The organism is Trabulsiella guamensis ATCC 49490 (assembly GCF_000734965.1).
GTDB classification, from domain to species: Bacteria; Pseudomonadota; Gammaproteobacteria; order Enterobacterales; family Enterobacteriaceae; genus Trabulsiella; species Trabulsiella guamensis.
In genome coordinates this window covers 1-57,671 of the sequence record NZ_JMTB01000091.1, presented here as the reverse complement: position 1 = coordinate 57,671, position 57,671 = coordinate 1, and the positions used below count along the sequence as shown (strand labels likewise).

General features: G+C 53.4%; 53 protein-coding genes (1 of these 53 running past the window's edge). 30 read left to right on the top strand and 23 right to left on the bottom strand.

The genetic code is table 11. The annotated features are described in order from the left end of the window. Both GTGU_RS14440 and GTGU_RS14435 read left to right on the top strand, forming a co-directional pair. Positions 1-199, top strand: the 3' end of a protein-coding gene (locus tag GTGU_RS14440; protein WP_038158346.1) for an NCS2 family permease. The gene continues 1,151 nt to the left of window position 1, outside the view; only the last 199 of its 1,350 coding nucleotides appear in the window; its start codon lies off the left edge, out of view; its stop codon occupies positions 197-199. Between the two features lie 156 nt (positions 200-355). Further along, positions 356-2,002 (top strand): Na+/H+ antiporter, encoded by a 1,647-nt coding sequence (locus tag GTGU_RS14435; protein WP_038158344.1) that lies wholly within the window; start codon positions 356-358, stop codon positions 2,000-2,002. 42 nt (positions 2,003-2,044) lie between these two features. On the opposite strand, the gene GTGU_RS14430 is transcribed toward GTGU_RS14435, so the two are convergent. Further along, entirely contained in the window at positions 2,045-2,932 is an 888-nt protein-coding gene (locus tag GTGU_RS14430) for a LysR family transcriptional regulator (RefSeq protein WP_038158342.1), read from the bottom strand. Between the two features lie 102 nt (positions 2,933-3,034). Between GTGU_RS14430 and GTGU_RS14425 the strand changes: the two genes are divergently transcribed. Next, on the top strand, positions 3,035-3,445 hold the full coding sequence (locus GTGU_RS14425; protein WP_038158340.1) for a CidA/LrgA family protein: 411 nt from the start codon (positions 3,035-3,037) through the stop codon (positions 3,443-3,445). Next, positions 3,438-4,127 carry an LrgB family protein gene (locus GTGU_RS14420; RefSeq protein WP_038158339.1) on the top strand — a complete coding sequence of 230 codons (690 nt, stop codon included), beginning with the start codon at positions 3,438-3,440 and terminating at the stop codon, positions 4,125-4,127. Before GTGU_RS14425 ends, GTGU_RS14420 begins: the two co-directional genes overlap by 8 nt. A gap of 32 nt (positions 4,128-4,159) precedes the next feature. Here the strand turns inward: GTGU_RS14420 and actP are convergent, their stop codons facing one another. The 3 genes from actP to acs form a co-directional block, all read right to left on the bottom strand. Further along, on the bottom strand, positions 4,160-5,809 hold the full coding sequence (gene actP, locus GTGU_RS14415; protein ID WP_038158336.1) for a cation/acetate symporter ActP: 1,650 nt from the start codon (positions 5,807-5,809) through the stop codon (positions 4,160-4,162). Then, positions 5,806-6,120: a DUF485 domain-containing protein gene (locus GTGU_RS14410; protein ID WP_038158334.1), complete on the bottom strand. Its 315-nt coding sequence runs from the start codon at positions 6,118-6,120 to the stop codon at positions 5,806-5,808. Before GTGU_RS14410 ends, actP begins: the two co-directional genes overlap by 4 nt. A 76-nt stretch (positions 6,121-6,196) precedes the next feature. After that, on the bottom strand, positions 6,197-8,155 hold the full coding sequence (gene acs, locus GTGU_RS14405; protein ID WP_038158332.1) for an acetate--CoA ligase: 1,959 nt from the start codon (positions 8,153-8,155) through the stop codon (positions 6,197-6,199). 416 nt (positions 8,156-8,571) lie between these two features. On the opposite strand from acs, the gene gltP reads away from it, so the two are divergent. Then, a complete protein-coding gene (gene gltP / locus GTGU_RS14400; protein ID WP_038158330.1) occupies positions 8,572-9,885 on the top strand; it encodes a glutamate/aspartate:proton symporter GltP in 1,314 nt (437 codons plus the stop codon). A 56-nt stretch (positions 9,886-9,941) separates the two neighbouring features. On the opposite strand, the gene GTGU_RS14395 is transcribed toward gltP, so the two are convergent. Together GTGU_RS14395 and fdhF are read right to left on the bottom strand one after the other, a co-directional pair. Continuing rightward, positions 9,942-10,613, bottom strand: coding sequence for a tetratricopeptide repeat protein (locus tag GTGU_RS14395; RefSeq protein ID WP_038158329.1), 672 nt, complete (start codon positions 10,611-10,613; stop codon positions 9,942-9,944). Positions 10,614-11,019: 406 nt separating this feature from the next. Continuing rightward, positions 11,020-13,167 carry a formate dehydrogenase subunit alpha gene (gene fdhF / locus GTGU_RS14390; protein ID WP_084222798.1) on the bottom strand — a complete coding sequence of 716 codons (2,148 nt, stop codon included), beginning with the start codon at positions 13,165-13,167 and terminating at the stop codon, positions 11,020-11,022. A 306-nt stretch (positions 13,168-13,473) separates the two neighbouring features. On the opposite strand from fdhF, the gene yjdP reads away from it, so the two are divergent. After that, a complete protein-coding gene (gene yjdP, locus GTGU_RS14380) occupies positions 13,474-13,803 on the top strand; it encodes a DDRRRQL repeat protein YjdP (protein WP_038158324.1) in 330 nt (109 codons plus the stop codon). Here yjdP and phnP read toward each other — a convergent pair. The 12 genes from phnP to GTGU_RS14320 form a co-directional block, all read right to left on the bottom strand. Beyond that, complete coding sequence (gene phnP, locus GTGU_RS14375; protein WP_038158322.1) at positions 13,800-14,558, bottom strand: phosphonate metabolism protein PhnP; 759 nt, start codon at positions 14,556-14,558, stop codon at positions 13,800-13,802. The two genes, yjdP and phnP, sit on opposite strands and share 4 nt — an antisense overlap. A 57-nt stretch (positions 14,559-14,615) precedes the next feature. Beyond that, positions 14,616-15,161 carry a ribose 1,5-bisphosphokinase gene (gene phnN / locus GTGU_RS14370; RefSeq protein WP_038158320.1) on the bottom strand — a complete coding sequence of 182 codons (546 nt, stop codon included), beginning with the start codon at positions 15,159-15,161 and terminating at the stop codon, positions 14,616-14,618. Next, positions 15,161-16,297, bottom strand: a complete 1,137-nt coding sequence (gene phnM, locus GTGU_RS14365; RefSeq protein ID WP_038158318.1) for an alpha-D-ribose 1-methylphosphonate 5-triphosphate diphosphatase — start codon at positions 16,295-16,297, stop codon at positions 15,161-15,163. The genes phnN and phnM overlap by 1 nt, the downstream gene beginning before the upstream one ends. Beyond that, complete coding sequence (gene phnL / locus GTGU_RS14360) at positions 16,294-16,974, bottom strand: phosphonate C-P lyase system protein PhnL (RefSeq protein WP_038158316.1); 681 nt, start codon at positions 16,972-16,974, stop codon at positions 16,294-16,296. Before phnL ends, phnM begins: the two co-directional genes overlap by 4 nt. Positions 16,975-16,983: 9 nt before the next feature. After that, the gene (phnK, locus tag GTGU_RS14355) at positions 16,984-17,742 is read right to left on the bottom strand and encodes a phosphonate C-P lyase system protein PhnK (RefSeq protein WP_038158315.1); all 759 of its coding nucleotides are present in this window, start codon (positions 17,740-17,742) and stop codon (positions 16,984-16,986) included. Next, positions 17,739-18,587: an alpha-D-ribose 1-methylphosphonate 5-phosphate C-P-lyase PhnJ gene (gene phnJ, locus GTGU_RS14350; RefSeq protein WP_038158313.1), complete on the bottom strand. Its 849-nt coding sequence runs from the start codon at positions 18,585-18,587 to the stop codon at positions 17,739-17,741. The genes phnK and phnJ overlap by 4 nt, the downstream gene beginning before the upstream one ends. Continuing rightward, positions 18,580-19,644 carry a carbon-phosphorus lyase complex subunit gene (locus GTGU_RS14345; protein ID WP_038158311.1) on the bottom strand — a complete coding sequence of 355 codons (1,065 nt, stop codon included), beginning with the start codon at positions 19,642-19,644 and terminating at the stop codon, positions 18,580-18,582. Before GTGU_RS14345 ends, phnJ begins: the two co-directional genes overlap by 8 nt. After that, positions 19,644-20,228, bottom strand: a complete 585-nt coding sequence (gene phnH, locus GTGU_RS14340; protein WP_038158309.1) for a phosphonate C-P lyase system protein PhnH — start codon at positions 20,226-20,228, stop codon at positions 19,644-19,646. Before phnH ends, GTGU_RS14345 begins: the two co-directional genes overlap by 1 nt. After that, complete coding sequence (gene phnG, locus GTGU_RS14335; RefSeq protein ID WP_038158307.1) at positions 20,225-20,677, bottom strand: phosphonate C-P lyase system protein PhnG; 453 nt, start codon at positions 20,675-20,677, stop codon at positions 20,225-20,227. The genes phnH and phnG overlap by 4 nt, the downstream gene beginning before the upstream one ends. After that, a complete protein-coding gene (gene phnF, locus GTGU_RS14330) occupies positions 20,678-21,403 on the bottom strand; it encodes a phosphonate metabolism transcriptional regulator PhnF (RefSeq protein WP_038158305.1) in 726 nt (241 codons plus the stop codon). It lies immediately after the preceding gene. Positions 21,404-21,547: 144 nt separating this feature from the next. Further along, positions 21,548-21,982 (bottom strand): VOC family metalloprotein YjdN, encoded by a 435-nt coding sequence (gene yjdN, locus GTGU_RS14325; RefSeq protein WP_038158286.1) that lies wholly within the window; start codon positions 21,980-21,982, stop codon positions 21,548-21,550. A 79-nt stretch (positions 21,983-22,061) separates the two neighbouring features. Beyond that, complete coding sequence (locus GTGU_RS14320) at positions 22,062-22,397, bottom strand: zinc ribbon domain-containing protein YjdM (protein ID WP_038158283.1); 336 nt, start codon at positions 22,395-22,397, stop codon at positions 22,062-22,064. A 339-nt stretch (positions 22,398-22,736) separates the two neighbouring features. Between GTGU_RS14320 and crfC the strand changes: the two genes are divergently transcribed. The 3 genes from crfC to proP all read left to right on the top strand — a co-directional run bounded on the left by crfC (position 22,737) and on the right by proP (position 27,795). Then, positions 22,737-25,064 (top strand): clamp-binding protein CrfC, encoded by a 2,328-nt coding sequence (gene crfC, locus GTGU_RS14315; RefSeq protein WP_038158281.1) that lies wholly within the window; start codon positions 22,737-22,739, stop codon positions 25,062-25,064. After that, positions 25,061-25,948, top strand: coding sequence for a diguanylate cyclase regulator RdcB family protein (locus GTGU_RS14310; RefSeq protein ID WP_038158279.1), 888 nt, complete (start codon positions 25,061-25,063; stop codon positions 25,946-25,948). Before crfC ends, GTGU_RS14310 begins: the two co-directional genes overlap by 4 nt. Positions 25,949-26,292: 344 nt before the next feature. Further along, entirely contained in the window at positions 26,293-27,795 is a 1,503-nt protein-coding gene (gene proP, locus GTGU_RS14305; protein WP_038158277.1) for a glycine betaine/L-proline transporter ProP, read from the top strand. 41 nt (positions 27,796-27,836) lie between these two features. On the opposite strand, the gene ampC is transcribed toward proP, so the two are convergent. Further along, positions 27,837-28,985, bottom strand: coding sequence for a class C beta-lactamase (gene ampC, locus GTGU_RS14300; RefSeq protein ID WP_084222800.1), 1,149 nt, complete (start codon positions 28,983-28,985; stop codon positions 27,837-27,839). Between the two features lie 144 nt (positions 28,986-29,129). Here ampC and ampR point away from each other — a divergent pair, with 144 nt between their 5' ends. Further along, positions 29,130-30,017, top strand: coding sequence for a LysR family transcriptional regulator AmpR (gene ampR, locus GTGU_RS14295; protein WP_038158273.1), 888 nt, complete (start codon positions 29,130-29,132; stop codon positions 30,015-30,017). On the opposite strand, the gene GTGU_RS14290 is transcribed toward ampR, so the two are convergent. Genes GTGU_RS14290 through cbpA form a run of 3 tightly spaced genes read right to left on the bottom strand, consistent with a single transcriptional unit; the run spans position 30,014 to position 32,260 of the window. Next, complete coding sequence (locus GTGU_RS14290) at positions 30,014-30,970, bottom strand: nickel/cobalt transporter (protein WP_038158271.1); 957 nt, start codon at positions 30,968-30,970, stop codon at positions 30,014-30,016. The two genes, ampR and GTGU_RS14290, sit on opposite strands and share 4 nt — an antisense overlap. 55 nt (positions 30,971-31,025) lie before the next feature. Further along, on the bottom strand, positions 31,026-31,331 hold the full coding sequence (cbpM, locus tag GTGU_RS14285; protein ID WP_038158268.1) for a chaperone modulator CbpM: 306 nt from the start codon (positions 31,329-31,331) through the stop codon (positions 31,026-31,028). Continuing rightward, on the bottom strand, positions 31,331-32,260 hold the full coding sequence (gene cbpA / locus GTGU_RS14280) for a curved DNA-binding protein (RefSeq protein WP_038158266.1): 930 nt from the start codon (positions 32,258-32,260) through the stop codon (positions 31,331-31,333). The genes cbpM and cbpA overlap by 1 nt, the downstream gene beginning before the upstream one ends. A gap of 494 nt (positions 32,261-32,754) precedes the next feature. Here cbpA and GTGU_RS14275 point away from each other — a divergent pair, with 494 nt between their 5' ends. The 18 genes from GTGU_RS14275 to GTGU_RS14190 all read left to right on the top strand — a co-directional run bounded on the left by GTGU_RS14275 (position 32,755) and on the right by GTGU_RS14190 (position 56,190). Beyond that, complete coding sequence (locus tag GTGU_RS14275) at positions 32,755-33,912, top strand: polysaccharide export protein (RefSeq protein ID WP_038158265.1); 1,158 nt, start codon at positions 32,755-32,757, stop codon at positions 33,910-33,912. Then, positions 33,900-34,343 carry an arsenate reductase/protein-tyrosine-phosphatase family protein gene (locus GTGU_RS14270; protein WP_038158264.1) on the top strand — a complete coding sequence of 148 codons (444 nt, stop codon included), beginning with the start codon at positions 33,900-33,902 and terminating at the stop codon, positions 34,341-34,343. The genes GTGU_RS14275 and GTGU_RS14270 overlap by 13 nt, the downstream gene beginning before the upstream one ends. A 21-nt stretch (positions 34,344-34,364) precedes the next feature. Continuing rightward, on the top strand, positions 34,365-36,545 hold the full coding sequence (etk, locus tag GTGU_RS14265) for a tyrosine-protein kinase (RefSeq protein ID WP_038158262.1): 2,181 nt from the start codon (positions 34,365-34,367) through the stop codon (positions 36,543-36,545). A gap of 487 nt (positions 36,546-37,032) precedes the next feature. Beyond that, positions 37,033-37,536, top strand: a complete 504-nt coding sequence (tssB, locus tag GTGU_RS14260) for a type VI secretion system contractile sheath small subunit (RefSeq protein ID WP_038158260.1) — start codon at positions 37,033-37,035, stop codon at positions 37,534-37,536. A 29-nt stretch (positions 37,537-37,565) separates the two neighbouring features. Continuing rightward, entirely contained in the window at positions 37,566-39,047 is a 1,482-nt protein-coding gene (tssC, locus tag GTGU_RS14255) for a type VI secretion system contractile sheath large subunit (protein WP_038158259.1), read from the top strand. A gap of 6 nt (positions 39,048-39,053) precedes the next feature. After that, positions 39,054-39,488 carry a type VI secretion system baseplate subunit TssE gene (tssE, locus tag GTGU_RS14250; RefSeq protein ID WP_038158257.1) on the top strand — a complete coding sequence of 145 codons (435 nt, stop codon included), beginning with the start codon at positions 39,054-39,056 and terminating at the stop codon, positions 39,486-39,488. Between the two features lie 4 nt (positions 39,489-39,492). After that, positions 39,493-41,319: a type VI secretion system baseplate subunit TssF gene (gene tssF / locus GTGU_RS14245; RefSeq protein ID WP_038158255.1), complete on the top strand. Its 1,827-nt coding sequence runs from the start codon at positions 39,493-39,495 to the stop codon at positions 41,317-41,319. Further along, positions 41,283-42,317 (top strand): type VI secretion system baseplate subunit TssG, encoded by a 1,035-nt coding sequence (gene tssG, locus GTGU_RS14240; protein ID WP_038158252.1) that lies wholly within the window; start codon positions 41,283-41,285, stop codon positions 42,315-42,317. The genes tssF and tssG overlap by 37 nt, the downstream gene beginning before the upstream one ends. Positions 42,318-42,334: 17 nt before the next feature. Next, positions 42,335-43,657, top strand: a complete 1,323-nt coding sequence (gene tagH, locus GTGU_RS14235) for a type VI secretion system-associated FHA domain protein TagH (RefSeq protein ID WP_038158250.1) — start codon at positions 42,335-42,337, stop codon at positions 43,655-43,657. After that, complete coding sequence (gene tssJ / locus GTGU_RS14230; protein ID WP_038158246.1) at positions 43,654-44,196, top strand: type VI secretion system lipoprotein TssJ; 543 nt, start codon at positions 43,654-43,656, stop codon at positions 44,194-44,196. The genes tagH and tssJ overlap by 4 nt, the downstream gene beginning before the upstream one ends. A 1-nt stretch (position 44,197) precedes the next feature. Continuing rightward, on the top strand, positions 44,198-45,541 hold the full coding sequence (gene tssK / locus GTGU_RS14225; RefSeq protein WP_038158244.1) for a type VI secretion system baseplate subunit TssK: 1,344 nt from the start codon (positions 44,198-44,200) through the stop codon (positions 45,539-45,541). Beyond that, positions 45,541-46,326, top strand: coding sequence for a type IVB secretion system protein IcmH/DotU (gene icmH / locus GTGU_RS14220; RefSeq protein ID WP_038158241.1), 786 nt, complete (start codon positions 45,541-45,543; stop codon positions 46,324-46,326). Before tssK ends, icmH begins: the two co-directional genes overlap by 1 nt. After that, positions 46,323-48,926: a type VI secretion system ATPase TssH gene (gene tssH, locus GTGU_RS14215; protein ID WP_038158239.1), complete on the top strand. Its 2,604-nt coding sequence runs from the start codon at positions 46,323-46,325 to the stop codon at positions 48,924-48,926. The genes icmH and tssH overlap by 4 nt, the downstream gene beginning before the upstream one ends. Further along, on the top strand, positions 48,923-49,720 hold the full coding sequence (locus GTGU_RS14210) for a helix-turn-helix domain-containing protein (protein ID WP_038158237.1): 798 nt from the start codon (positions 48,923-48,925) through the stop codon (positions 49,718-49,720). The genes tssH and GTGU_RS14210 overlap by 4 nt, the downstream gene beginning before the upstream one ends. After that, positions 49,717-50,406: a type VI secretion system-associated protein VasI gene (gene vasI / locus GTGU_RS14205; RefSeq protein ID WP_038158235.1), complete on the top strand. Its 690-nt coding sequence runs from the start codon at positions 49,717-49,719 to the stop codon at positions 50,404-50,406. Before GTGU_RS14210 ends, vasI begins: the two co-directional genes overlap by 4 nt. A gap of 10 nt (positions 50,407-50,416) precedes the next feature. After that, positions 50,417-51,856, top strand: coding sequence for a type VI secretion system protein TssA (gene tssA, locus GTGU_RS14200; protein WP_051857362.1), 1,440 nt, complete (start codon positions 50,417-50,419; stop codon positions 51,854-51,856). A gap of 3 nt (positions 51,857-51,859) precedes the next feature. Further along, positions 51,860-55,381 carry a type VI secretion system membrane subunit TssM gene (gene tssM, locus GTGU_RS14195; protein ID WP_038158233.1) on the top strand — a complete coding sequence of 1,174 codons (3,522 nt, stop codon included), beginning with the start codon at positions 51,860-51,862 and terminating at the stop codon, positions 55,379-55,381. Between the two features lie 26 nt (positions 55,382-55,407). Continuing rightward, a complete protein-coding gene (locus GTGU_RS14190; RefSeq protein WP_051857361.1) occupies positions 55,408-56,190 on the top strand; it encodes a type VI secretion system ImpA family N-terminal domain-containing protein in 783 nt (260 codons plus the stop codon). A 289-nt stretch (positions 56,191-56,479) separates the two neighbouring features. On the opposite strand, the gene GTGU_RS24020 is transcribed toward GTGU_RS14190, so the two are convergent. Beyond that, positions 56,480-57,004 carry a helix-turn-helix domain-containing protein gene (locus GTGU_RS24020; protein ID WP_169741183.1) on the bottom strand — a complete coding sequence of 175 codons (525 nt, stop codon included), beginning with the start codon at positions 57,002-57,004 and terminating at the stop codon, positions 56,480-56,482. Positions 57,005-57,156: 152 nt separating this feature from the next. Here GTGU_RS24020 and GTGU_RS14180 point away from each other — a divergent pair, with 152 nt between their 5' ends. Together GTGU_RS14180 and GTGU_RS14175 are read left to right on the top strand one after the other, a co-directional pair. After that, positions 57,157-57,366, top strand: a complete 210-nt coding sequence (locus GTGU_RS14180; RefSeq protein WP_038158231.1) for a helix-turn-helix domain-containing protein — start codon at positions 57,157-57,159, stop codon at positions 57,364-57,366. Positions 57,367-57,373: 7 nt separating this feature from the next. Beyond that, on the top strand, positions 57,374-57,671 hold a 298-nt coding region (locus tag GTGU_RS14175; protein ID WP_038158229.1), incomplete at its 3' end, for a DNA-binding protein.

Here is a 57,671-nt window from a genome sequence, read left to right as displayed (position 1 = left end):
TTTCGTCGATGCAATGGCTGGGCTTATCACCGCGGTGTTTATCGTGCTCACCTGTAACATCGTTACCGGGATCATGATCGGCTTCGCGACGCTGGTGATTGGCCGCGTGGTGTCTGGTGAATGGCGCAAGCTGAACATCGGCACCGTGGTGATTGCTCTCGCGCTGGTGATCTTCTACGCGGGCGGCTGGGCGATTTAACTCGTTATCGCGTCAGGATGAAGGGTGGCTCAGGCCGCCCTTTTTGCTTTTCGGGCACATCCTGTTTCCCTTGCGTTGATTATCATGTTTTATTATCAGACATGGACTGTCTGTCTGAAGTACCGCTTATAAGAAAACATCGCACACAGGGATAGCATGGAAATTTTCTTTACCATACTGATTATGACCCTCGTGGTCTCACTGTCGGGGGTAGTGACTCGTGTTCTGCCCTTTCAGGTACCGCTGCCGCTGATGCAAATCGCCATTGGCGCACTGCTGGCATGGCCGACGTTCGGCCTTCACGTTGAATTCGATCCAGAACTGTTTCTGGTGCTGTTCATTCCGCCGCTGCTGTTTGCGGATGGCTGGAAAACGCCGACCCGCGAATTTCTTGAGCACGGGCGCGAGATCTTAGGACTGGCGCTGGCGCTGGTATTAGTGACCGTGGTGGGGATTGGCTTCCTGATCTACTGGATGGTGCCGGGCATTCCGCTGGTCCCCGCGTTTGCGCTGGCGGCGGTGTTGTCGCCGACCGATGCGGTGGCGCTCTCAGGGATCGTCGGCGAAGGGCGCATTCCCAAGAAAATCATGGGCATTCTTCAGGGCGAAGCGTTGATGAACGACGCATCAGGCCTGGTGTCACTGAAATTCGCTGTCGCCGTGGCGATGGGTACGATGGTATTTACCATCGGCGGCGCGACGGTAGAATTCCTTAAAGTGGCGATTGGCGGCATCCTCGCCGGGTTTATCGTCAGCTGGCTGTATGGCCGTTCGCTGCGTTTTCTCAGCCGCTGGGGTGGTGATGAACCTGCAACGCAAATCGTTCTGCTGTTCCTGCTGCCGTTCGCTTCTTACCTGATCGCGGAACATATTGGTGTCTCCGGCATTCTGGCGGCAGTGGCCGCAGGGATGACCATCACCCGTTCTGGCGTCATGCGTACCGCGCCGCTGGCAATGCGCCTGCGTGCCAACAGTACCTGGGCGATGCTGGAGTTTGTCTTTAACGGCATGGTGTTCCTGCTGTTGGGCCTGCAATTCCCCGGCATTCTGGAATCGTCGCTGGTGGCGGCAGAGGCCGATCCGAACGTCGAACTGTGGATGCTGTTCACCGATATCATTCTGATTTATGTCGCGCTGATGCTGGTGCGTTTTGGCTGGTTGTGGACGATGCAGCGTTTCAGCCAGCGATTCCTGAAGAAAAAGCCGATGGAGTTCGGGTCATGGACTACCCGTGAGCTGCTGATTGCTTCGTTTGCGGGCGTGCGCGGGGCGATTACGCTGGCCGGTGTGCTCTCAATCCCACTGCTGTTGCCGAATGGCGAAGTCTTCCCGGCGCGCTATGAGCTGGTATTCCTCGCCGCCGGGGTGATCCTCTTTTCGCTGTTTGTCGGCGTCGTGATGCTGCCGATCCTGTTGCAGCACATTGAGTCAGGCGACCACACCCGGCAGCGCGAAGAAGAACGTCTGGCGCGGGCGGCGACCGCCGAAGTGGCGATTGTCTCGATTCAGAAGATGGAAGAGCGCATGGCGGCGGATGCCGAAGAGAATATTGATAATCAGCTGCTGACGGAGGTCAGTTCGCGTGTCATCGGTAACCTGCGACGCCGAGCGGACGGGCGTAACGATGTCGAAACGTCGCGGCAGGAAGAGCAACTAGAACGCCGGTTCCGCCTGGCAGCGCTCCGTTCCGAACGCGGGGAATTGTACCATCTGCGCGCCACCCGGCAGATCAGCAACGAAACGCTGCAAAAACTGCTGCACGATCTCGACCTGCTGGAAGCGCTGCTGGTAGAAGATCGGTAGCCGTTGGTTGGTTGCCGGGGCAGGCGATATCGCCACCCGGCATTATTCCGTTTTCACCCAAAACCCCTCGCAACACTCCAGCCAGGCCTGGGCGCTGTGCGAAAGGTAAACGCCTTCCCGCCAGATCATCCCCAGTTGCCAGCGCAGATCGCTTTCCAGCGGGATCCAGCGCAGCGTCTGCTTGTCCAGCCGCTGGCAAATCGGTTCGGGCAATATCGCCACGCCAACACCCGCCTGCACCATGGCGGCAAGGAAATCCCACTGCCCGCTGCGCACCGCAATACGCGGTTTCACGTTGTGGCGGGTAAATAACTGCATGAGCTGACGGCTGAGGGCAAAATCTTCGTTATAGATGAGCAGCGGTTGCCGGGAAAGCTGTTCCGGTGTTACGTGGTCGATGTTAATCCACTCGCCAGAGCGCGGCACCAGCACGCACAAGGGATGACTGAACAGCGGCAGCGTCGCCATGCCGTTTTCCTCTTCGACCGGCAACGCCGTCATGGCAACATCCAGCTCGCCATTCATCACCGCCTGTTGCACCGTCAGCCCGCCAAATTCAGCAATTTTTAGCTCCACGCCAGGATAACGCTGGCGAAACAGGCTGATAGGCCCGGCCATCAGCATGCCGACCATCGGGGGAATGCCGAGTCGCAACACGCCTTTGTGCAAGTGATTGATGTCGCTGAGCTCTGCTTCCAGCTGGCGGAACTCACCGAGGATCGCCAGCCCGCGCTCGAACACCACCCGGCCGGTATCGGTTAGCAGCAGCTTGCGACCGTCGCGGATCAGTAGCGTGCAGCCCAGCTCATCTTCCAGGTTTTTCAGCATCTTGCTGATGGTGGGTTGCGTGACGAATAGCTTTTCTGCCGCGCGGGTAAAACTTTGCTGGCGAACCACTTCAACGAAATAGCGCAGCGTTCGGATGTCCATGATTATTCCTTCAGACTATGCTAACGATGATTTTAATTCATTTCAGTCATTGTCGTGCGCTCTCTATACTCTGCCCTTTCTTTTTTTGCAGGAATTTCCTTCATGGCTATGGCCTTAGCGCGCGTGACGCCGCGCGTGCTTCATCATATTCAGGTTCCGGTTCAGGTTTTACTGTATGCAGGGTTGTTTGTCGTGGCTGAGTATGTGGTGGGCTGGCTCAATTTGCCGCTTCCTGCCAATCTCGTCGGCATGGTGATGCTGCTGGCACTGATTGTCTGTCGCATCATTCCGTTAAAATGGGTCAGAGCCGGGGCGCGCTGGCTGCTGGCTGAAATGTTGCTCTTTTTTGTTCCCGCCGTGGTGGCCGTCGTCAATTACGCGCAATTGCTGATGGTGGACGGCTGGCGAATTTTTCTGGTCATCGCGCTCAGCACGATCCTGGTGCTGGGCACCACCGCCTGGGTAGTCGACAGAGTCTATCGTTTTGAGATGCGCAGGCTGAATCATGACTAATTTTCAGCTCAGCGTTCTGTACCTGCTGATCACCCTCGGGCTCTATTTTGCCAACAAACGGCTGTATCGCCGCTTTCGTAAATTGCCGCTAATGCCGCTGGTCTTCACGCCTGTTCTGCTGGTGTTGTTGTTGGTATTTGGGCATATCTCTTACCAGAACTATATGGGGGAATCCCACTGGTTGTTATGGCTGCTCGGCCCGGCGACCATCGCCTTTGCGGTGCCGGTTTACGATAATCTGGCGATCATCAAACGCCACTGGATGTCCCTCTCCGCCGGGGTGGTCACCGCCACGCTGGTGGCTGTGACCAGCTCGGTCTGGCTGGCGCGGTTGTTTACCTTACCGGAGGCTATCCAGCGTAGCCTTGCGGTGCGCTCGGTCACCACGCCGTTTGCGCTGGCGGCGGCAAAGCCGCTGGGCGGCCAGCCGGATCTCGTGGCGCTGTTTGTGGTGGTGACGGGTGTATTTGGCATGGCGATTGGCGACATGCTATTTCTGCGACTCTCCATTCGTGAAGGGATGGCAAAAGGCGCCGGGTTCGGTGCCGCCTCGCACGGAGCGGGAACAGCGCGGTCGTATGAGCTGGGGCAGCAGGAAGGGGTGGTGGCGAGTCTGGTGATGATGCTCTCCGGCGTAGCGATGGTGCTGGCAGCGCCGCTGGCAGGGTGGTTGCTGTTCTGACATTCCCCGGCCCGCAGGCCGGGGAATCATTCTTAGTGAGCGTGACCCTGCTCAATACCCAGTCCAGTCTGAGAGCGAATAAACTGCGCACGGAACTGCTCGCGTTCGCGGGCGCCCTCGGCGGAGTTATCGGTCGCAGAGAAGAACCAGATGCCGATAAAGGCAATCGCTATCGAGAACAGCGCCGGATACTCATACGGGAAAATGGCTTTCTCGTGACCGAGGATCTGCACCCAAATCGTCGGGCCGAGAATCATCAGCACGACCGCAGTCAGCAGACCCAGCCAGCCGCCAACCATTGCGCCACGGGTGGTCAGTTTCGACCAGTACATGGAGAGCAGAATGATCGGGAAGTTACAGCTGGCAGCGATGGAAAACGCCAGACCGACCATGAAAGCAATGTTCTGATTCTCAAACAAAATCCCCAGCAGGATCGCCACAATGCCCAGCACCAGAACGGTGATTTTGGACACCTTCAGTTCCTGACGTTCGGTCGCGCCTTTACGGATCACGTTGGCGTACAGATCATGGGAGACCGCCGACGCACCGGCCAGCGTTAACCCGGCGACCACCGCCAGGATGGTGGCGAACGCTACCGCAGAGATAAAGCCAAGGAACAGGTTCCCGCCGACCGCATCAGCCAGATGAACGGCCGCCATATTGTTGCCGCCAATCAGTGCGCCTGCCGCATCTTTAAACGCCGGGTTGGCACCGACCAGCATGATGGCGCCGAAACCGATGATAAAGGTCAGAATGTAGAAGTAACCCATAAAACCGGTGGCGTAGAAGACGCTCTTGCGTGCTTCGCGGGCGTCGCTGACGGTAAAGAAGCGCATCAGGATATGCGGCAGACCCGCGGTACCAAACATCAGACCCAGTCCAAGCGACAGCGCGGAAATAGGATCTTTCACCAGTCCGCCTGGGCTCATAATGGCTGCGCCTTTCGGGTGAACCGCCATCGCTTCGCTAAACAGGTTATTGAAGCTGAAGCCGACGTGTTTCATCACCATGAAGGCCATAAAGCTGGCACCGAACAGCAGCAGTACGGCTTTGATGATTTGCACCCAGGTAGTGGCGAGCATGCCGCCGAACAGCACGTACATCACCATCAACACGCCGACCAGTACCACGGCGACGTGGTAGTTGAGGCCAAACAACAGCTCGATAAGTTTGCCTGCACCCACCATCTGAGCGATCAGATACAGGGCGACGACGACCAGCGATCCACAGGCGGAGAGGGTACGGATCGGGCCTTGTTTCAGGCGGTAGGAGGCCACGTCTGCAAAAGTATAGCGTCCGAGGTTACGCAGGCGTTCGGCGATCAGGAACAGAATGATGGGCCAGCCGACCAGGAAGCCGAGTGAATAGATAAGCCCGTCATATCCGGAGGTGTAAACCAGTGCGGAGATCCCGAGGAACGAGGCGGCAGACATAAAATCGCCGGCAATCGCCAGACCGTTCTGGAAACCGGTGATATTACCACCCGCAGTATAATAATCGCGACGTGAGCGAACGCGTTTGGAGGCCCAGTATGTGATGTACAGCGTCAGCGCCACGAAAATCAAAAACATGACGATGGCCTGCCAGTTTGTGGGCTGGCGTTGAACCGCGCCGGTAATGGCGTCGGCGGCATTTGCTGCCAAAGGAAGCGTGGCGGCAAGCGCCGTCAGGACTTTCTTCATGATGCTTTCACCTCGTGCATTACAGCTTTATTCAGACGGTCAAACTCCCCGTTCGCCCGCCAGACATAAACACCGGTCAGTACGAAGGAAATCACGATGACGCCAATCCCGAGAGGGATGCCGCGCGTCACACTGGTTCCGGCGTGAAGCGGAGTGCCCAGCCAGCCAGGCGCGAAGGCAATCAGTAATATAAAACTGACATAAATAATCAACATGATGATGGAAAGCACGAAGGCAAACCGTTGCCGTTTTTCAACCAACTCCCTGTAATGCGCACTGCTCTCTATCTGCTGACAAATATCGTTATTCATCACAGAGTCTCCAGAGGTAGATAGGGCTTTTGCTTTATCCCCCTCTCCCTTGCGGGGAGAGGGGTAGGGTGGGGCATCAGGAAGGCATAGTGATGGCCTGCTTCTCTTCGAGCAGTTTTTCGACTACGCCCGGATCGGCCAGGGTCGAGGTATCGCCGAGATTGCTGGTATCGCCAGCCGCGATTTTGCGCAGAATACGGCGCATGATTTTGCCGGAACGCGTTTTCGGCAAGGAATCAGTCCAGTGGAGCACGTCCGGCGTCGCCAGCGGCCCAATCTCTTTACGCACCCAGTTACGCACTTCGGCGTACAGTTCTGGCGTCGGTTCTTCTCCATGGTTAAGCGTCACATAGGCGTAAATGGCCTGTCCTTTGATGTTGTGCGGGATCCCGACAACGGCCGCTTCCGCAATTTTCGGATGTGACACCAGCGCGGATTCAATCTCCGCCGTACCCAGACGGTGACCGGAAACGTTCAGCACGTCATCGACGCGGCCGGTGATCCAGTAGTAACCGTCTTCGTCGCGGCGCGCGCCGTCGCCGCTGAAATACATATTTTTAAAGGTCGAGAAATAGGTTTGCTCGAAGCGCTCGTGATCGCCAAACAGCGTACGCGCCTGACCAGGCCAGGAGTCGGCGATCGCCAGATTCCCCTCGGTCGCGCCTTCCAGCGGATGGCCTTCGTTATCTACCAGCACTGGTTTAACGCCGAAGAAAGGACGTGTGGCAGAACCTGCTTTCAGTTCAGTGGCACCGGGAAGCGGAGTGATCATGAAACCGCCCGTTTCGGTCTGCCACCAGGTATCCATCACCGGGCATTTCTCATTGCCGATTTTCTTCCAGTACCACTCCCAGGCTTCCGGGTTAATCGGCTCGCCCACGGAACCGAGAATGCGCAGAGAGGAACGGTCAGTCCCTTCAATCGCCTTATCTCCTTCCGCCATCAGCGCACGTATCGCTGTCGGCGCGGTATAGAGAATGTTGACCTTATGTTTGTCCACTACCTGGCACATGCGCGCCGGCGTCGGCCAGTTTGGCACCCCTTCAAACATCAGCGTGGTGGCGCCGCAGGCCAGCGGTCCGTACAGCAGATAGCTGTGCCCCGTTACCCAGCCCACATCCGCGGTGCACCAGTAGATGTCACCCGGGTGATAATCAAACACATATTTAAAGGTCGTGGCGGCATAGACCAGGTAACCGCCGGTAGTGTGCAGCACACCCTTCGGCTTGCCGGTAGAGCCTGAGGTATAAAGTATGAACAGCGGATCTTCGGCGTTCAGTTCAACCGGGGTATTCTCCGCGCTCGCCTTGTTGATAAGGTCACTCCACCACAGGTCGCGACCCTCTTCCCAGTCAATGTTTCCACCAGTGCGTTTCAGCACGACAACATGTTCAACGCTTTTTACGTTCGGGTTTTTCAGCGCATCGTCGACGTTTTTCTTCAGCGGAATACCACGTCCGGCGCGAATGCCCTCGTCAGCGGTGATCACCAGACGGGAGTTAGAATCGATAATGCGCCCGGCGACGGCTTCTGGTGAGAAACCGCCAAAAATCACAGAGTGGATGGCACCAATACGCGCGCAGGCCAGCATTGCCACCGCCGCTTCAGGCACCATCGGCATATAGATAGCAACCACATCGCCTTTTTTGACGCCCAGATCCAGCAGGACGTTGGCAAAACGGCTGACATCGCGATGTAGTTCACGATAGGTGATATGTTTGCTTTGCGTGGCATCATCACCTTCCCAGATGATGGCTGTCTGATCGCCACGCTTGTCCAGGTGACGGTCGAGACAGTTCGCCGCCAGGTTCAGCGTGCCGTCTTCGTACCATTTGATCGAGACGTTACCTGGCGCAAACGAGGTGTTCTTTACCTTCTGATACGGCGTGATCCAGTCAAGGATTTTTCCTTGCTCACCCCAGAAGGCATCCGGGTCAGCCACGGACTGCTCATACTTCGCCTTGTACTGTTCCGGATTAATCAGGCAGTTGTCCGCAATGCTGGCGGGAATAGCGTGTTTATGTATTTGGCTCATGGCTTTTATTCTCCTTGTAAGATGTTAATAATATGTCAAATAAACGTTAATTGAAGGAGGATCTATCACTTTTGTTTATTATTTGCGCGACGGATCACGCAATCAGTGAATTGTATGAAAATGCACCAAATGAATCTTAGATAAGAAATAATTGCGGATATGAATTTATAGAAATGATGAATGTAAAAAGTTTTTTATAACAAATAGTTATGCAATACAAATGAAATAAACTCGCACGATTATGCACTTCAACAGACAAAAGCTCCATTCTGAAAGGGTTGCGCAGGATGCCATGCAAATGATACTGATATTGCGCGTTAAAAAACCCCACTAACAAACGCAACACAATTCATACCCCTTTCAGCAGGTGTCATTCATTTAAGGAATGACATCTCTCATTGAGGAAGTCTGTAGTCATGAAAACAACAAAAGTCAGCCTTGCCTGGCAAATTTTGCTGGCGCTGGTGCTGGGCATTCTGCTGGGCAGCTATCTGCATTATCAAAGTGACAGCCGCGAGTGGCTTATCGCGAACCTTCTGTCTCCTGCCGGAGACATCTTCATCCATCTGATCAAAATGATCGTGGTGCCTATCGTGATTTCGACGCTGGTGGTCGGGATTGCAGGCGTAGGCGATGCGAAGCAACTCGGGCGGATTGGCGCGAAAACCATTCTCTATTTCGAAGTCATCACAACGGTTGCCATTGTGCTGGGCATTACGCTGGCGAACGTTTTCCAGCCTGGTGCGGGCATTGATATGTCGCAACTGGCGACAGTGGATATTTCGAAATATCAGAATACGACCGCAGAAGTACAGAGCCACGCGCATGGCCTGATGGGGACATTGCTGTCGCTGGTACCGACCAATATTTTCGCCTCGATGGCGAAGGGCGACATGCTGCCGGTTATTTTCTTCTCGGTGCTGTTTGGTCTGGGGCTGTCGTCACTGCCGTCATCGCACCGTGAACCTCTGGTGACAGTGTTCCGCTCGATCTCTGAAACCATGTTCAAAGTGACGCATATGGTGATGCGCTACGCGCCGATCGGGGTGTTCGCGCTGATTTCAGTGACGGTGGCCAACTTCGGTTTCGCCTCACTGTGGCCGCTCGCCAAACTGGTGGTGCTGGTTTACGTCGCGATTCTCTTTTTTGCGCTGGTGGTGCTGGGCCTGGTGGCGCGGGTGTGTGGATTGAGTATCTGGACGCTGATCCGCATTCTGAAAGAAGAGCTGATTCTGGCGTACTCGACGGCCAGCTCTGAGAGTGTGCTGCCGCGCATTATCGAGAAAATGGAAGCCTACGGAGCGCCCGCGTCAATTACCAGTTTTGTGGTGCCAACCGGTTACTCCTTTAACCTTGATGGTTCCACGCTCTACCAGAGCATCGCGGCGATCTTTATCGCGCAGTTGTATGGCATCGACCTGTCGTTGGGTCAGGAGATCATTCTGGTGCTGACGCTGATGGTTACGTCGAAAGGGATTGCAGGTGTTCCGGGTGTCTCTTTTGTCGTGTTGCTGGCGACACTGGGCAGCGTCGGGATCCCGCTGGAAGGTCTGGCGTTTATCGCCGGTGTTGACCGTATTCTCGACATGGCGCGCACAGCGCTGAACGTGGTAGGGAATGCGCTGGCGGTACTGGTTATCGCCAAATGGGAACACAAATTTGACCGTAAAAAAGCGCTGGCTTATGAGCGCGAGGTGCTGGGCAAATTTGATAAAACCGCAAATCCCTAAAACGGTATCTGCCGGGTGACGTGAATGCGTACCCGGCCTGTTAGCGGCTGAGACGGTTATTTGTTGCTCAGCCGATCAAACTCCTCGCAGCCGGTATCAAACCCCTCCATACAGCTCAGATTGAGCCACTGAAGCGCTTTCTGTTTGTTCGGCGTGATAAACCCTTTCTCCCCCTGCAGGAACATCATCCCCGCCCAGTATTCGGCATACCCGGTACGCGAGAGCGTTGAGCTGCGTTTGAAATACCAGGCAGCTTTAACGTCGTCCTCAGGCAGCGGGCCGCCATTGGCATAGATGAGCCCGAGCAGCATTTGCGCATCGACGGCGGCATCGCTTTCGATATTCTTCGCGGCATTCTCCAGGAGCTGAATTGCCCGCGGAAAGTCCGGCGTGCCCGCCTCGTTGTTAACCAGAACGCGGGCGAGGATGATATCGCCGATTTTACTGCCGGCAAGGCTTGCCTGTTCGGCCAGCGTTTTCGCCGCGGTGATATCCTTTTTCAGCGACATTTGCGCCAGCAACGCGATGGCATCGGCATTGCCGTTTTCCGCCGCTTTTTCAGCCCAGTAGTGAGCCTTCTGCTCGTTGCCGGAACTGTAGTACGTGTCGGCGAGAAGGTACTGCGCGTGCGGATCGCCCGCCTGCGCCTGCTGCTGGAACTGGCTACCGATGTCGTCTGCATGTAATGGAAATACAAACAAAAAAAGTAATAAATAGAGATATTTCATTTTTAGTTATCTTCAGAGTACAGAGCCCGCAGTATAATTGGCTGGCAGGAAAAATAAAACGGGTGCATTAAGACCTCCAGACGCCATATTATTAACAAAATGGCGTCATGCCTTTTACTCCTTGCAATGCGTGAAGTAAGAGGCTACCCTCATCCTTGCGTGGGTATGAGGGATAGCCTCGGGTGGATGGAAACATCTTCCCGGGGCTTACTGCTTTCTGTCCCTCACTAATGCTTAAGACAGAAAGCCTTAAGCACCCGACCTGAATAATACCGCTGATTTTCACGAAGCAAAGATGTAATTCCATTAGGAAAAAATTACATTTCTCTGGAATCAGGATCGCATAATTTGAATATAAAAAAGGGGTGAATTAATTCACCCCTTATTATTAGTGAAAATAATTAATTCAACCCATTGCGGTTTCACGCAAGCGGGATTTCAATTTATTATATTCATCGATCACATACTGTTCCGCAGCGCGTTGATCGGCAATAGGTTCTACACGAACAGCACAGTATTTATACTCCGGCGTTTTGGTTATCGGGCTCAGGTTTTCCGTCACCAGTTCGTTACATGCGCCAATCCACCATTGATAGGTCATGTAAACCGCACCTTTGTTCGGGCGGTCACTGACTTTTGCACGGGTAATGATTTTACCTTTACGGGAATTCACCCATACCAGTGCTTCATCTTCAATGCCCAGGCGCGCGGCATCAGTGGTGTTGATTTGCGCATAGCCGGGTTCATCCGCCAGTGCCGCCAGCGCGGCACAGTTACCGGTCATCGAACGACAGGAGTAGTGGCCCACTTCACGCACGGTGGAGAGCACCATCGGATACTCATCAGTGAGTTTGTCGATGGGCGCCACCCAGTCGCAGGTGAAGAATTTCGCCAGCCCGTTCGGGGTATCGAATTTCTCTTTGAAGAGATACGACGTGCCCTGATCGGCGTCTGACTCATCGCGGCACGGCCACTGGATGTAACCCAGTTCGCCCATTTTCTCATAGGTTGCGCCGTAGAAGTCCGGGCAGAGATGCCGTAACTCATCCCAGATCTCCTGGGTGTTGTTATAGTGCATCGGGTAACCCATGCGCGTGGCGATTTCGCTGATAATTTGCCAGTCCGTTTTCAGATCCCACTTCGGCTCAACAGCCTTATAGAAGCGCTGGAAGCCGCGATCCGCCGCTGTGTAAACCCCTTCGTGCTCGCCCCAGGAGGTGGAAGGCAGGATGACGTCCGCCGCCGCGGCGGTTTTGGTCATAAAGATGTCCTGCACGATCACCAGCTCCAGATCCTCAAACCCTTTGCGAACGGCAGAGAGCTCGGCATCGGTTTGCAGTGGATCTTCACCCATGATGTACGCCGCTCGCACTTCGCCATGCGCCGCGCGGTGCGGCAGCTCGCTGATGCGATAACCGGTGTGGGCAGGCAGACTTTCCACGCCCCACGCTTTGGCGAACTTCTCGCGGTGTTTTTCCTCTTTGACAAACTGGTAGCCCGGGAAGGTATCCGGCAACGCGCCCATATCACAGGCGCCCTGAACGTTGTTCTGGCCGCGAACCGGGTTAACGCCAACACTCGGCTTACCAAGGTTGCCGGTTAACATCGCGAGGCTGGTCAGTGAACGAACAGTTTCGACACCCTGATAGAACTGCGTGACGCCCATCCCCCACAGGATGGCTGCGGATTTCGCCGTCGCGTACATTCTCGCACACTGACGAATCTGCTGCGCGCTGACGCCGGTGATCTCTTCAACCGACTCCGGCGTGTAGCCTTCGACGATTTTACGATATTCTTCAAAGCCTTCCGTACGGGTCGCGACGAACGCGTTGTCGTACAGATTTTCTTCAATGATGACATGCCCCATGGCGTTAAGCAGCGCGATGTTCGAACCGTTTTTTAACGCGATGTGCATATCCGCAATGCGCGCGGTTTCAATCTTACGCGGATCGCAGACAATAATTTTCGCCCCATTGCGTTTGGCGTTTATCACGTGATTCGCCACAATAGGATGTGAATCTGCCGGGTTGTACCCGAAGATAAACACGAGATCGGTGTTATCAATCTCTGTGATGGCATTACTCATGGCGCCATTACCGACCGACTGGTGCAGACCTGCAACCGAAGGGCCGTGTCAGACGCGAGCGCAGCAGTCGACGTTATTGGTACCAATAACGGCGCGCGCAAATTTTTGCATCACATAGTTGGTTTCATTACCCGTTCCGCGTGAAGAGCCTGTCGTCTGAATGGCATCCGGGCCGTACTTCTCTTTGATGGCGCTCAGACGGGTGGCGACATAATCCAGCGCTTCATTCCAGGAGACGGACTCCAGTTTGCCGCCGCGCTGCCGGCGAATCATGGGGGATTTCAGACGGGGGGTGAGGATTTGCGTATCGTTAATGAAATCCCAACCGTAATACCCTTTCAGACAAAGCGTACCCTGGTTGGTTTTCCCTTGCGCTGCCTCAGCCCTGACGATTTTGCCGTTATCTACCACCAGATTGATTTTGCAACCTGATGCGCAGTACGGGCAAACCGTGACGACTTTTTTCATCGGTCTCGCTCCAGTTAATCAATTAACGCTCTCGCGCTTTCACACTGATTATGCATCTTCTATGCCATGTTTTTATTGTGGGTATCCCCTGATATTACGGGCGAGTTTTGGGCGATGTCATGACGAAAAACAGATTGTCGTCAGATTTGACGTGTCGAAATGGGTGGCGAGGGTGACGTTTCTCGAAATGATAATGGAGGCTAATAAAATGATAATGGGTGAGGGCGGTGGTTTTGAGAATCCTCCGCTACACGCGTAGTTGGCGATTCACTACCGTGAGATCGACCCGACATCGAGATTAACCTTATGAAACAGCATATAGCAGCGATTCTGCTCAGCCTGCTCTCATTGAGCAGCCAACTGGCTCACGCGGATGTGATTGACGACGCGATCGGTAATATCCAGCAGGCGATTAACGACGCCTGGAAGCCCGACAACAACCGGGACTATGACGATGACCGTGATCAGGGCTGGGAACAGCAGATGAGCGACGATCGCCGTCGTCAATATGACGACCGTCGCCGGCAGTTTGAAGACCGCCGCCGTCAGCTCGATGATCGCCAGCGCCAGCTCGATCAGGAACGCCGCCAGTTGGAGGACGAGGAGCGCCGTTTTGAGGATGATTACGCTCGTTAATCCAGCATAATCTCCATGCCGTCAAACCCCGCTTCAATCCCTTCCGGCAGCGGATTGTTCATCATCCACATATCAAAATGATGGCTGATATGCGTCAGGATCACCCGCGGGCAACCCGTTTCTTCCTTGATCGTGATGACCGTATTGAGATCGTTATGGTTGCGTGGCGTTTCGTCGCGCGGCTCATGGCTACAGTCAATCACCATCACCTGCGGATGATTATTGCGCAGAAACGTTAGTGTCTTGTCAGGCAGCCCGGCGGTGTCAGTAAGCCAGGCGACGCGGCTGTGGGCAGACTCCAGCAGATAACCGAAGGTCAGTTTTGAATGGGTGAGCGGCAGCGGCGTGACCTGAAGCCCCTGCAGGTCAAATACCACGAACGGTTCCACGGTATGGCTGAAATCCAGGATCCCCGGGTGTTTAAACAGATCGTCACAACCCTCTTCATCCGGCGGCCCGTAGACGGGAATGGGTTCGTCAATCCCCCAGCGTAGCGGGAACAACCCCTGAACATGATCCATATGATAGTGGGTAAGTAAAAACTGATGAAAGCTGCCGGCGGGGTGACATTCCATTATGTCGGGGATCCCCGCGTCGAGCAGGGTGACGGCATCGTTGTAACTCACCACGCCGCTACACGGACGGCGACGATGTTGAGGATACTGACGGGCGCGGCGGCAGGCGGCGCAATCGCAGCCGAAGACCGGAACCAGCTGCGCGCCTCCGGTGCCGGTTAAGCGAAGAATCAGACTCATCATTCCTCCTTACAGTGTGAACTCTGTATCAGGTTACAGGCAGGTATGAGGGCTCTCTTATGACATAACGGGCTGGCGAATCAGGGATAGAAAGGTCTCCACTGACTGTAGCAGACTTCCGTCGTTATTCAGCATATGGCAGTTATCCGGCGTATACCGCGCTGCCCGCGCCAGACGCTGGTCGATCTCTTTGGCGTTCTCGCGACCGCGCAGTTCAAGCCGCTCGCGCAGAACCTCAGGCGATACATGCAGGCAGACAGGTAGCAGTGACGTGCCATAGCGCGCTTTCGCTTGCGGAAGATGCGCCCGTGACCCGTTGACCACCACGTCAAACCCGGCATGCAACCAGACGTCAATCTCCACGCCGACGCCGTAGTAAAAATTGTTAGCGTACCAGCTCAGGGCAAACAACTGTTGTTCGGCACGGGTGAAAAACTCATGTTCGCTCAACGCAACATGATTTTCACTGCCCGCATTCCAGGGCCGGGTGATGTAGCGATGCGCTACCAGAATGCGCGGGTGTTCAAGGACGCGCAGCGCTTCCAGCAGACTGTCTTTACCGGAGCCCGACGGCCCCACTAACCAGACCAGCTTTCCCGCCATCAATAAACCCTCTTGCCCTGACGCCAGACATGATCGATGTGAATATGTTCGCTTTTGCGGTGCGCCAACACCAGGTCAGCACGCTTGCCTTCGCCGATCACGCCGCGGTCATGCAGGTTCAGCGCCTGTGCCGGGTTTTTCGTCACCAGACGGATGGCCTGTGGCAGCGTGAAAGCGTTATCGTGAGCGTCCGCCACGCGAAACGCGGCATCCAGCAGGCTTGCGGGGTAGTAATCCGACGACAGAATGTCCAGCAGACCGAGTGAGGCCAGTTGGTGCGCTGCGACGTTGCCGGAATGTGAACCGCCGCGCACGATATTCGGCGCCCCCATTAACACGCTCATTCCATGTTGTTGCGATGCCTCTGCTGCTTCAAATGTGGTGGGAAATTCGGCGATCACACTGCCAATCTGGTGAGATTCAGCCACATGATCGCGGGTGGCGTCATCATGACTCGCCAGGGATATCCCCCGCGCACGACAGTGGGCAGCGATGGTTTCGCGGTTGGGCTGTGACCAGCGGGCGGCCAGCTGCAGTTGCTCTTCCTCGAAACGTGCCATCTGCTCATCGGTCAGTTGATATTTGCCCTGATAATATTCGCGGTACTTCTCAATATTGGCGAACTGGCGTTGTCCTGGTGAGTGATCCATCAATGACACCAGCGTCACCGGCTCACGATCAACCAGCTTTTCAAACAGCGGCAGGGTCGTGTGGTGCGGCAGCTCGCAACGCAAATGCAGGCGGTGTTCGGCGCGATTTAAGCCACGTTTTTGCGTCTCTTCGACGGCATTGATCATCTTTTCAAGATTTTCCAGCCGGTCGCCGCCATCGCGTACGTCGCCAATCGCGACCGCATCCAGCACCGTGGTGATCCCGCTGGAGACCATCAGCGCATCATGGCTGCTCATTGCGGAATGGGCAGGCCAGTCTACTTTCGGACGCGGCGTAAAAAATTTATCCAGATTGTCGGTATGCAGCTCGATCAGGCCCGGTAGCAACCAGCCGCCTTCACCATCCATCGCTTCCGGCAGGCCGCTCTGGGTCTGCGCAAACGCGCGAATCATGCCATCCCTGACGTCGACAGAACCATGAACAACTTCATCTTCCAGCACTAACTTTACGTTATTGATAATCATGATGTTGCACTCATCGGATGGAGACGATCGGCAACGTGATTACGTACCGTTTCGTCATGGAAAATACCGACAATCGCGGCTCCGCGCGCTTTCGCTTCGGTGATGAGCTCAACGACTGCCGCACTGTTTTTTGTATCCAGGGATGCCGTGGGTTCGTCAAGCAGCAGAATCGGGTAATCGACGATAAAGCCACGGGCGATATTGACGCGCTGTTGTTCACCGCCGGAAAAGGTCGACGGCGCCAGATGCCACAGACGTTCCGGCACATTGAGGCGCGTTAGCAGGCGGGCGGCTTTGGCAGCGCACTCGTTACGCGGCACGCCGAGGTCGATCAGCGGCTGCATGACCACATCCAGCGCGGAAATGCGCGGGATCACCCGCAAAAACTGGCTGACCCAGCCGATGGTGGATTTACGGACTTCCACCACTTTTCGCGCGGGCGCCGTCACCAGATCAACCCACTCGCCACCATGCTTCACGTGAATGTGTCCGTCGTCGGGCAGGTAATTGGCGTACAGGGAACGCAGCAGTGTGGATTTACCGCTGCCGGAATGACCATGCAGCACAACGCATTCGCCTGCGCTGACGGTCAGCGACGCGTTATCGAGTACCGGCAGACGAATGCCGTTTTGCTGGTGGAGCACAAAGGTCTTACTCACGTTTTCTACGCGGATCATATTGGCCTCTTAATTCTGCAATACCGATGACACCAGCAACTGGGTATAGGGATGATGCGGATCGTCCAGCACGCGATCAGTTAATCCACTTTCCACCACCTGACCTTCTTTCATCACCATCAGGCGGTCAGCCAGCAGGCGCGCGACGCCAAGATCGTGGGTGACAATCACCACCGCCAGGTTCAGCTCCACCACCAGCCCGCGCAGCAAATCGAGCAGGCGAGCCTGCACGGAGACATCCAGCCCGCCGGTAGGCTCGTCCATAAACACAAGTTTCGGATGGGTGACCAGGTTGCGGGCGATTTGCAGGCGCTGCTGCATACCGCCGGAGAAGGTTGTTGGCAGGTCGTCGATACGCGAAGCGGGGATTTCCACTTCTTCGAGCCATTGCTGTGCTGTTGCACGAATATTGCCGTAGTGACGCGCACCGGTAGCCATCAGGCGTTCGCCGATGTTGCCACCTGCGGAGACCTGTCGGCGCAGGCCATCCATCGGATGCTGATGCACCACGCCCCACTCGGTGCGTAACAGGCGGCGGCGTTCCGCTTCGCTCATTCCATACAGCGATCGCGCCTGATAAACCACGTCGCCCTGTTGCGGTGTCAGGCGGGCAGAAATGGATTTCAGCAGCGTGGTTTTGCCGGAGCCGGACTCGCCGACGATACCCAGCACTTCGCCCGGCCACAGTTCGAATGACACGTCGCTGAAGCCTTTGCCCGGCGCGTACAGGTGGGTCAGGTTGTTGACAGAAAGCAGCGGTTGGGTCATTTGCGTAACGTCTCACTTTGTTGGCGGCAGTAGTCGGTGTCGGAGCAAACAAACATCCGTTTACCGGTGTCATCCAGCACCACTTCATCAAGGTAGCTGTGGCGTGAGCCGCAGATGGCGCAGGGCTCATCCCACGTCTGCACGGTAAAAGGGTGATCGTCAAAATCGAGACTCTCAACGCGGGTAAATGGCGGTACCGCGTAAATGCGTTTTTCTCGACCAGCACCAAAAAGTTGCAGGGCGGGCATCATGTCCATTTTCGGATTGTCAAATTTCGGGATCGGCGACGGATCCATCACATAGCGGCCATTGACCTTCACCGGGTAGGCGTAGGTAGTGGCGATATGGCCGAAGCGGGCGATGTCTTCATACAGTTTCACTTGCATCACGCCGTATTCCTCCAGCGCGTGCATGGTGCGGGTCTCGGTTTCGCGCGGTTCGATGAAGCGCAGTGGTTCAGGGATCGGCACCTGATAGATCAGGATCTGATCTTCCACCAGCGGCGTTTCAGGGATCCGGTGACGGGTCTGGATCAGCGTCGCCTCATCAGTGCGTTCAGTGGTGGCAACGCCGGTAACGCGCTTAAAGAAATTGCGAATGGAGACGGCGTTGGTGGTGTCGTCAGCGCCCTGGTCGATTACTTTTAGCACGTCGTTTTCACCGATCACGCTGGCGGTAAGCTGGATCCCACCGGTTCCCCATCCGTAGGGCATTGGCATTTCACGACCGCCGAATGGCACCTGATAACCGGGGATCGCGACCGCTTTGAGAATAGCGCGGCGGATCATACGTTTGGTTTGTTCGTCGAGGTAGGCAAAGTTGTAGCCGGTCAGTGGGTTAGCCACGGCAGTTCTCCCGTTGCAGACGTTTCAACAGTTCCAGTTCTGCCTGGAAATCAACGTAGTGCGGCAGTTTGAGATGCGAGACAAAACCGGCCGCCTCGACGTTATCTGCATGCGCCAGCACGAACTCTTCGTCCTGCGCCGGGCCGGCGATGGTCTCGTCGTAGTCCGGTGCCTGGAGCGCGCGATCCACCAGCGCCATCGCCATTGCTTTACGCTCGCTCATGCCGAAGGCCAGCCCATAACCGCGGGTGAAATGCGGCGACTCTGCTTGCGGAGCGACAAAACCGTTTACCATTTCACACTCGGTCATCAACAGTTCGCCGACGTTAACGGCAAATCCCAGCTCTTCCGGCACAATTTCGATGCCAACGTGACCACTGCGGATCTCGCCAGCAAACGGGTGGTTACGGCCATAACCGCGCTGGGTCGAGTAGGCCAGCGCCAGCAGATAACCTTCATCGCCACGCATCAGCTGTTGCAGGCGCGAGGCGCGCGAGCAGGGGTAGACTGGCGGTGTACGGGTGATGTCATCCGGTGTCGCGCCGGTATCCGCTTCTGCTTTCGCCAGCCCCTGTTTTGCCAGTAGGCTGAAGACGTGCGGGGCAGGCTCTTGTGGAGAATCTGCGGTGTTGAGTTCCGTCGTTTCACCGTTCGCCAGCAGGGTAAAATCGAGCAGACGGTGAGTGTAATCGTAAGTCGGGCCAAGCAATTGCCCGCCAGGCACATCTTTATAGACTGCGGAAATGCGACGTTCCAGGCGCATCTCGGCGGTATTCAGCGGCTCGCTGACCGCCAGTTTCGCCAGCGTCGTGCGATACGCGCGCAGCAAGAAAATCGCTTCAACGTTATCGCCGCTGGCCTGTTTCAGTGCCAGCGCCGCCAGTTCGCGATCGGCAATACCGCCTTCGGTCATGACGCGGTCAACGGCGAGATTAAGCTGTTGCTCAATTTGCGCCACGTTCAGTTCAGGCAGCCCGGTGTCACCACGGCGCCGGTGTTCCTGCAGGTTGTGGGCGGCGGCTATCGCCTTTTCGCCCCCTTTAACGGCAACGTACATCAGCACACCTCGACATGAGTAGTCCGCGGGATTGCCATCAGGCGCTCGCCGCAGGTGAGGATCAGGTCAACGCCCAGCGGGAACGGGTGCGGGCGCTCGGTCAGTTCATGCAACAGGCACTCCGGTAACTGAGGGGCGATCATCCGCTCTTCTGCAATACCCGCACCGGTCAGACGCAACATGCGTCCGCCGCTCAGTCCGGCGACCTGCACAATCAGCGTCGCGCTGGTTTCCGGGGCGACGGCACTCCCGGCGCTCATCGCGTTCAGTTGCTCAGCGCTCAGCGTCTCATCCGCCACGGCGAAAACTGCCTGCTGCGGCTGATCCACCAGCGGCGCGTTGGTATGAAAACGTAAGTTCTGACGGGCGATATCATTGTTCACCGCCGCAGACAGCCATACCGGCGTGTCATTATCAGCCAGCGTCAGTAACACGCTGGTGGTGGCGAGATTGAGCGGCTGCCAGCCATGCCTGAGCAGATGCAGCGAGACGATAACGCCTGGCTCGCTCATCGCTTTCAGCAGGCGACGAAAACAGTGTTGGGCATCCTGCACCGGAAGTGTAAAGGCGGTCTGTAATGTCATGCGTTGTCTCCGCGAACCAGCGTAAAGAAGTCGACCCGGCTGGCATCGACTTCGGCGCGACGGGCATTGATCTGTGCCGTCCGCGCTGCCTCCAGTGGGCTAATCAGGGTTTCCATCAGGGTCTGGAAATGGGGTTGTAATTGCAGCAGGGCGTCGATGACCGCGCAGCGTTCCGCGTGCGGTTTATCGCGCCCGAGCACCCAGCTGTAGCCGAGGGTGCCGTCCGCGAGGCGGATCACCGCGCGGGTCAGGGTGGCGTCGCCGGCAAAAAAGCGATCACCGGTGCCGCCCATCCGCGCCTGGATCTGTACCAGCCCGGTTTCCGGGGCGCGGATGAGTTCATAGTCGGGCGACAGTTCCAGCGCCTGCATCCGCGCGCTGAGTGCGGCAGGGTCGCTATGTGACAGCGCCGATAGCCAGCGCTGACGGGTTGCGGTATCAAAATGCATTCAGTGCTCCATAGTGAATTCGATCATGTCAGCGCGGGTCAGGCTGACGGAGTATTCCGCCGCGTTGACCTCACCGTCACGGTGGTTCAGAGTGCGTACGCAGAGCAGCGGCGCCAGGTTGGGGATCTCCAGCACGTTGCTCTCTTTGGCCTGGGCGCGGCGGGCGCTGATACGGGTCTGTGTACGCTTCAGCGACACGTTCAGCCGATCGCGAAGAAAGTCGTGTAGCGAGCCGCTGCTGAAGGTTTGCAGCTCAGGCCAGAAGGTCATGTCAGAAAAATAGTGGTCGATAAGACACAGGGCGATGCCGTTCACCCGGCGCAGGGTGCGCAGATGGATGACGTTGTCGCCTTCCTGCACGCCGAGCGCATCGGCAACGTGGCCCGACGCCGGGCGCAGCACCGACAGCAGTTTTTCGCTGGTGGGATGGCTACCCTGATCGAGCAGGTTCTGGCTGAACCGCGCCTGGGAATTCAGCGGGTAGTCGAACGGGCGCATCAGCACCAGCACGCCGATCCCCTGACGACGCTGCACCCAGCCTTTCTCCACCAGTTGATCGATGGCGCGGCGCAGGGTATGGCGGTTCACTTCAAAACGTGCCGCCAGCTGATGCTCGGCGGGCAGCCAGTCGCCGCAGCGATAGTGATTGCGGAGCTCCTGCTCAAGTTTCGCGGCAATCTCCTGATAACGTGTTGGGTAACTGGTCGGATGTCTGGACAAGTGCATGATTGTCAATACCTCGCGGTTCAGATGAGCCTTTGCGCATACGCAAGCAGGGGATGTGGCAACATCGTGAGCCTGGAGTGTGACAAGTCTGTTAATGAAGGATGAAGAATTGAAGACGCCTTCCCGGGGCGGGAAGGCAGGGAATTAATGTTGTTTGAGGACGTTGATCATCCATGGCACGCCGAATTGATCGACCACTTTGCCAAAACCGTGCGCCCAGAACGTCTCCTGCCAGGCCATTTCGATTTTTCCACTTTCGGCCAGGTTATCGAACCAGCGTTTACCTTCTTCTGTATTCTGGGTGTCGATGACCAGCGTAAAGCCGGAATAGTTCGCCCGGTCACTGGTGAGGCCATCGCTCATCATGATATCGCTACCGGCGATACGGACGTTGGAATGGGCGATAGCGTCATCCGGGTATGACATGGTCGACGCGCAGCCATCTTCGCTGTTTTGCGCCTCTTTGGGCATTTCGCCGAAGGTGATTTTGTACGCCAGTTCTGCACCGAGCGCGTGTTGATAGAAGGCAATGGCCTTAGCACAATTGCCACCAAAGGAGATGTAGGGACTTAACGGCATATTCGTTACCTCAGGTAAGAGAAGCCTGTTAAGTGTAGTCAGGGGCAGCCCGGTAAGCGAAGCGCCACCGGGCGGCAATTTAGTTCTTCTTCACAAATTCTGACTTGAGCTTCATCGGACCAAAGCCGTCAATTTTGCAGTCGATGTTATGATCGCCTTCGACCAGACGAATATTCTTCACTTTGGTGCCGATTTTCAGCATCGAAGAGCTGCCTTTGACTTTGAGATCTTTGATGACGGTAACGCTGTCGCCGTCGGCCAGCAGATTGCCATTCGCATCTTTCACGATCAGCGCATCGCTCTCCTGAGCGGGTTCCGCATCGTTCCATTCATGCGCGCATTCCGGGCAGACGTACATACCATTGTCTTCATAAGTATATTCGGAATTGCATTTTGGGCAGTGTGGAAGTTGCATTGAAAAAGTCCTCTTAAAAATGGCAGATCGCCGAAAATAGGCCTAATTATACCGCAAATCCACACTTTTGTCGGTGCTATTTCACGCAGACGACGGCGCCGCACGGCAAAGCACGCGTTACCGATATGAAAATAAATAACGATATGTTCTGAATATTTTAGAAAATGCGCTACGCTGTTAATCTCTGCTTTATCTAAAGCACCGCCAGAATAATAATTATTGAGCACCAGAGTAAACATAAAATATTATAAAAACGACTGAATATAAAAATAATATCTGGCTGTTAAAAGTTCAGAGAAATAAAAGTAATGTAATTTGCGTTAAGGAAATTCTTTAACCATGTACACACAGACAATATATGAATTGAGCCAGGAAGCGGAACGCTTACTGCAGCTGGCTCTGCGACATTTACAGAGTTTGAAAACCCTTCCCGTGAGCGCGCAAAATGCTCAGGCGGCCCCACGTCCATTGCATTTCAGCCCCGAGGGGATTAACACCCAACAGGCGACGCTCAATAATGAATTACGAAAGATCACCCGTCTGGAAATGGTTCTGGCGATTGTCGGCACGATGAAAGCCGGAAAGTCGACAACCATTAATGCGATTGTCGGGACTGAGGTTTTACCTAACCGTAATCGCCCGATGACAGCGATCCCCACGCTAATTCGCCACACGCCGGGGCAAAAAGAACCCGGCCTGCATTTTACTCATCCTGAACCAATCGATCAGTTAATGCAGGAATTGCAGAATAAAATCAGCCACATCGATCGCACTGCGCTGGCCGAAAGGCTTGAGCTTGATAAAGACATGAATACGCTGCTGGATCATATTTCCCACGGTGTGGCGTTTGAAAAACATTACCTGGGCGCGCAGCCGATTTTTCATTGCCTGAAAAGTCTTAATGATCTGGTGCGACTTTCGCAGGCGCTGGAGGCAGAATTTCCGTTCGCTGAATATGCCGCGATTGAACATATTCCGGTGATTGAAGTGGAATTTGCCCATCTCTCAGGCATGGGGAACTTTCCGGGGCAACTGACATTGCTGGATACGCCAGGGCCGAACGAAGCCGGGCAACCACATCTGCAAAAAATGCTCAGTGAACAACTGTCGCGCGCCTCCGCGGTGCTGGCGGTAATGGACTACACCCAACTCAAATCGGTCTCTGATGAAGAGATGCGACAGGCGATTGCGGCCGTCGGGCAATCGGTGCCGCTGTATGCACTGGTGAATAAGTTTGATCAAAAGGATCGTAACAGCGATGACGAAGACCAGGTACGGGCGCTGATTTCCGGCACGCTGATGAAAGGATGTATTACACCCAGGCAGATTTTCCCGGTCTCGTCGATGTGGGGCTATCTGGCAAACCGGGCGCGACATGAGCTGAACGTGTACGGCAAACTGCCATCGCCGGAAGAGCAGCGTTGGGTGCAGGATTTTGCCGAGGCGGCGCTGGGACGACGCTGGCGCAATGAGGATTTGCAGGAAGCGGGCAAAATGCGTCATGCGGCTGAATTGCTGTGGGAAGATTCGCTGTTTGAACAGCCCATCCGCAATTTGCTGCACGCAGCGCATACGCATGCGTCACTGTTCGCGCTGCGTTCTGCGTCGCATAAATTGCTCAACTATGCGACGCAGGCTCAGGATTATCTCGATTTTCGCCATCAAGGGATGACCGTGGCGTTCGACAAACTTCAGCATAATATCGACGGGCTGGAGGAGAGTATGGCGCAGTTTGAAGCGCGCAGGCGTGGCGTCACCGAAGAAGTGCATCATGAGGTGGTCGAGGCGCTGTCCGCGGTAGAAGACTTTATCGCAACGCAGCAGGCAAGCGCGGTGCAAAGCGTCACCCACTGGTTTGCGGAGGAAAATCTGCGCACGCTGTGTGGCGACGTGACGGTTGACGTTCGGATGGCAGACAATGGCGACACAGGCCAGGTGGTGCTCACTGCGGAAAGCGAGGCACACTGCCTGTTGAGTAAAATTCGCCAGGGTTGCGAGAACGTGTTGCTGACGACACAGCAGACGCTGACGCGCGAGCTGTCGCAGCGCTTTACCCAGCTGGAAATCAGCCTGACGCGCACGCTGGAAGAGGCGTTGCGCCCGATTGAACTCCATATCAAAGAAGAGCTGGGCAAAGCCGGATTTCGTGCGCGGATCAGCCTGCCACCGTTTCGCGCCGGACTGGTGGATTTTAATATACCGCTGGTATTTGCCGATGCCATTGCCCGTGAAGATACGCCGGTCAGCGCGCTACCGCGCGGCGGAATGCGGGAATCCGTCTCGCGCTGGTTGAATAACCCCGGCTGGGGATGGGACGACTACGTCATGACGCAGGCACGATACGTTATTGATATTCCAGCCCTGAAGCACAAGCTCATTTTCCATATCTCTCAGTTTTTTGAACAGATCCTGAAAGCGCTGGGAGCACAGGTGGATGTGGCGGTGACCGCCGGCATGACCACCTTTTTCGCCGGCTTTTCGCAGAACCTCGCCGGACTGCAAAAGAATTTGCAGGAAAGCCTTAATTTACGTCAGCAGCACCAGTCCGCGGTGATGACGCTAAATCTCCAGCTTCAACAAAGCCTGTCCACTGTCCGGTGGATCCAGGAGGATGCGCGTCTGCTTCGCGATGATATTCAGACACTTTTTTCGGTCGAACAGTCATGAACAGGCAATTACTGGAAGGTCCGGGGCGTCATCTGGAATCCATTCATCCAAAATTTATCGTCGAACTGGTGTTGGGCATTGAGAATCCCCGACCGGGTTCCGTGGCGCCGCAGCAGCAGCTTTTTCGCGAGCAACTATTGAAAGAAGTGGTATCACAAGTGCAACTGACGCCGTGGGCGGTGTCGGGTACGACGGGCGATAACCCGGCGGTCCGCCTCCGGCTGGCGGAAAAACTGGCGGGGATGTTCGACCCCGGACATCTGGCGCTCACGCGCATGAGCCAGTATCTCTTTTCCTTACAGGAAAAAGGGCGCGCATCGGCGGAGCTTCGCCAGCAGTACGGCGCGGTTGCGGAGCAATTTCAGCAGCGCGCCGGGCATAAACAGCGCGCGCTGTCGCAGCGTGGGCTGATGGTGCATGCCGGTGAACACAGCGACCAGGTCTTTACCCGCTGGCATGCGGGTAGCTACGACGGCTGGTCGCTGGCAGGCCGCTGTTTTATCGTCTTTGAAGAACTGCGCTGGGGGGCTTTTGGCGATGCCTGTCGCCTGGCGAATAACGAAGTCAGAACCCTGCTGAAAGAGAACCTGCTGACCATGGCCAGCCAGTATCTGGCGGAAAGTATTAGTGCCTCGCCGGATACGCGCCATTTTTATCATCAGTGGCTGGCATCACCGACCTCGGCTTCATTAATGGATCACCGGGAGATGCTGGGCTGGCAGGGCAGCTGGTGCTCTGCAGAAAAACACCCTGTCAGTTGGTCCATCACGCAAACCTGGCAAACTATCGCCTTAGGTATGCCACGACTTTGTTCGGCGAAACGTCTGGCGGGAGCCATGCTGGAGGAGATGTTTACAGACGATGTGCTGGCCACTCCGCTATAGCCGCGCCTCTCTGGCAGAAGCGTAAACCCTTTTACGTTTGTTAACGTGACGTAACGCGATGTCATCAATTGCGTGAAGTTGATCACAAATCTAAACGCTGGTAGGGTAAAAAAGCGAGCGCAGGATGTTGACCATCTCATTTAGCGATCCTGCACTATCTTTGACTGCCAGAGCAGGCGTCACAGGTTCGGTTGTACAGGGCTTGAACAGCCTGTGCAGGCAAACCTGCTACGCTTGAAATGAGGAGCATAGCATTTCGCCGCTCCACTACCGCACGATTGCGAACACCCCCTTTTGTTTGCCCCTCACATGTGCGCTCACGGCGAAATTTACGAGGAATTTGAATGCTTAAAAGGAAAAAAGTAAAACCTATCACGCTTCGGGATGTCACGATTATCGACGATGGTAAATTGCGTAAAGCGATCACCGCCGCGTCGCTCGGAAATGCCATGGAATGGTTTGATTTTGGTGTTTACGGTTTTGTGGCGTTTGCCCTGGGTAAGGTCTTCTTCCCCGATGCTAACCCCAGCGTACAGATGATTGCCGCCCTGGCAACCTTCTCGGTTCCCTTTCTGATTCGCCCGTTGGGTGGTCTGTTTTTCGGTATGTTGGGCGATAAATATGGCCGCCAGAAAATCCTGGCGATCACTATCGTCATTATGTCCCTAAGTACATTCTGTATCGGTCTGATCCCGTCATATGCCACCATTGGCATCTGGGCGCCGATTCTGCTGCTGCTCTGTAAAATGGCGCAGGGGTTCTCGGTCGGTGGAGAATATACTGGCGCGTCGATTTTTGTTGCCGAATATTCGCCAGACCGCAAACGCGGCTTCATGGGCAGCTGGCTGGACTTTGGTTCAATCGCGGGTTTTGTACTGGGCGCAGGTGTTGTGGTGCTCATTTCAACGATTGTCGGTGAGGCGAACTTCCTGGAGTGGGGCTGGCGTATTCCGTTCTTCCTCGCGCTGCCGTTAGGGCTGATTGGCCTCTATCTGCGTCATGCGCTCGAAGAAACCCCGGCGTTCCAGCAACACGTTGATAAGCTGGAGCAGGGTGATCGTGAAGGGCTGCAGGACGGGCCGAAGGTCTCTTTTAAAGAGATCGCCACGAAACACTGGCGCAGCCTGTTGGCCTGTATCGGTCTGGTGATTTCCACCAACGTGACCTACTACATGCTGCTCACCTACATGCCGAGCTACCTGTCACACAACCTACATTATTCCGAAGATCATGGTGTACTGATTATCATCGCGATTATGATCGGGATGCTGTTCGTGCAGCCGGTGATGGGGCTGTTGAGCGACCGCTTTGGCCGTCGTCCGTTTATCATCATCGGTAGCGTGGCGTTGTTCGCGCTGGCAATCCCGGCCTTCATTCTGATTAACAGCGATGTGATTGGCCTGATTTTCGCCGGTCTGTTGATGCTGGCGGTGGTGCTTAACTGTTTTACCGGGGTGATGGCGTCGTCGCTGCCTGCGATGTTCCCGACGCACATCCGCTACAGTGCGCTGGCTGCCGCGTTTAATATTTCGGTACTGGTGGCCGGTCTGACGCCAACACTCGCCGCATGGCTGGTGGAAGCGTCGCAGAACCTGATGATGCCGGCGTACTACCTGATGGTGATTGCTGTTGTCGGTCTGATTACCGGTATTACGATGAAAGAGACCGCCAACCGTCCGCTGAAAGGCGCGACTCCTGCGGCATCTGACATCCAGGAAGCAAGGGAGATCCTGCAGGAGCATCACGATAACATCGAGCAGAAAATCGAGGATATCGATAAAGAGATCGCCGACCTGCAGGAAAAACGGTCGCGGCTGGTGTCACAGCATCCGAAAATAAATGAGTAACGGTTATAAGCCCGAGGTTCTCGGGCTTTTTTTTCGCCTGTTTACTGCAACGCGTTCAGGATCGCATATCCGGCTTTCACCCGTTCGGTATTGGGGTAAGCTTTATTCGCCAGCATCACGATGCCGAGCTGTTTCTCCGGAATAAACGCCACGTACGCGCCAAAGCCGTTGGTGGAGCCGGTTTTATGCACCCAGGAGGCGGCGACGCGCGGTGCCGGTGGGTCAATGGCGACAGCCGGAAGCGGAGCCAGCGCCACGCTGTTATCGCTACCGTTAATTACCGTGTCGGCTTTCACCGGCCAGTTAAGCATCTCCCAGCCTAATCCCTGATACATACTGCCAATCCGCCAGTAGCGCGACTGGGCGAGCGAGACCGCCTCGCGCAGTGTGCGGTTGCCGATCCGCTGTGGATCCATATTGACCTGCAACCAGGCGGCGATATCCACCACGCTTGATTTTAACCCCGCGGCTTCAGCCATCAGCATGCCAGGCGTGAGACGAACTGGCTGCCCGTCGCGATAACCCCAGGCATAATTTTTCTCTTCACGTGGCGGGACGTTAACCCAGGTATGCGTCAGATTCAGGGGCTGGAAAACGCGTTCTGTCAGTGCCTGCTCGTAGCTCATCCCGGACGGCTTCACCGCCAGCGCGGCGAACAACCCGATGCTGGAGTTCGCATACAGTCGACGCGTGCCCGGTGCCCATTTGGGCTGCCAGTGCTGGTAGAAATTCAGCAGCGACGCGCTGTCTTTCGCCTCGTCTGGCACCTGCAGTGGCAAGCCACCCGCCGTGTAGGTCGCCAGATGCAGCAGGGTGATCCCTTTCCACTGGCTGCCGGTCAGCTCAGGCCAGTATTTCGTTGCCGGATCGCTGAGGCTGATTTCGCCCCGACTGATGGCATCGCCACCCAGCACGCCAGCGAAAGTTTTGCTAACGGACCCCAGCTCAAACAACGTCTCCTGAGTGACCGGACTGCCGTGCTTAATGTCGGCCTTACCGTAGGTGAAGTAGTACGGCTGCCCCTGATAAATGACCGCCACGGCCATGCCCGGAATGGCCTGTGCCTTGAGCAGCGGCGCGATGGTCTTGTCCACGGTTTTGCTGATTTGCGCTGGTGTCAGCGTATTCCCGGCGGCAAACGCGGCGGTGGTCAGCGTCAGCGCCGTAAAAGCCAGCGCGGCGTTAAGCATTTTTTGCATGAGTGAATTCCTTTCTTAGCATGAAGAAGATGAGGTGTCCGGGCCCTTGAGACGCGCTCAGTCTGTGGGATTTGACAACCGCTGGCAAACGATTAAATTTAGCAGCTGCCTGAAGTTTTTCTTACAGAAGACACCATGACCCGAAGCTATATTCCGCTGAATGCCCTGCGTGCGTTCGAAGCCGCGGCTCGACACTTAAGTTTTACTCACGCGGCTATTGAACTGAACGTCACGCATTCGGCCATCAGCCAGCAGGTGAAAGCGCTGGAAGCACACCTCAACTGTCAGCTGTTTGCCCGCGTATCACGTGGTCTGATGCTGACTACCGAAGGGGAAAACCTGCTGCCAGTGCTGAATGATTCGTTCGACAGGATTGCCGATACGCTGGATCGCTTTGCGGCCAGCCAGCGGCGGGAAAAACTGAAGATCGGCGTGGTGGGGACGTTCGCGACAGGCTTTCTCCTCTCCCGGCTGGACAGCTTTCGCCGCCGCTTTTCGCACATCGATTTACATCTCTCCACCCATAACAACCGGGTCGATCCTGCCGCAGAAGGGCTGGATTACACCATTCGGTTTGGCAGCGGTGCCTGGCACGGTACCGAGGCGATTTTTCTCTGTGATGCGCCGTTGTCGCCGCTGTGTTCACCCTTACTGGCGGGAGAATTACAGTACCCGGCGGATGTGCTGAAATTTACCCTGCTGCGCTCTTATCGACGAGATGAATGGAATGCCTGGTTACAGGCTGCGGGTGAACGGGCACCGTCTCCCACGCATCCGGTAATGGTGTTTGATTCCTCCATTACCATGCTGGAAGCGGCGCAAGCGGGAGCGGGGATCGCTATCGCGCCGCCGGGGATGTTCACGCATTTGCTGAATACCGAACGCATTGTTCAGCCATTCAGTACACAAATCAGTCTCGGCGGATACTGGTTAACGCGCCTGCAGTCACGCCAGGAAACCGTCGCGATGCGAGACTTTGCCGCGTGGATAGCGACGCAGACCCGAGAGGCTCAGGGGGATTAACAGCCCGCGGCGATAAAATCACCGTTGGCGCTCACAGGGATCACAGTCAGGAACAGGACGGTAGCGAAAAGGATCAGAATGACGCCACCGGCGACTTTTACCAGCGGAACCAGCCAGTGAAGTTGCGCGTTGTTGGCACCAAAAAAGGCCACGGTGCGGTTTCGGGCATAGCGAACCGCCAGCGATAATCCCATGATCGACAGTGCTGTACCAATGGACATGGTCATCACCGCGGCGATGCCCCAGCTGACAATGCCCAGCGCATTTGAAAAAAGCAGGATCATGATAGCGCCGCTGCAGGGCCGGGCGCCAATCGCCAGAATCACACCGAGGCGGGTTTTCCAGTCGGCCTGCGTGAGATCCACCCCGACGCCATGATGACCGCAGCCACATTCGGCATTATGCTGATGTACTGGCGTCAGGCTTTTGATCATCAGTCTGCGCGGCTGCAGGCTTTTCAGAGCCTGGTAAATCACGAAAGCGCCAAAGCCACCAATTAGTACGGCGCTGATTTTCTCGACATACCAGCGGCTCTCGCTGAGATCGCCGGAGGCCAGGTTAAGCCCTACTGCCAGAATAAAGACGAACAGGATCGCGCTGACGCCCTGCATCAGGCTGCCAAGAAACGGCACGACGCGGGCGGCGAGCTGGCTCTCTTTGTTGGTGCTGAGATAGGTCGTGACGATGAATTTACCGTGCCCGGGGCCAATGGCATGCAGCACGCCATACAGAAAGGCACCAGTGAGCAGCCACAGGCCGCCGCTGTACTGATGATTATTCAGTTGCAGCAGATACATTACCAGGTAGCGGTGCAGGGTAATTTGGGTACTGAGGCACCACTGGATAAACGCCGGCCAGTGCGCGTGCAGCGTAAAGACGACAAACAGCGACAGCAGCATCAACCCGCCGATGCCGGAAAGGCGTAAGTTGCGCGAGAGACGTTGAGTGCTCATGAGGGTGCCTCCCATTAATGGCCTCCCTGAAGTATATCTCAGCGGAGGCCATCGATCAGGAGTGAATGATAAAACGCGCCAGCCGGTGGTGCAGCAGTCGGTTCTCTTTCACCAGCCGCGCATTTTCGTCGAGCAGCGCCAGCGCAACAGCGATACCGGGCCAGTCGAGTTCAAGCTCGTTACGCAAACGTAAGGCGCGATGCAGAGTACTCACAGCACGGTCGTCAAACCGCCATGCCTCATCCTGGCTGTCACAGGGTTCAACCACGCCCAGGCCGACAATTTCATTGAGCTCTTCTTCCGAAACGCCGGTATGCAGACAAAATTCAGTCACTGTAAAGGTGACGGTAACGTTAGCCATTATGCTTTACCCCACTCTTTGCGTGGATCGAACGCGGACTGGGCTTGCGCCAGTTGCTGCCAGAGCCCGGCGCTCTGCTCATCCGGTTTTGGCGGCATGACGATTTTAATCACTGCGAACAGATCCCCTGTCGTTTTTTTACTGACCAGGCCTTTTCCTTTGATGCGTAACCGCTGCCCTGCCTGGCTTCCGGGTGGAATAGTCAGCAAAATACTCTCTTTCAGCGTCGGGATAGTGACTTTTGCGCCGAGCGCCGCTTCCCAGGGGGCCAGCGGTACGACAATCTCCAGATTGTGACCGACAATGTCGAACAGCGGATGCGGCGCGATATGAATCACCAGCCACAAATCCCCGTTCGGGCCACCCTGCTCGCCGGGTGTTCCCTGACCTTTCAGGCGAATGCGTTGTCCGTCGCCGACACCTGCCGGGATCTTCACGTTCAGAGTTTTAGGGATTTCCTGCTCTACGAGGCCAAAGGCGTTATACACCGGCAGTTTGTAGCTGATGGTTCGCGTTTGATCTTCCAGGGTTTCTTCGAGGAAAACCGCGACTTCGATTTCGACGTCATGACCCCGTGTGGCATGCGACTGCCGTGACTGGCGAGCGTGCTGACCGAATATCGACGAGAAGATATCGTCGAACTCTTGCTGGCTGTAGTGTGTTTCCTGCTGCGTCTGCTGGCGTCCCCTGTGCGGATCCATGCGTGGATCGTTACGGTGCTGCCAGAGCTGGTCATATTCAGCACGGCGCTGATCGTCTTTCAGCACTTCCCAGGCTTCAGCGAGATCCTTAAAACGCGCTTCGGCATTGGCTTCTTTACTGACATCGGGGTGATATTTTCGCGCGAGGCGGCGATAGGCGGTCTTGATGGTTTTGAGATCGTCCGTCGGCTTAACCCCCAGAATCGTGTAATAATCCTTTAATTCCATGGTGTTATCTCATTTTATTCTTACCCGAAAGGTACCGGTTACCTGACCCGGTATCGCCATTAATCTTAGAATAAATAAGGTAATTTTCCTGGTCAAATGTGCTTATTCGTCTTGCGTACAGCGTCAAAGTATCCAACAGACGACAAATCGTATTATTTATGAATCTTATTGCGATATCTTTTGTGATATTTCATCAGGTGACAGTATATTTATACTTTCTCTTTGAGAATGCGTTTATTTTATTAAGAATCCATAGTACATTCTTAAAAATACTTAGTTGTGTTTACATCAAGGCGGGCGGGGAGTAATGTATTCTGCTGTTTTCTCTCTCTCGTTCTTAACCCATTAAATTATTATAATCACTTGTTTTTTAGATAAAACAATAAGCTTCTTTGCTATTAATACATTAATAGAATTTAGGGGTGGCGTTTTAATTACTTTAGTTTGTCTCTGATTAGCATGTTTAATGCGGAATCGAATTGTAAGGAAAATTAATGAGCAGGAAGCCCAAGGCGATAAAATATATTTCCGCATTTGCTGTACTAATGCTCGCGGCAGGGGTGCTAAGCGGTTGTACGGTAATTCCGGGGCAGGGGTTAAGCACACAGGGTAAGAATGTCGTTGAATCCGCGGACAACGATTACGATCTGAATAAGATGGTAAATATTTACCCGCTAACCCCCGGTCTTGTCGAACAATTACGCCCGGCACCGATCTCCTCTCGCGCCAACCCGCAACTCGACGAGCTATTACAGGAATATGAGTATCGTATCGGTATTGGCGATGTCTTAATGGTCACGGTCTGGGACCACCCAGAGCTCACCACGCCTGCCGGTCAGTACCGCAGCGCCAGCGATACCGGCAACTGGGTCAATGCCGACGGCGCCATTTTCTATCCTTACGTAGGCCGTCTGAAGGTGGCTGGCAAAACGCTTATTCAGGTGCGCGATGAAATCACCGCGCGCCTCAATGCGGTCATCGAAAGCCCGCAGGTGGATGTTAGCATCGCGGCGTTTCGCTCGCAAAAATCCTACGTCACTGGCGAAGTTGCCAAATCCGGCCAGCAGCCGATCACCAATATTCCCTTGACCATTATGGATGCGATAAACGCGGCGGGCGGCCTGACAGAAAATGCCGACTGGCGCAATGTCGTGCTGACCCATAACGGCATGGAGAGCCGGATTTCACTCTATGCGCTGATGCAGCATGGCGATTTAACGCAGAACCGGCTGCTGTATCCTGGCGACATCCTGTTCGTGCCGCGTAACGACAACCTGAAAGTGTTCGTGATGGGCGAAGTGGGCAAACAAAGCACCCTGAAGATGGATCGCAGCGGTATGACGCTGGCGGAAGCGATTGGCAACGCCGAGGGCCTGCGACAGGACATGTCTGACGCCACCGGTATATTTGTCATCCGTTCGGTGAGGAATGCGCCCGACGGAAAAATTGCCAGTATTTATCAGCTCAGGGCGCAGGACGCCTCTGCCATGGTGTTAAGTACCGAATTCCAGCTGGAACCTTACGACATCGTCTATGTGACTGCCGCGCCGATCGTGCGCTGGAACCGGGTAATTTCTCAACTGGTACCGACTATCACCGGCGTTCATGACCTGACGGAAACCGTACGGTATATCCGCACATGGCCAAACTAAGGTTTCATTCCATCCTGGTGCTGTGTACCGGAAATCTCTGTCGCTCGCCCATTGGCGAACAGCTGTTGCGACAGGCTCTGCCGCAGATGCGCGTGGAATCGGCAGGGACTTGCGGCGTGAGCGGGCAACCCGCAGATGCTACCGCGATGGCGGTGGCGGCAGGCCATGGATTGTCGCTGTCGGGCCATGTCGCTCGCAAAGTCACTGCCGGGATGTTGCGCGATGTCGATCTGATCCTGGTGATGGAACCTGCGCATATTGAGCAGGTGACAGTCATGGCGCCCGATGTGCGGGGAAAAACGCTGCTTTTTGGTCAGTGGCTGGGTGGTAAAAAAATTCCCGACCCTTACGGCAAAAGCCGGGAGGCGTTTGAGCATGTTTACAGTCTGCTGGCGCAGGCTACTCAGGAATGGGCGAAGCGGCTCAGCTAATCACACGAGATATGTTGTTTTATGTCGACGAAAAACCTTCACCCTCAGACCACGCCTGCGGGCGACAATGAGATCGATCTGGTTCGCTTGTTTTTCGAATTGCTCGATCACTGGAAACTGATCACGGGCGTGACCCTGTTATTCACCCTGTGTGCACTGACATATGCCCTGTTTGCCACGCCCGTTTATCAGGCGGATGCGCTGGTACAGGTGGAACAAAAGCAGGGGAATGCGTTGCTGGATAGCCTGAGTCAGGATTTTCCCGGCACGTCGCCGGACTCTGCGCCGGAAATCGAATTGCTGCAGTCGCGCATGATCCTGGGCAAGACCATTGATGATCTGAGCCTGCGCAACGTTGTGGCGCAACGCTATTTTCCGCTGGTGGGGCGTGGCTGGGCGCGGCTGACGGGGGAAATCCCTGGTCGGCTGGCATTAAGCGGGATGAGCATTCCGCGCCGTGAGGGACGTGCTCAGCGGATCATGCTGACGGTGGAAGACAGTGCGCATTACCGGCTGGAAGGCGCGGATTTCTCTGCCACAGGGGTCGTGGGCGAATTGCTCGTCCAGGGTGATCTCGCTCTGAACGTGTCGGAGATTCAGGCCGCGCCCGGGACCGAATTTATGCTGACGCAACTGACTGAGCTGGAAGCGATTAACGCCCTGCAACGACGTTTTGCGGTAAAAGAGCGGGGCAAAGACAGCGGCATGCTGGGGCTGACGATCAACGGAGATGATCCGGACAACATCGTGCGCATCCTGAACAGTATCGCCAGTAACTATCTGCAGCAGAATATCGCTCGCCAGGCGGCACAGGATTCAAAGAGCCTGGAATTTCTGCAGGCGCAACTGCCTCAGGTGCGCAGTGAACTGGATCAGGCGGAGAATAAACTCAACGCTTACCGTAAACAACAGGATTCGGTCGACCTTAATCTCGAAGCAAAAAGCGTGCTTGAGCAGATCGTCAATGTCGATAACCAATTGAATGAGTTGACTTTCCGCGAAGCGGAGATTTCTCAGCTCTACAAGAAAGATCACCCGACCTACCGCGCCTTGCTGGAAAAACGCCAGACGCTTGAGCAGGAAAAGATACGCCTGAATAAACGCGTGTCGGCGATGCCGCAGACACAGCAGGAAGTGTTGCGCCTCAGTCGGGATGTTGAGTCTGGCCGGGTTGTGTATCTGCAATTGCTTAATCGTCAGCAGGAGCTGAGCATTGCCCGTTCAAGCGCGATTGGTCACGTCCGCATTATTGATCCGGCGATGGCTCAGCCAGAGCCCATCCAGCCGAAAAAAGCGTTGATTGTGATTTTAGGATTGATGCTTGGACTGTTTTTCTCTATGGGTCTGGTGTTATTGCGCACATTGCTGCGCCGGGGAATTGAATCCCCTGAGCAACTGGAAGAGCAGGGGATTAATGTTTACGCCACCGTACCGTTGTCAGAGTGGCTGGCGAAGAAAGCACAGGTGCGGCGTAAGCATTTTTTCTCCTCACGTTTACGTCACCACACCCGTAACGTCCCGTTTTTACCAGTTGATAATCCCATTGATCTGTCTGTCGAGGCGATTCGCGGTCTGCGCACCAGTCTGCATTTCGCGATGATGGAAACCGCTAACAACGTCCTGATGATATCCGGCGCTACGCCGGACAGTGGCAAAACGTTTGTCAGCACGGCGCTGGCGGCAGTGATTGCGCAGTCCGAACTGAATGTGCTGTTTATTGATGGCGATATGCGCCGGGGATATGTCCATGACATGTTTGGCATTGAGAATGAGGTCGGGCTGTCTGAAGTGCTATCCGGTCAGGCGGACATGACAGGGGCCGTGCAGCGGTTTCACAAAGGGGGATTTGACGTGATCACCCGCGGCCAGACTCCGCCTAACCCGGCAGAGCTGCTGATGCGTGCCCGTTTCCGCCAGCTCATGATCTGGGCCGACGAGCATTACGACATGGTGATTATCGATACGCCGCCGATCCTCGTCGTCACCGATGCCGCTATTATTGGCCGCTCGGCTGGAACCAGCCTGGTGGTTGCGCGCTTTGGCCTGAACAGCGTCAAAGAGATCAGCCTCTGTGTACAGCGCCTGGAGCAGAGCGGGATCAACATCAAAGGCGCGATTCTGAACGGCGTGATCAGACGCGCCAGTGATTACTATGGCTACGGGTATAATCAGTACGGGTATCAGTATACGGATAAGAATTAAATGGATTTCTTATCATGACACAATGCGCTGGCGGAACATGCAGGAAATAAAAGTATGCTGGTGATAGCCTGTTCCGGGAAATATAAGCATGGCTACTGCGTTTTTTGTTCCGCCATTTCATCGATACTGCTATATTCATGTTTCACAGGTACAAATATGTTTAGCGGCATTTATGTTACTAATGGGGTTATATCTGCAATATGTTTAATGATTCAGGATATAATATATAAGGTATTTTTAATATTATATTTTTTATTGTGTTTGCATCTGGTTTTGCTTTATGTTTATTGCTATAAAAGCGATCTCCAGAGTTTGTTGCGGTGAAAATAGCTGTAGAAAAATTGTAAACATCCAGGGTTGGAAGCAGTCTTTACCGGAAAGCAGTCGGCGCTAAAACTGAAGTAATATAACAAGCTGACGATTTTGTTCTCTTATCAATTCAAACTTGAATACTCCTGCTAAAGATGCAAAAGAGAGGATCTCTGTTATGAGTAAGGACAGCAGTGTAGCACCGAAAGAGCGTATTAATATCAAGTATGTACCTAATACGGGAGATCAGATTGCGGAAATAGAGCTTCCGCTAAATCTGTTTGTTGTCGGGGACATGAAAGGTGTCCGTGAGGATACTTCTCTGGAAGAACGGCAACCTGTCTCCATCAATAAGAATAATTTCAATTCTGTAATGAGTGAGGCCGGTCTGAGTCTCTCGTTTGTTGTTCCCAATCGACTGGATGAAAAGACAAATGACGAGGGTGAAAATGATTTACCCGTTCGTCTTGATATCCAGTCTCTTTCTGATTTTTCCCCTGATAATGTCGCCCGCAACGTTCCCGAGCTGAATAAGTTGCTCGAACTGCGTGAGGCACTGGTCGCCCTAAAGGGGCCACTGGGCAATATTCCTGCCTTCCGTTCTAAATTACAGGCGCTACTGAAGGATGAAAAAGCGCGTGAACAGCTTCTCGAAGAGTTAAATATTCTCGATAAGAAGTGATACCTGTTTGTACTTAGAGGGATTTTTTTATGTCATTACGTGAAGAGCAGACAGCTACGCCTGAACAACCTGCAAGAGCATTTTCTCTGCTGGACGAAATTATGTCTCAGGCGCATATGCAGCCGGATAACGATGGATATGATATTGCTCGTCAGGGTGTTGCGGCGTTTATCTCGAATATTCTGGATTCCGGGACCAGTGAAGAACCCATCAACAAAATGTTGGTTGATCGCATGATCCTGGAGTTGGATAAAAAACTTAGCGCTCAGATGGATGAGATTATGCATGCGGATGAGTTCCGCGCGCTTGAATCCTCCTGGCGGTCGCTTAAGTTACTGGTTGATCGCACAGATTTTCGTGAAAATATTAAGATCAATGTGCTGCATGCAACCAAGGAAGAATTGCTGGATGACTTTGAGTTTGCGCCTGAAATCATACAATCAGGATTTTATAAGCATATTTACTCTTCCGGTTATGGCCAGTTTGGTGGAGAGCCTATCGGCGCTGTAATTGGGAACTATGCCTTTAAAAATACAGCACCGGATATGAAGCTGCTTCAGTATGTGGGAGCGGTCGGTGCGATGGCGCATGCGCCGTTCTTGTCGTCCGTGGCACCGGAGTTTTTCGGCATCAGCAGCTTTACTGAATTACCGGCGATCAAAGAATTAAAATCGGTATTCGAAGGACCTTCACATACCAAATGGCGTTCGCTGCGAGAGTCAGAAGATTCACGCTATATTGGCTTAACTGCTCCACGTTTTTTACTTCGTCTGCCGTATTCAAAAACAGAAAACCCGATTCGCTCATTCGGTTATGAAGAGAGCGTACAAAATGGGCATGAAAATTTTCTGTGGGGCAATACCGCGTTCCTGTTAGCAAGTTGCCTGACCGACAGTTTTGCAAAATATCGCTGGTGTCCAAATATTATTGGTCCGCAAAGTGGCGGTGCAGTCTATGATCTGCCGGTACATCTGTATGAAGCCATGGGACACATACAGGCGAAAATTCCCACCGAAGTGCTCATCACTGACCGTCGTGAATTCGAGCTGGCAGAAGAAGGATTCATTACGCTGACGATGCGCAAAGGGAGCGATAACGCCGCCTTTTTCTCAGCGAACTCGATCCAAAAACCCAAAGTCTTCCCCAACACCCGCGAAGGGAAAATGGCGGAAACCAACTATAAACTGGGTACGCAATTACCCTATATGTTTATTATCAACCGCCTGGCGCATTACATCAAAGTCTTGCAACGTGAGCAAATCGGCTCGTGGAAAGAGCGTCAGGATCTTGAGCGTGAACTGAATATCTGGCTTAAGCAATATATCGCCGATCAGGAAAACCCGCCGACAGAAGTTCGCAGCCGTCGCCCTCTGCGTGCCGCACAAATTAAGGTGCTGGATGTTGAGGGAGATCCAGGCTGGTATCAGGTCACCATGTCTGTACGTCCACACTTTAAATATATGGGAGCGAGTTTCGAACTCTCTCTGGTTGGGCGACTGGACAAGGAGTAAAGGGCCATGGCCGGGTTATTGAGCTGGAGACGTGATCGTTCAGGCAGTTTGTTTGAACGGATCCAGAAACAGGAGGACGGTATTATTCGCCGCTCTTCTTCTGGCAGTTTACTGGCCTCAATAAAAAAAAACCTGAACCAGGTGTTAAATTCACATCAGGGCGGAAGTCAGAGCGCACCCATGTTGGGTGTGCTTGATCTCAACGATGCTACGTCGTCATCGTCTGACTTCCGCCAGTCCATCGAGCGCATCGTCCGGGCCTGCATTATTGACTACGAGCCGCGTATTAACTGGGTTGAAGTCAAAGCTGGCCAGGCAGATGAACAGGATCCCTTAGCACTGAATTTTCATATTCTCGCGCATGTGGGCTTTGATGATGTGAATGACATGATTGAATTTAATATTCATCTGGATAAGCACCAGCGTTACCATCTGAGCTAACGATATGGCATTCGAGAAATACTTTAGGGACGAACTGGATTATTTGCACCAGATTGGGCGCATTGTTGCGCGTGAAAAACCGCATCTGGCTGAGTTTTTGTCTGAGAAAGGCGTAGATCCAGACGTTGAACGTTTGCTGGAGGGGTTCGCGTTCTTATCCGGAAATTTGCGAGAAAAAATCGACGATGAATTTCCTGAACTGACGCACAGTTTGCTGAACATGTTGTGGCCAAATTATCTGCGCCCGACGCCCAGTATGACCATCATCGAATATACGCCAGAGAAAAATATCATTACGGAGGCGACAAAGGTTACGCGTGGAACCGAGTTATTAAGTCGTCCCATCCAGATTATTGCAGAATCGGATGATGGACTGGATCCACGTCAGGATCCGCATAATCTGACCCATTGTGTTTTTACCCAATGCCGTGATCTGTGGTTACTTCCGGTAGCGCTTGATGATATTCGGGTAAATAACAGTAACGAAATGGCCGTCATTCATATCGATTTCTCCTCCAGTGGGGAAATCAGTATTAATGATCTGGAACTGGGTAAACTCCGGTTCTGGCTGGGTGAAGCTGGGTACAGCAGTTATCAACTCTATTTCTGGTTGAGCTATTACTTTGAGAAAGCAGAGTTGATCGTTGGGGATGAAAGCTATGTATTCCCCGATTTTGATTTTGTGCCGTTAGGGTTCAGCCGTGATGAATCCATGCTACCCTGGCCTAAAAATTCAGTGACGGGCTATCGCATTTTACAGGAATACTTTTGTTTTCCTGAGGGATATCTTTTTTTTGATGTTAAAGGGGTAGCGAAATTACCCGCTGAACTTCATGCCAGCCAATTCTCATTGCGACTGAGCTTTTCCCGCCCGTTACCGCCGGAGGTGAAAATCAGACGGGATTCGCTGCGCCTGCACTGTACACCTGCCGTTAATTTGTTTAGCCATTATAGTGAATCTATTTTGCTTGATGGTACGCAAACAGAATACCCGTTACGTGTCAGTTACAGTGAACCCGATTTTTACGATATCTTCTCGGTCGATAAAGTTGAAAGCTGGCTTAAAAATGATGCTCAGGATCACGGGCGGTCACGAGGGGTATTACGAACCTACACGCCATTTGAAAGCTTTCAACATCAAATTGAATATACCCAAGGGAGAGAAAAAATCTATTACCGGGTACGTATCAAACCCTCAGTATTACGTCCGGGGCTTGAACATTCGATTTCCTTTGTTCGTGGAGATGAGCTGGAATGTGTGCTCCATGACGAAACGATTTCTGTGCAATTAACTTGTACCAATCGGGAATTACCGACATTATTGCGTATTGGTGATATTGACACCGTTGCCCGTGATACACCTTCTTTTGCATCGTTTCGCAATATTACCCGTCCTACCCGACCGCTCTATCCTGTGCTTGACGGAAGCCTGACATGGTCGCTGATTTCCAATATGTCGCTGAATTATCTTTCGCTACTTAATAAAGATGCTTTGCGCCAGATTCTGCTTACTTATGATTTACCTGGTAAGCATGACCGGCAGGCAGCGCGCGGGTCACAAAAAAAGATGGATGGCATTGTCAATATTGAAACGCATCCTGTTGATCGTTTATTCCGGGGCGTTCCGGTCAGAGGGCTGGAATCCACCTTGTGGCTGGAACAAGGCGCTTTTTCGTGTGAAGGGGAACTTTATTTATTCGGCGCTATTCTGGCTCGCTTTTTCTCACTATATGCCAGCGTGAATTCGTTCCACATTTTGAAGGTAATTAATACTCACAACAAGGAGTGCTACGAATGGCCGGAGCAGAAGGGACAACACACGTTGATTTAAAGTACCAGGAAGTGTCCGACAATGCCGGGCATTTCAATTTCTATCAACTGGTGGAGTTGCTGACAAAGGGAACAGTGGATCCAGTATCTTCCTTCGCATTAAATCCGGAAGACGAAGCTATTCGTTTTCGTTCGACAGCCAGTATTTCATTCCCTTCGCGCGATGTGATCGCGTTAGAACCGGCAAAGAATAAACAGTGGTTGCTGACGGCATCGTTCCTGGGGCTGCATGGTAGTCAGTCGCCGTTGCCGGGATTTTACCTGGATAACCTCGCCTGGGAAGAGGCGCAGCAAAATTATCATCTGACGGATTTTCTTGATGTTTTTAATCATCGTTTTTTGATGCTGCTGCACCGCATCTGGCGCAAATATCGCTATTACATCTGTTTTGAAAACGAAGGGAAGGATGCGTTCTCGCAACGGATGTTTGCGCTGGTGGGGTTGGGCTGTGCGGATGTTCGTCAGCAGTTAACGATTAATCACAGCAAAATGCTGGCTTATGCGGGGTTGCTTGCCAGCCCCGGGCGTTCTCCTGATGTTATCTGCGGGCTGATTGCACACTGTTTTGAACTGGATGATGTCACGTTGCAGCAATGGCAAAAACGTTACGTGACCATTATTCCCGAACAACAAAACCGGTTGGGGGGTGTTCATCATTACAGCGGTAAACGGACAGTCCACAAATCGGTATTAGGTGAAAACTTTTCTATTGGCGCCAGGGTGCCGGATCGTGGAGGAAAGTTTTTATTGCGGTTGAATGGGCTGACCCGACAACGCTTTCTGGAGTTTCTGCCCGAAGGCGCCAGTTATTTGCCTCTGGTGACGTTTACGTCATTTATTCTCCGCGATCAATTCGCCTGGGATTTATGTCTTGGCATCGCGCCAAATCAGGTTGGTGGCATGGAATTAGGGGTTGAACAAAATGCGTTGTTGGGTTGGTCCTGTTTTTTAGGCCAGCCGGATGAGAGACCTGAGGTCACACTCTGTGTCAGGGAGTGAAATAGAGGAACAGAAAGATGAACAGCAATGAACATTATCTCCCTTCACTCCAGTTGAGAGTGAATAACAGCCATCAACTTGAGAGCGGTTGTAATGCCAGTCATGATTTTGGCCCTGCCGGAGGCAGCGTTGGCAGTAATGAACAGAATGCCTGGCGCATTCAGGATACGGCACGGAAAATCGCTGGCACCCATTTTGTGATCCTCTGGCAGGATGACGCATTTTGTCTGCGTACCCAGGGTGCGCCTGTGTCGGTTAATCAAACACCATTGAACCCCAATATTGGCATTGTGCGCCTGCTACAGGGGGATGAAATTGCCCTTGGCGCACTTACGCTGAAAGTGTTCATCAGCATAAATGGTGACGAAATACAGGATCCCATGCAGGTGACGCCGGAATCCCTGGTGACACATTACAGCAATCCACTGGAATCCTTACTGGAAAAAGATCTGAAAAATGATCCCGTGAAAATGACTGCTCCGTTGCCAGAGCAGACGGTGGCGAATTCATGGTCTCAGGATCCGCTCAAGGTATTACAAAACGAAACACTTACAGAACCGGGAACAGATCCTGTGACAACAGAAAATTCGGCTGAAAATATTCTTCAACGTTCACCCTACACAAAATCCAGTGAGCCGTTTTCGCTTACGGATGATCCCGCAAATCGGATAGTCGATCAGGAATTTCTGGAACTCCCGCAAATAACCCGTTACCTGAATAAACAGAAAGAGACCGCGAGCCAGGAAGACATGTCCGATCGTTTTGTGGCGATTACGCCATTAATGCGGGGGCTTAATGCGCCGCTCTCCATGTATGACAGCCAGCAGGCAAATGATTTTCTTGAAGAGGCGGGCCGGACATTGCAGATGACGATCCGTGGTTTACTGGCGCTGCATAGCCATCAGGATACCTTGTCAGATAAACATCTGCGGCCACTTGAAGATAACCCTCTGCGGCTGAACATGGATTATGACACCACGCTGAATGTGTTATTTGCCGAAGGGAAAAGTCCGGTTCATCTTTCCGCCCCGGAAGCGGTGGCGGAAAGTCTCGATAATATGCGTCTTCATTATCAGGCAAACCAGCAGGCTATTTCAGAAGCGTTGTCAGTCATGCTGGAGGCCTTTTCACCAGGACGTCTGATGTCCCGTTTTGCTCAATATCGTCGGGTGGCCGAACGCAGTGAGATGGACCCCGCCTGGGCATGGACAATGTATTGTAATTACTACGAAGAACTGGCATCGAGTCGCCAGCAGGGTTTCGGTAAGTTATTCAACGAAGTCTATGAACAGGCCTATGACAGAGCGTTAAGAAAGGGGCTGCAGGAGAGCAAAGTATGAGCCCTGTCCGCAAAGTCTGTAGATGGTGTTCGGTTTTGTTGATAACGCTGCTGCTGAGCAGTTGTACCGTCAGCAAGAAAGTCGGCAAGGTGCTGATGGATCCTGATATTCAGGTAGGCTCCCTTGCGGAACAACCCTCAACCGTCAGAATTACTTTGCTGGCTGAGCCAGATATTAATAAAAATGAAAGTGATGAAGCCACCCCGGTTAATTTGCAGGTGATTTACCTGAGTGAAGATTCAAAATTACTGGCAGCGGACTTTGATCAACTTAATGAAGAAGACAGCGATCTCGAAAAAATTCTCGGGAAAAATTATATCGATCACCAGGACTATACCCTGTTACCGGGGCAGTTCAAGCCTCTGGAATTGATAAAGCTGGAAGAAGATAACCAGTATATTGGCGTGGTGGTTTATTACGCAGATGAAAATATTAGCCAGTGGAAGAAGGTGATAAAAATAAAAGGCATGGGGCACGCATATCATCTGCTTATTCATGTCCGTGACAATGACGTCGAATTACAAAAAGAGGAGGACTGATATGCCAACCAGAAATCGGGTTATCTGGCGTGAAGGGTTGTTTGTTAAACCCCAACACTTCCAGCAACAGCAACGCCATAACGACTACCTGAATGATGTGCGTATGACGCTGCTCCAGCGCTACGGTTATGGTTTTTACTCTCTGGTGCTAAATCAGGAAGTCCTTAAGCTTGGCCGCATTGGCATTACCTCCGCGCAGGGTATCATGCCGGATGGCACCTTATTTGATATTCCCTATCAGGATTTACTGTCGCCACCTCTCGATATTGGACCGATGCATGAGCCGGGGAGCCGGGATATTTACCTGGCGCTGCCTTTAGTGAATGAGGCGATAAACGAAATTAGCACGGCGGAATCTTCAGCCAGAAATGTCCGTTATCGGGAGGTGATGGCGGATGTCCGCGATCTTCATTCAGAAGACGGTGATGTCAGTACCCTGATGCTGGCGCAACTGGCGCCACGGCTAATGCAGGGGCATGAGGATCTGAGTGCGTGGACGGTATTGCCGGTATGTCGCATTAAAGAGAAACGCCCGGATGGCGCGCTGGTGCTGGATGAAGAATTTATACCGTCCTGCCTCACGATCAATGTGTCGACCCCATTGCGTATGTTTATGGATGAAGTGCAGGGGACCCTGGTGGAGCGCGCCAGAATGCTGGCGGAGCGTATTGGTTCGCCAGGCCAGCAGGGAATTGCGGATGTGGCGGAATTTATGATGCTGCAACTGTTTAACCGCCTGCAGCCAGTATTTACACATCTTTCTTATCAGCGATTACTGCACCCGGAAATTTTTTATACTCACCTGGTTCAGGGTTGCGGTGAATTAATGACCTTTACCGATGAGTCTCGCCTGCCAGGGACATTCCCGGTTTATAACCACGATAATCTGACCGAGACGTTTTTGCCGCTGATTCTCCTGATGCGACAGGCATTAAGTACGGTACTCACACCTCGCGCGATATCCATTCAATTACGCATGCAGGCGCACGGTATTCGTGTTGCCACCATTAATGAGCGTGAATTGCTCAGCAGCGCTGAATTTATTCTGGCGATCCGCGCGCAATTGCCTCAGGAGCAATTACGGCGACAGTTTATTCAGCAAACCAAAATCACTTCTGTTGATCGCATTCGTGATCTGGTGAGCGTGCAATTGCCTGGCGTGCCATTGGTTGCGTTGTCAGCCGCACCCCGTCAGTTGCCTTATCACTCGGGATATACCTATTTCATGCTGGATAAACAGAGTCCGGCCTGGAAAGACGTGCTGCAGAGCAATGCGATCGCATTCCACGTCTCCGGCGAGTTTCCGGAGCTGGATATGCAGTTCTGGGCAATAAGGGGGAACTGATGGTCGATGACGCGATCTCCATAAAAGAGACGTTGCTCAGTACTGCGAATGACGTTGTGGGTAACCATCGTCATTATCAGATGCTGCTGCGAGGAGAAGGTCTCAATCCGATGATCGATGCCGCAACGCCCTTACTGGGCATGGTGTTGCGCCTGCAATCAATGGGTAATCAGCCGCTACCTGAACGGTTATATCAGCAGGTCGTTGCAGATGTGCGGGCGACGGAGCAATCACTCCAGAATCTGGGCTACGAACCGGGCGCGATTATTTCATTTCGCTATGTGCTCTGTACTTTTATTGACGAAGCAGCGTTAGGGCATGGCTGGAATAATGAAAACGGCTGGCTGAAACAATCTTTACTGGTTCATTTTCATAATGAAACCTGGGGCGGAGAAAAAGTCTACGTTCTGTTGGAACGCCTGATCAGTGAACCTCAGCGTTATCGTGATCTTCTTGAGTTTATCTATATCTGTTTCTGCCTGGGATTCCGCGGCCGATATAAAGTCACCGCGCAGCACGCAGAAGCGTTCGATCGCATATTTCGTCGGCTCTATAACATTATTCACAAGATGCGACCTGAAACGGACGTCACCGTGTTATATCAGGGCGGCGAACGCTCGCTTAGCCGTTACAAACTGATTAACCGACTGACGGTGAAACATTTATTTATCGGTGGCATTGCACTGATGGTGGTCTTCTATCTGTTTTACCTGCTGAGACTGAATGTGCAAACCGAAGATATTTTGCAGCAACTTAATAGTTTACTCAGTGGAGGCAAACGATGATCCAGATTGATTTGCCCGCGTTAGTCAACCGTCTTCATCCTGTTGCGCGTCATGGACTTGAAAGCGCGGCAGCAAAGTCGGTGAGTGCGCAGGTGGCAGAAATCACAGTGACCCAGGTGCTGCTGGAAATGGTGAAAACGCCGCTCAGCGACATCCGGCTTATTCTCAATCGCGCGGAAGTGGATTACGACGCATTGTGCGAGCGGCTTGATAACGTCCCTTCAGGTGGGCGTGATACCGCTGCGCAATATCCCTCATTTTCACCGCTACTGGTTGAGTGGCTTAAGGAGAGCTGGTTACTGGCCTCCGCCGAGTTCAGCCATTCGCAACTGCGCAGCGGCACCATGCTGATTGCCTTACTTCATACACCGCACCGTTACCTTCCCGCTGAGGTGGTTCAGTTGCTGCTGAAGGTTAATGTCGCTCTGTTGCGTGATGAATTTACCGCCTGGACAGCGGAATCCGCAGAAAGTGATGTGTTTGACAGCGCGGACAAAAAAGCCGGTGGTCAGTCCGGCAACGAGAGTCTGCTGGCACGCTTTACGACTGATATGACGAAGGCGGCGCGTGAAGGAAAACTCGATCCGGTACTGTGCCGTGATGCGGAAATTGATCTGATGATCGATATCCTGTGCCGTCGGCGGAAAAATAATCCGGTAGTGGTGGGGGAAGCCGGGGTTGGCAAGAGTGCGCTGATAGAAGGACTGGCGTTGCGGATCATTGCTGATCAGGTGCCGGATAAACTCCGTAATACGCGGCTGCTGACATTAGATTTGGGGGCATTACAGGCTGGCGCGGCAGTGAAAGGCGAATTTGAAAAGCGTTTCAAAGGGCTGATGGCTGAAGCCGTCCAGTCAACGGATCCGGTCATTCTGTTTATCGATGAAGCGCATACGGTGATTGGTGCCGGGAACCAACAGGGCGGGCTGGATATTTCTAACCTGCTGAAACCGGCGCTGGCGCGAGGCGAACTCAAGACCATTGCCGCCACCACCTGGAGCGAATACAAAAAATATTTTGAAAAAGATGCGGCGCTGTCCCGACGTTTTCAGATCGTAAAAGTGATGGAACCGACGGCGGCGGAAGCGACCATCATTCTGCGCGGGCTGAGCAGTGCCTACGAGAAAGATCATGGCGTACTGATCGATGACGAAGCGCTGCAGGCAGCGGCCAACTTAAGTGCGCGTTATCTTTCGGGCCGTCAGTTACCCGACAAAGCCATTGATGTCCTCGATACTGCCTGTGCACGGGTTTCCATCAACCTGACATCGCCCCCCCGGCAGATGTCAGAACTCATAACTGAGCAACAGCAGCTTGAGCAGGAAATTGCCCAACTTGAGCGTGAACATCGCATCGGTTTACCTGGCGATGCCGATTATCTTGCGTCGTTGCATCAGCGTTTGTCTGAACTCAGCGAGGTGTTAACCACACTGGAAGCAGACTGGCATGAGCAACAATCTCTGGTTCAGCAGTTGATTGCTCTGCGCACGGCATTGCTGGACCCTTCACAGGAGGCGGAGGACGAACAAAAAATCCGTGAACTGGCCGAACTCACGCAGGCGCTTGATGCATTACAAAAAGAGAAGGCGCTGGTCTCTCCGCATGTCGGGAAAAAACAGATCGCCGAAGTCATTGCCGAATGGACCGGCGTTCCGCTCAACCGTCTGTCGCAAAGTGAAATGGTGGCGATCACCGAGCTGCCTGGGTGGCTTGGCGAGGCGATTCGTGGGCAGACGCTGGCGATCGCGCAGTTGCATAAACATTTGCTGACGGCGCGCGCGGATTTGCGCCGTCCGGGACGACCGTTAGGGGCGTTTTTACTCGTCGGCCCCAGCGGTGTCGGTAAAACCGAAAGCGCTCTGCAGATTGCGGACACGCTGTTCGGCGGCCGTCAGTACCTGACGACGATCAACATGTCTGAATTTCAGGAGAAACATACCGTCTCGCGTCTTATTGGCTCGCCACCGGGTTATGTGGGCTATGGCGAAGGCGGTGTGCTGACAGAGGCGATCCGACAGAAACCGTATTCCGTCGTGTTGCTTGATGAGGTCGAGAAAGCGCATCCGGATGTGTTGAATCTTTTTTATCAGGCGTTTGATAAAGGCGAGCTGGCTGACGGGGAAGGGCGAATCATTGACTGCAAGAATGTCGTGTTCTTTCTGACGTCCAACCTGGGGTATCAGGTCATTGTTGAGTATGCCAGCGACCCCGCCGCGTTACAGGAGGCGTTGTACCCCGTACTGGCCGATTTTTTCAAACCGGCATTACTGGCGCGAATGGAGGTGATTCCTTTCCTGCCGCTGGGCAACGACACGTTAGCGGAAATCATCGCCAGTAAACTTACCCGACTCGAAAATCTTCTCCGGCAGCGTTTCGCCGCGACGGTAACGATAGATGACGCCGTCGCCGTGGAAATTATGCGACGCGTGACACGCTCGGAAAATGGCGCGCGCATGCTGGAATCGGTCATTGATGGCGCACTTTTACCGCCGCTTTCCTTGCTTTTATTGCAACACATGGCAGCAGGTAACGCGGTCGGTCAGATTCATCTCTTTACCGAGAACAATGAATTCAACGCCAGGGTGGAAACGAAAGTATGAGAAAGCGGCTGAAAAGTGTGCTCTCTTTGCTGGAAAGTCACACTCAGGAGGAACTGATCTTCAACTTTCTGGAGATTAACCAGCGTCGTCCTCGTTTTGAGGCGTTGATGGCCGGGGTGATCAATGCCACCGAAAAGCGGATGGAATGCTATGCCGTTTCGGGAACCAGTACGGTGAGTCTTCAACGCTTTGAAGTCAGTCTGCTTGATGTCAATCACCCCTTAATCCACGTGTTACGTAGTGGCGTGAACGCTATCTGGCAAACGCTGCACAGAGGCGTGCGGATTGAAGAGAGCCGTTTTCGGCAATTCGTTTGCGAACTGCCCAATGAATGTGGGCTTTTCGCAACACCTGTTTTTGACCATCGCGGCGCAGCCAGCGGTGTCATTGCCGCGTTCAGTTGTCAGCCGGAGCAGTTGAACAAGCCGAACAGTGTATTCAGCCTGAGTTGTGAGTTGTTCCAGTATCAGTTGAAGAAGGTGATGGAACTTGAGCAATTGCATCGCCAGCTTCGTCAGATTCAAACCGTGTTTCATACCCAACAGGAACGACAAAAGCAGCTTGATGAACTCATTGCCGAGCTGAGTTCGACAGGAGAAAGAAACCTTCCTGGTATTGCCAAAGATTACAGTGGCATCAGCGATCTGCTGGCAGCGATAGAAGAATTTGAATGTGACGTGCTGACGCAGCGGCTGCGTCAGTTCAATGCCAATAAAAAACGTGTCGCGGAAAGTCTGAATTTGTCACCCCGGACACTGGCTTACAAACTGACAAAATACGGGTGTGATGTATGAACATAGCGATCTTGCTGCTGATGACCGGATTGCTCGCCATGACCAACCCGTCTGCATTCACGTCGGTAAACATGCCGTTGCCTGCCGCTACGACAAACACGCATGACACCGACGTATTGTCTAAAGCCATGCGATGCCGTAGTGAATCATCCCCGCTGCTGCGTCTTGATTGCTATGACAGCGCGTTTTCCGATGACGGGCCACAAATGGCTGATGTGCCTGTCGCGAAAGGCGGCGTCGCCTGGCAGCGGGCGATGGATCAGGAAAAAACCAGAGACGACCACACCACGGCCTTCATCTCCACAAACAGTGGTGGCGACAATCCGCAGGTGATCCTGACAACACCAGCGATTGGCGAAACGCCGCCGCGACCCGTGCTGATGTTCAGTTGCGTTGACAATATCACCCGTCTGCAAATTGCGGTGGCAGTACCTCTGAAAAGCGGTGAGGGCAACGTATTGCTGAAGACGGATCGCAATCAGTACGATGTGAACTGGTTTATCCGTGAAAATGGCTACCTGCTGGATGCCAGCAGAGGGCTTGCCGGCATTGAAGAAATCAAACAGCTGTTTGGTTCTGAATCGGTCACCGTGAGTCTCCCCGGGCGCAGTTCTCCTCACCTGATTTTTAACATTGAAGGTTTAGCGCAGGAAATTGAACCCCTGCGTAAAGCCTGTCACTGGTAAGGAGCGCGTGATGGCTGAACGGCATGACTGGCTCGAAAAACTGGCAACTCCGTTGCCTGGCGAAAACATCAGCACCCGCCTGAGTGACGACAATCCGCACTGGGCATTTATTGATGGCGAAATGGTCAAACTCGGGGCGCTCACCCATAGCACCCTGAACATGGCTGACATACAACAGCGGATCCTGCTGTTACTGACCACAGAAAGTAAAGATTTTCGTCTCATCGTGCATCTGCTGCGCACGCTCCAGCATAGCGGTCAACCCGCGGATGTGGCGCTGGCGATGCAACTGCTTTGTCGATGGGTCGAATTGTACTGGTCACAGGCATGGCCGGATAACGCCCTGATGAGACGCCGGTTGTCGCAGCAGGTGATCCGGCGGTTTCCTTCCACCGTAAACCGCTTTATTACCGGGGCAAACCCGGCGCAGCGGCAGGCGGTACAGGAGGCGCTGTCATGTCTTGAGCAGTTCTGGCAGGTGCAAGAGCGTGAACTTGCCGAAGAGATTAAGACGTTGCAAGTCACGTTTGCCCGTCAGCCAGAGCGCCCGGTGCAGGAAGATAAGGCACCGGACGTTGTCTCTGCGGGAGCAACAATACCTCAGGCATCACCGGGTGTGACGCCGCCGGCACCGACGATGCAGGTCGTTAATACCGATGAAAAAGCCTGGCGACACACGCAACTGCAAATGGCAGGTATTCTGTATGAGCGTCAGCCGGAAAATCCGTTGTGGTGCCGTTTACGCCGTAACGCTATCTGGCAGGGTATCACTGTCGCACCGCAATCTGCAGAAGACGGAAGAACACCACTCGCGGCGTTTTCTGTCGATCGGATGGCGGAATACCAAAGCAGACTGGTGAACCCGGATAGCGCGTTATGGATGCAGGTTGAAGAGAGCCTCACCTTAGCGCCCTACTGGTTCGATGGGCACCATCTCTCTGCTCAAATTGCGCAAAAACTGGGGTATGCGCGTGTCGCTTCCGCCATTCATGATGAACTGTCGGTTTTCTTACAACGCCTTCCTCAACTCAGGACCCTGAGTTTTATTAACCGAACCCCCTTTTTCTCCGTCGCGACGCTGAACTGGCTTGAGTACGAGGGCGAGGGACAGGCAAAAACCGCTTCCCCGGGGCAGGTGTCTGTGCAATCTGATCTGGATTCAGACGCTGTCTGGCAAAGCCGGGAAACCCAGGGGCTGGAGGTCGCTCTGCGTCAACTGGATGACCTCGCCCGGCAGCGTAACCCTCGAGGGCAGTTTTACTGTCAATTGCTGGGCGCTGATTTGTTAGAAAAATCGGGGTTGAAGACACTGGCACAACAGCATTATCAGCATCTCTGGCAGATAGCGCAGGGCATCACACTACCGGACTGGGAACCTGAGCTGATAACGCAATTAGAAGAACATATCGTGATGACGAAGGACAACCACCGGATGGAACAGGAGTGTTAATCAATGAAAATACCAGGGTTCTTTAGCTCTCTGAGGCCTGCCCTTCCACGGTTTAAAGCGTCTGCCGCTTTATTGCTTGCCGTTTTCTGGTGCTTCGCCGTTTTTTGGGTCTGGTGGTGGGGGCCAGACTGGGTTATCGCTTCGAAGAAACCCCTCCAGACGCCCCTCAGCCGCTGGCTGACAACGGCCGTGCTGGTGTTGATTGCGCTGGCATGGCTGACAGTACGCGTGATGCGGCGGTTGCAACAGCTCGAGCGAATGCAAAAATTATCCCGGGAAGAGGTTAAAGATCCCATCAGCGCCGATATTAACGTTCAGCGCAGATATCTGGCGCGCTGGTTGCTGCAACTGGAACGCCATCTCAGCACGCGAAATTACTTATATAAGTTGCCCTGGTATCTGGTCGTGGGATCCTCAGCGAGTGGCAAAAGTACCCTGCTGCTTGAGGGGCAAAAACTGGCGCCGCTCTATGTTCCGGAAAAAACAAAAGGTGAACATAACACCGGGTTGCATGTTCATTGCCTGGTGGGTGAGCAGGCAGTGCTGATTGATGTCGACGGCGAGCTTATTGAACAGCCGGTGGTTCAGGAAGCGGAAAAGCCGGAACTCTTCGGGCGACTCTGGCGCGATCTGCTGGACTGGATGACAACGACCAGAGCGCGTCAGCCATTGAACGGCGTTGTGCTGGTCGTGGATATCGACGATTTCATGACCTCAGGTAAAACGCGTCGTGATGCCTGGCTTGCGACAATGCGACAGCGTTTGCAGGATCTGCGAATTCATTTGCATAGCCAGTTGCCGGTGTATGTCGTGCTGACGCATATGGATCTTTTTCATGGCTTTGACGCGATGTTCCAGTCGCTGGACAAAACAAAACGCGAGTCAGTCCTCGGTATTACCTTTTCAGGCCAGAACGACAACTGGAAACAGGAACTGGATACGTTCTGGCATAAGTGGCTCAATATGATGAATGACGCCATGCCGGGGATGATGATCGCCAATGTGGACAGCGCACAACGCAGCGCGTTATTTACGTTTATTCGTCAGATGTCTGGTCTGCATGACTATGTGGTGCAATTGCTGGACGGGCTGCTATTTAATGACGAGAACCCGCCATTGCTGCGCGGTGTTTATCTGACCTCGGCAAAACAGCGGGGGCAAATTGATGATCTCTTTGTGCAGAGCGCTTCTGTGCAATATCACCTTGGCGTTCAGGCGTTTCCGGCATGGCCCGTCAAAGAGAGTGTGCCCTATTTTACGCAGGCGCTGTTCAATCGCGTTTTATTTTCCGAACCTAACCTGGCGAGCGAAAACAGTGTCTGGTTGCGTAAATCACGCCGCAACGTGACGCTTTATTCGGTCATCAGCGGTGTGATCCTGCTGTGTCTGCTGTTGGGCTGGCATCATTATTATCGTACGAATTACCGTTCCGGCGTTGAGGTCCTGACACAGACAAAATCGTTCCTCGATATTCCTCCGCCGGTGGAAAAAGACAATTACGGCAATTTGCAATTACCCCTGCTCAACCCGATTCGTGAGGCCACGCTGGCGTATGGGGATTACCATGAGCGTAATGCGTTATGGGCCGATATGGGGCTGTATCAGGGATATAAAATCGGTCCGTATGTAGAAGATACTTATCTGCAACTCTTACAGCAGCGTTACCTGCCGGCATTAATGAATGGCTTACTTAAACAACTGAATGAAGCGCCCGCAGGCAGTAATGAGAAGCTAAACATTCTCCGCGTGATGCGGATGCTGGATGATAAGAGCGGGCGTAATAAGGAACTGATCAAACAGTTTATGGCAGAGCGCTGGAGCCAGCGTTTCAGCGGGCAAAATATGCTTCAGCAACAACTGATGGCCCATCTGGATTATGCGCTGGAGCACACCGACTGGAATGCGTTGCGTCAGGCCGGAAACGAGGGTGCCATCAGCAGCTTTGCGCCTTTTGCCCAGCCGGTCAGAGATGCGCAGCTTGAGCTGAGTAAATTGTCCATCTATCAGCGGGTGTACCAGAGTTTGCGCAGTAAGGCGCAGCAGGTGCTGCCGTCTGATCTCAATCTTCGCGACCAGGTGGGGGCGAATTTCGATGCGGCCTTTACCGCCAGTGACGAGAAGCGGTTGCGGATCCCGCAGTTTCTGACCCGTTATGGCCTGGATAACTATTTTGTGAAGCAACGTGACGGGCTGGTGGAACTGACTGCCATGGACAGTTGGGTGCTTAACCTGACCCAAAACGTGCAATACAGTGAGGCGGACCGCAAAGAGATACAGCGGCAAATTACTGAACAGTACCTCAGCGATTACACCTCCACCTGGCGAGGCGCCATGGGCAACCTTGAAATATCTCAGTTTGATGAGATCCCCCAGGTGATTACTGCGCTTGAGCAAATCATCAGTGGCGATCAGATATTCCGCCGGGCGTTGCAGACCTTAAAAGACAATACAGAACCGCCGCTGATGCCGGATGGATTACCTGAAAAATCACGACAGGCCTTTCTCAGCGCGCAAAACTATCAGTTGTTGACCCGGATTAACCGCGAGTTCGCGCCTGAAAACAGCCTGCTGTCCGATCAACAAGAGGATGGCGGGATGCTGCCGGGCGTTAATCAAAAATTAACGGATTTGTACCGTTATTTGCTGGCGATTCAGAACTCGCCAACACCCGGAAAGTCAGCGCTCAAAGCGGTACAGATGCGCCTGAACGAAAACAGTAACGATCCCATTTTTGCCCTGCAACAGACGTCGAAAAGTTTACCGGAGCCGCTCAGCCGGTGGGTGGGGGAACTCGCTGAACAGGCCTGGCGGGTAGTGATGATTGAAGCCATTCAGTATCTGGAAGTGGAGTGGGGAAATACGGTCGTTAAACCCTGGCAGACCCATCTCGCCGGGCGTTATCCGTTTAAACCCGGCGCGAAAGAAGATGTCTCGCTGAGTGAATTTGAGCGCTTCTTTAAACCGGACGGGGTCATTGATGCGTTTTATCAGCAAAACCTCAAACCATTTATGGAAAACGAACTAACCTGGGGCAGCGACGGACAGATATTGATCCGTAGCGACATTCGTCAGCAAATGGAAAACGCGCAGAAAATTCGTGACACCTTCTTTACGCCGCAGAATGGTCTTGGTACGCAGTATGCGATTGAAACTGTAGAGTTGTCGTCTGATAAACGGCGCAGTGTGCTGAACATGGATGGACAGTTACTGGAGTTTACGCATGGTCGTACCCGGACGGTACATCTTGTCTGGCCAAACTCAATGCGTTCCGGTGTAGAGAGTAAACTGACGCTGGTACCGGATAAGAGCAATTATGCTCCCCGAAGCATTGGTTTCAGCGGACCGTGGGCGCAGTTGCGGCTGATTAACTCCGGACAACTGACGTCGGTGACAGACGGAGCGTTCAACGTCCGGTTTAACGTTGATGGCGGTTATATGATCTACCGGGTCCATGTAGATTCCTCGGATAACCCGTTCGCTGGCGGCTTGTTCAGCCAGTTTACTGTGCCGGAAACCTTGTACTGATCAGGGATGATTGGGAGTAAATAGCCGTGAATGAACAGACTCAGGATATCGTCATACGCACCGGAGGTGATCCCCGTCATCTGGCGGAATTTCAGGCAATACGCGAGGAGATCAATAAGATCAATCACCCTTCGCAACAGGAAGTGAACTGGAAACTGATTGAATCTCTGGCTCTGGCGGTGTTTCGCCGTAATGGCGTGGATCTCCAGACCGCGTTGTATTACGCCCTGGCGCGTTTTCGGAGTGCCGGTCTGGCTGGGTTTACCGAAGGGTGTGAATTGCTGGCCGGGGTAATCGGAGCGGACTGGGAGCGATGCTGGCCCGAAAATGAGATGGTACGTATTGAATTGCTTGACTGGTTTAACGCCAAAGCGAGTCACATTCTGCGCACGCTTTCCTTTGAGAAAAAAGACCTTGAAGCTCTCATTCAAACGGAAAATGCATTAAAAACGCTCAGTGATAACTTACAACAGCTTCCCCTGCGCCGCGTCCCACGGGTGGAGAATTTGCAGTTTTTTATTCGCAATACCTGTCAGCGGCTTGAAGAGAAGCCTGAGCAGGAAAAGGCATCGCCATCAGTTGCGCCGGAAAAAATGATATGGGTGCCCGGCGGGGATGATACGGAGGATCTGCCGGAACCCGAACCGCCGAAAATTGTGACTTGCGCGCTTCCGGCGAGCGATGCCGTCACTTTCCCAACGGTGAATAAGACGCGGGGGATAGTCACTGGCTTTTTCGGGGGGCTGTTTTGTTGTTTGCTGATCGCGCTGACGGCGTATTATTTTTACGTCGTACCGATTGACTCTTGACACTGATGTGTAGATCAAACGAGGAATGCGGGAATAACCGGGAATTGAAGGGAATTAACGGGAGGAAGTTCAGGTATAACAAGGCTTCACAACTACAGGGTTTACTGTACCACACGAAAAAATCACTTCCAGAACAAATTTAGATCAACCGCCGCCAAAACCATTTACTGTCATATAGACTTATACCGCAAGGCAGAAAATTTCAACGCGTTAAAAAGGATTTAAAACAGTTTAAATATTCCTTCATGGAGGCGCAAAGATGAAGCCAGCCGATTGAAACTCACAGCAATCAGCCAGCTTTTTTTTGCGTGCTTACTTTTGACGCGGCCTGAACCCGTCCATTTGAATCACGTTGTTCCAAAATCTCTTTGTGAACCGTTGAGTCTGCATCGTCACTTTTGATGACGTCATCTGCAAAAAGTGCGAGCAGGCCATGTCGTTTAAACACGTGTATGGCTCTTTGCCGTTCACTCTCGGACAAAGAGTCAAATATTATCAACCACCATCGCTTTAGTTCTTCATCGTTTTCCGTATGGTTGGCCATACCATCACTGTCACCAATTAGCCAACTCATGCTCCTGCCAGCAGCCAACGCTATTGCTGGTAATTTATCTATGCTGGGATACGACTCTCCACGCAAATAGCGACCTATCAGCGAATCAGACAATCCACATTTCTTCGCAAAAGCCAGATTCGATTCATCACCAATGGCTTGCTTAAGTCGTTCTGCGAAACGCAATTTTGACAATTCGTCATTTTTGCAATCCGCATTTTCCTCTATGGCGGCCTCTTTTTTGCTGTATGTGTCTGACATGTATATGAAATCCATAAACGATAATGCCTTAAAAATATTCTGCATATTTTGCGACACTAAGCTTGATTTCGCACAATATGCAGAGCTATACTTTCCGAGACCGGATACCCGTTACGGATACCGGAATCGTGAACATTTAAGGATACAGCAAAATGGCACAAAGACACCAAGACTGGCATCCAGAAGATATAAAGGCTGCTGTCAGAAAGACCGGAGCTACTCTGTCGTCGCTTTCAAAGAACGCTGGTTTGGCCCCAGATACGCTGCGGAAAACTCTTGTGTGCAAATGGCCTAAGGGACAGAAAATTATCGCCGCTGCAATTGGCGTCGAACCTTCTACCATTTGGCCTAGCAGATATTGAGGTTTTTATGAGCAGCGATATTTGGGTAACAGTCAAAGAATGCTCAGGGTTAGACAGTTTTCCTCTTGATACTTCAAATATTTGGAGGCGTCTGGAAAAACTCTCCGCAGGCCGCAGCGAACTGCGCCGCAAGCGCGCCGGAACCAAAGCATTCGAATACCATATTTCTGTTCTGCCGCCGGAAGTCCGCGCCGAACTGCTGGCTTCCCGTGGTCTGATCGAAACGTCATCTGGTTTAATCACCCTCCCACAGGAACCCTCTCGCATAGCCGCCGACGACCTTGAGCGCCAGCGCCTCTGGTCCT

Excerpts from the sequence above, each read along its gene's own strand:
- ampC (WP_084222800.1), bottom strand. The coding sequence starts at position 28,985 with ATGCTTAACGCCGCGCTGGCTTTTACGGCGCTGACGCTGACCACCGCC.
- GTGU_RS14290 (WP_038158271.1), bottom strand. The coding sequence starts at position 30,970 with ATGAGCACTCAACGTCTCTCGCGCAACTTACGCCTTTCCGGCATCGGC.
- tssB (WP_038158260.1), top strand. The coding sequence starts at position 37,033 with ATGAGTAAGGACAGCAGTGTAGCACCGAAAGAGCGTATTAATATCAAG.
- actP (WP_038158336.1), bottom strand. The coding sequence starts at position 5,809 with ATGAAGAAAGTCCTGACGGCGCTTGCCGCCACGCTTCCTTTGGCAGCA.
- GTGU_RS14345 (WP_038158311.1), bottom strand. The coding sequence starts at position 19,644 with ATGTACGTTGCCGTTAAAGGGGGCGAAAAGGCGATAGCCGCCGCCCAC.
- phnF (WP_038158305.1), bottom strand. The coding sequence starts at position 21,403 with ATGCACTTGTCCAGACATCCGACCAGTTACCCAACACGTTATCAGGAG.
- vasI (WP_038158235.1), top strand. The coding sequence starts at position 49,717 with ATGAACATAGCGATCTTGCTGCTGATGACCGGATTGCTCGCCATGACC.
- acs (WP_038158332.1), bottom strand. The coding sequence starts at position 8,155 with ATGAGCCAAATACATAAACACGCTATTCCCGCCAGCATTGCGGACAAC.
- GTGU_RS24020 (WP_169741183.1), bottom strand. The coding sequence starts at position 57,004 with ATGTCAGACACATACAGCAAAAAAGAGGCCGCCATAGAGGAAAATGCG.
- GTGU_RS14310 (WP_038158279.1), top strand. The coding sequence starts at position 25,061 with ATGAACAGGCAATTACTGGAAGGTCCGGGGCGTCATCTGGAATCCATT.
- GTGU_RS14410 (WP_038158334.1), bottom strand. The coding sequence starts at position 6,120 with ATGAATAACGATATTTGTCAGCAGATAGAGAGCAGTGCGCATTACAGG.
- phnK (WP_038158315.1), bottom strand. The coding sequence starts at position 17,742 with ATGACCCAACCGCTGCTTTCTGTCAACAACCTGACCCACCTGTACGCG.
- phnG (WP_038158307.1), bottom strand. The coding sequence starts at position 20,677 with ATGCATTTTGATACCGCAACCCGTCAGCGCTGGCTATCGGCGCTGTCA.
- phnM (WP_038158318.1), bottom strand. The coding sequence starts at position 16,297 with ATGATTATCAATAACGTAAAGTTAGTGCTGGAAGATGAAGTTGTTCAT.
- phnP (WP_038158322.1), bottom strand. The coding sequence starts at position 14,558 with ATGAGTCTGATTCTTCGCTTAACCGGCACCGGAGGCGCGCAGCTGGTT.
- GTGU_RS14320 (WP_038158283.1), bottom strand. The coding sequence starts at position 22,397 with ATGCAACTTCCACACTGCCCAAAATGCAATTCCGAATATACTTATGAA.
- GTGU_RS14395 (WP_038158329.1), bottom strand. The coding sequence starts at position 10,613 with ATGAAATATCTCTATTTATTACTTTTTTTGTTTGTATTTCCATTACAT.
- crfC (WP_038158281.1), top strand. The coding sequence starts at position 22,737 with ATGTACACACAGACAATATATGAATTGAGCCAGGAAGCGGAACGCTTA.
- tssA (WP_051857362.1), top strand. The coding sequence starts at position 50,417 with ATGGCTGAACGGCATGACTGGCTCGAAAAACTGGCAACTCCGTTGCCT.
- ampR (WP_038158273.1), top strand. The coding sequence starts at position 29,130 with ATGACCCGAAGCTATATTCCGCTGAATGCCCTGCGTGCGTTCGAAGCC.
- yjdN (WP_038158286.1), bottom strand. The coding sequence starts at position 21,982 with ATGCCGTTAAGTCCCTACATCTCCTTTGGTGGCAATTGTGCTAAGGCC.
- proP (WP_038158277.1), top strand. The coding sequence starts at position 26,293 with ATGCTTAAAAGGAAAAAAGTAAAACCTATCACGCTTCGGGATGTCACG.
- tssC (WP_038158259.1), top strand. The coding sequence starts at position 37,566 with ATGTCATTACGTGAAGAGCAGACAGCTACGCCTGAACAACCTGCAAGA.
- GTGU_RS14430 (WP_038158342.1), bottom strand. The coding sequence starts at position 2,932 with ATGGACATCCGAACGCTGCGCTATTTCGTTGAAGTGGTTCGCCAGCAA.
- cbpM (WP_038158268.1), bottom strand. The coding sequence starts at position 31,331 with ATGGCTAACGTTACCGTCACCTTTACAGTGACTGAATTTTGTCTGCAT.
- tssF (WP_038158255.1), top strand. The coding sequence starts at position 39,493 with ATGGCATTCGAGAAATACTTTAGGGACGAACTGGATTATTTGCACCAG.
- tssH (WP_038158239.1), top strand. The coding sequence starts at position 46,323 with ATGATCCAGATTGATTTGCCCGCGTTAGTCAACCGTCTTCATCCTGTT.
- icmH (WP_038158241.1), top strand. The coding sequence starts at position 45,541 with ATGGTCGATGACGCGATCTCCATAAAAGAGACGTTGCTCAGTACTGCG.
- GTGU_RS14270 (WP_038158264.1), top strand. The coding sequence starts at position 33,900 with ATGGCCAAACTAAGGTTTCATTCCATCCTGGTGCTGTGTACCGGAAAT.
- phnN (WP_038158320.1), bottom strand. The coding sequence starts at position 15,161 with ATGGCGGGAAAGCTGGTCTGGTTAGTGGGGCCGTCGGGCTCCGGTAAA.
- etk (WP_038158262.1), top strand. The coding sequence starts at position 34,365 with ATGTCGACGAAAAACCTTCACCCTCAGACCACGCCTGCGGGCGACAAT.
- tagH (WP_038158250.1), top strand. The coding sequence starts at position 42,335 with ATGAACAGCAATGAACATTATCTCCCTTCACTCCAGTTGAGAGTGAAT.
- GTGU_RS14180 (WP_038158231.1), top strand. The coding sequence starts at position 57,157 with ATGGCACAAAGACACCAAGACTGGCATCCAGAAGATATAAAGGCTGCT.
- GTGU_RS14210 (WP_038158237.1), top strand. The coding sequence starts at position 48,923 with ATGAGAAAGCGGCTGAAAAGTGTGCTCTCTTTGCTGGAAAGTCACACT.
- GTGU_RS14420 (WP_038158339.1), top strand. The coding sequence starts at position 3,438 with ATGACTAATTTTCAGCTCAGCGTTCTGTACCTGCTGATCACCCTCGGG.
- gltP (WP_038158330.1), top strand. The coding sequence starts at position 8,572 with ATGAAAACAACAAAAGTCAGCCTTGCCTGGCAAATTTTGCTGGCGCTG.
- tssG (WP_038158252.1), top strand. The coding sequence starts at position 41,283 with ATGGCCGGAGCAGAAGGGACAACACACGTTGATTTAAAGTACCAGGAA.
- phnH (WP_038158309.1), bottom strand. The coding sequence starts at position 20,228 with ATGACATTACAGACCGCCTTTACACTTCCGGTGCAGGATGCCCAACAC.
- yjdP (WP_038158324.1), top strand. The coding sequence starts at position 13,474 with ATGAAACAGCATATAGCAGCGATTCTGCTCAGCCTGCTCTCATTGAGC.
- tssM (WP_038158233.1), top strand. The coding sequence starts at position 51,860 with ATGAAAATACCAGGGTTCTTTAGCTCTCTGAGGCCTGCCCTTCCACGG.
- tssE (WP_038158257.1), top strand. The coding sequence starts at position 39,054 with ATGGCCGGGTTATTGAGCTGGAGACGTGATCGTTCAGGCAGTTTGTTT.
- tssJ (WP_038158246.1), top strand. The coding sequence starts at position 43,654 with ATGAGCCCTGTCCGCAAAGTCTGTAGATGGTGTTCGGTTTTGTTGATA.
- phnL (WP_038158316.1), bottom strand. The coding sequence starts at position 16,974 with ATGATCCGCGTAGAAAACGTGAGTAAGACCTTTGTGCTCCACCAGCAA.
- GTGU_RS14435 (WP_038158344.1), top strand. The coding sequence starts at position 356 with ATGGAAATTTTCTTTACCATACTGATTATGACCCTCGTGGTCTCACTG.
- GTGU_RS14275 (WP_038158265.1), top strand. The coding sequence starts at position 32,755 with ATGAGCAGGAAGCCCAAGGCGATAAAATATATTTCCGCATTTGCTGTA.
- tssK (WP_038158244.1), top strand. The coding sequence starts at position 44,198 with ATGCCAACCAGAAATCGGGTTATCTGGCGTGAAGGGTTGTTTGTTAAA.
- cbpA (WP_038158266.1), bottom strand. The coding sequence starts at position 32,260 with ATGGAATTAAAGGATTATTACACGATTCTGGGGGTTAAGCCGACGGAC.
- GTGU_RS14425 (WP_038158340.1), top strand. The coding sequence starts at position 3,035 with ATGGCTATGGCCTTAGCGCGCGTGACGCCGCGCGTGCTTCATCATATT.